A 57,671-nucleotide genomic window follows, 5' to 3' on the forward strand; every position below is an offset into this window, starting at 1 on the left:
ACAACGGGATGCCGGCCACCGACCTGGGCGAGCAGGGCTGGGAGTCCCCGTGGAGCGGGCCCAACGGCGGCCAGTGCGTACAGACGAAGCTGCTGGCCGACGGCCGGGTGGCGGTGCGGCAGTCGACCGATCCGGCCGGACCCGCGCTGATCTACACCCCGCAGGAGATCGCCGCGTTCCTCGCGGGCGTCAAGCGGGGCCTCGCCGACCATCTCGCGGCCGGCTGAACGACCGAGCCGGACCTGCCCCGGCAGCGACCTGCCCGACACCCCCACGCACACCACCTGAAAGGGACAGGATGACCAACTCCCACTCCGCGCGGGAGATCGACACCAGTCGGCCCCACTCGGCCCGGATGTACGACTACTACCTCGGCGGCAAGGACCACTTCGACGTCGACACGAAGGCGGCCGAGACCGTCGCGGCCACCTACCCGGGCATCTTCACGTGCGCCCGCGAGATCCGCTCCTTCATGCACCGCGCCACCCGTGTCCTCGCCCGGGAGTACGGCGTGCGCCAGTGGCTGGACATCGGCACCGGCATCCCCACCGAGCCGAACCTGCACCAGGTCGCGCAGTCCGTGGCTCCCGAGGCGCGCGTGGTCTACGCCGACAACGACCCCCTGGTCCTCAAGTACGCCGAGCGCCTGATGCGCAACACCCCCGAGGGACGGACGGCTTACGTCCAGGGCGACTTCACCGACCCCGAGGCGATCCTCAGCTCCCCCGAGCTGGCCAGAACCCTGGACCTGAACCGGCCCGTGGCCCTGTCCCTCAACGCCATCCTGCACTTCGTCCCGGACGACTGGGACCCGTACGGCATCGTCTCCCGCCTCCTGGACGCCCTGCCCTCGGGCAGCGCGCTGGCCGTGAGCCACTGCACGGGCGACTTCGCCCCGGAGCTGTGGGAGAAGCTCGTCGGCATCTACGCCGCCGCCGGCACCCGGGCCCAGGTCCGCAGCCGGCAGGAGGTCGCCCGCTTCTTCGAGGGCCTCGACCTGCTCGAGCCCGGTGTCTCCCTGACCCACCGGTGGCGCCCGGACGACCCTCAGGGCTCCGGCCCGGAGCTCACGGACGCCGAGGTCAGCGCGTGGGCCGGGGTGGGCATCAAGCCGTGACCGGCGTCGGCCGTGCGGGAGCAAGTGCCCGCACGGTGGCCCGGACGGTGAATGGCCGTCAGCGGACCAGCAGGTCGATGACTCCCGTCAGGTCCTCCTCCCCGCTGCCCTCGGCGAGTCGGCGGCGCATCAACGCGAAGTAGGGGCTGAGCAGTTCGGGGCTGACGCCCTGTAGTTCGGCGGTGCTCAGGAAGGCCGGTGTGCCGGCCACCTGCATGGCGAGGTTCGAGACGACACCTCGGGTGTAGTCGCCGCTCCGCAGCTGGTCGGCGGTCCGGTGCACGGCCGGGGCCATCGCGACGAGCCAGTCGGCGAGCAGCGGGGCGAGCGCAGCGGGGTCGATGTCCTCCTTGCGGATCAGGGCGAAGGCGTGGGCGGCCCCCGCGAACATCCCGTACATGGCGCTGAGCAGGGCCATGTCGTACAGCGCCGCGAAGCCCGCGTCGTGGCCGACGTAGACGGTGCCGGCCGGGACGGCCAGCGTCTCCCGGTGCTGCTCGAACAGCTCCTGCGAGCCGCTGTAGAAGACGTAGCCGCCGGACTCCGGGACCCCGATCATCGGCGGGACGGCCATGATCCCGCCGTCCAGGTAGCGGGCGCCGCGCTCGCGGGCCCACTGGGCGCGGGCGCGGGCCTGGGCAGGTGTACTGGTGGTCAGGTTGACCAGGTCTATGCCGGCCAGGTCGGTGCCGGCCAACGCGTCCTCGGCCGAGGCGTCGTCCAACAGGCAGACGACGACCAGGGAGTTCGCGGCGACGGCCTCGGCGGCGCTGTCCACGACTTTCGCGCCCTCGGCGGCAAGGGGCGTGGCACGGGCCGGAGTTCGGTTCCAGACGGTGAGCGGATGGCCGGCGGCAAGCCAGGTTCGGGCCAGCGCGGTGCCCATCGCGCCGAGGCCGAGGAGCGTGACGGAGTCCTTCTCAACGGTGTTCTGTGTCATACCGATTAGGCTGGTCACCGGCCCATGGGTGATCAAGTACGCACTTCGGAGTGGGTGGTTACCCCGAGGTGAGCGAGCACGTCGGAGGGGTGGGGCATGACGACACTGAACCGGCCGGGCGCGCCGGACGGACACGTCTGCGGGATCGACGCCGCGATGGAGGTGATCGGCGGCAAGTGGAAGGTGCTGATCCTGTGGGCGCTCCATGAGCACCCCTGCCGCCGCTTCGGCGAGCTGCGCCGGCTGCTTCCGGGGATCACCGAGAAGGTGCTCGCCTCCCACCTGCGCGAGATGGAGACGGACGGGGTGGTGCGCCGCGTGTCCTACGACGAGGTGCCGCCCCGCGTCGAGTACTCCCTGACCGAGGACGGCGAGCGCCTCAACGACGCGCTCCGGCCTCTGGCCGCCTGGGGACGTGCGCGGCCGGCGGCTCAGCAGGCGGAGGAGAGGGCAGCCGGAAACCGGTGACCCACGTCCCGCGGGGCCGTGACAAGATCCACTGCCATGAGCATCCAACAACGTGAGGGGCCCGTCGCCCTGGTCACGGGGTCCACGTCGGGGATCGGCGAGGCCGTCGCACGGCGCCTCGCGGCGGACGGGACGCGGGTCGTCGTGCACTCGCGGCGCAGCACGGAGGCCGGGCGGGCGCTGGCGGCGGAACTCGGCGGTGCCTACGTACAGGCCGATCTCGCGGTGGAGGAGGAGGCCCGGGGGCTGGTCGAGACGGCGCTGGGTCACTTCGGGCGGCTGGACGTGCTGGTGAACAACGCGGGCATCAGCTGGCCGATCCCGCACGCGGACCTCGCGGCGGCGACCCCGGCGGACTGGCGGCGCCTGCTGGAGGTCAACCTCATCGCACCCTGGGTGCTGTGCACCGCGGCCCTTCCGGCGCTACGGCAGTCCCCCGGCGGCGGCAGCATCGTCAACGTCACCAGCCACGCCGGCGTACGGCCGAAGGGTTCCTCGGTGCCGTACGCGGCGAGCAAGGCCGCGCTGAACCACGTCACGCGGCTGCTCGCGTCCGCGCTCGGGCCCGATGTGCGGGTGAACGCGGTGGCGCCGGGTCTCGTGGACACGCCGATGACAAAGGACTGGGTGGAGGCCCACGAACTGTGGCGGGACCGCGCGCCGATGCACCGTCCGGCCCGCCCCTCCGACGTGGCCGACCTGGTGGCGTCGGTCATCGGCAGCGGCTATCTGACCGGGGAGGTCATCGTGCTCGACGGCGGCCTGAACCTGACCTGAACCCGGGCAGGGTCACGGCTGAGTGGGCCGGTCGGGTGGTCGCGGAGGGAAGGGTGACGAGGTCACGCAGCATGGTGTTACTGCGACCGGTGGTCGGTGCCGCCGTCGGGGGCGGCGGCCTGGGCCAGGCCCGTCCGGTAGGCGATGACGACGAGTTGTGCCCGGTCGCGGGCGTCCAGCTTCGTCATGGCGCGCTGCACGTGGGCGCGGACGGTGAAGGGGCTGAGGAACATCCGCTCGGCGATCTCCTGGTTGGACAGGCCGGTCGCGACCAGGGCCACCATCTCGCGTTCGCGCGGGGTGAGCACGGCGAGCTGTTCGGGACGGTGTGACGGGACGTCGTCCGGTGTGGCCAGGAAACGGGCGACCAGGGAACGGGTCGCGGCGGGGGACAGCAGGGTGTCGCCGTCGGCGATCGTCCGCACGGCGTCCAGCAGGTCCTCGGCGCCGATGCCCTTGCCGATGAATCCGCCGGCCCCCGCGCGCAGTGCCTGGGCGACGTACTCGTCGGTCTCGTACGTGGTGAGGATCAGGATGCGGCTGGCGCGCAGTTCCGGGTCCGCGCAGATCTGGGACGTGGCGGTGAGACCGTCCACCTCGGGCATCCGGATGTCCATGACCACCACGTCCGGGCGCAGTTCCCGGGTGAGCCTCACGGCCTCCCTGCCGTCGGCGGCCTCACCGACCACGGTGATGTCGTCGGCGGAGTCGAGAAGCAGCCGGAAGGCACCCCGCAGCAGGGCCTGATCGTCGGCGAGCAGCACCCGGAGCGTCACAGCGCATCCCCGGCCTCTGCGTCGCCCGTCCGTCCGTCGCCCGTCGCCGCGTCGGCCATCCTGCTCTCGGCGGCCGTTGCGCCGTCCGTCCCGTGCGTCACGTCCTTGGCGGGCGGGAGGGGCAGTTGGGCGGAGACGAGAAAGCCGCCCTCCGGGCGCCTGCCCGCGGAGAGGTGCCCCCCGACCGCGGCGGCACGCTCACGCATCCCGATCAGACCGTAACCGGGCGGACGATCCCCCGCCGTGGACGCACTCGGCGCCGCGGCGGCGGTCGATGCCGTTCGGGCGGCGCTCCCTCCGTCGTCGGCGACCGTGATGGTCACGCGGTCGCGGTTCCAGACGAGGCGCACCCGGGCGCTCCGGGTACCGGCATGCTTGGTCACGTTGGTCAGGGCCTCCTGGACGATGCGGTAGGCGGTGAGGTCCACTCCCGGCGGCAGCGGCCTGGCCGTGCCCTCCTGGTGCGCCGACACCTCAAGTCCCGCGCGGCGGAAGGACTCGAGGAGCGTGGGTAGCCGGGAGAGGCCGGGCGCCGGTTCGGCGGGGGAGGCCGCGTCCCCGGACTGACGCAGCAGACCGACCGTGGCCCGCAGTTCGTCGAGCGCGTCGCTGGTGGTCTCGACGAGCTCCTGGAGGCTCTTGCGGGTCTGCTCCGGGCGGGTGTCGAAGAGGTGGGCGGCGACCGTGGCCTGCGCGTTGGCCAGGGTGATCTGATGGGCCACGAGGTCGTGCAGTTCGCGGGCGATCCGCACCCGTTCCTCGGCCACTCTCCGGCGCGCCTCGCTGTCCCGGCTCTGCTCGGCCCGCAGGGCCCGTTCCTCCATGGCCGCCAGGTAGGCCCGCCGGTTCCGCACCGAGTGACCGAGTACGCCGGCCACCAGCGGGAACGCCGCCACCGCTCCCACCCTGCTGGCGTCCTTCCAGGACAGGGCCCCGAACAGCGGGGTCGAGGCGACCAGCAGCGCCACGGAGATGAGCGCCACCGCGCTCACCGCGCGCCGTTCGGTGCGCGCGGTGAGCGCATAGGAGTAGGCGGTGATCACGGCGGGAGCCGCGATGAGCGGGCTCAACAGCAGGCCCAGGAACGGCGCCAGCACGCCGCTCGCGGTCGTGACGGCCATGGCGGCCAGGGGCGCCCGGTGCCGCACCGGCAGCACGGCACAGGACACCACGGCGATGCCATAGGCGACGGCGGACGGCGGTGACAGCGTGCTGCCGTCGTCCTGCACCACGCCGCCGAGCAGACAGAGCGCGAACGCCGTCGCCGTGATCGCTCCCTCCCGCCACCACGTGTCGCGTGGTCGCCGGTCACCGCCCCCTGTGATCGTCATGGCCGGCTCAGTCCCGCCCGACGGGAAGGCGCCGCACCGCAGGGTCCAACTCGGCCGTAGAGGCGGGGACATGCCTGCTCAGTGCCTCACCCTCGATGTCCACATTCGGCAACACACGGTTCAGGATACGAGGCAGCCACCAGGCCCGGTGGCCGAGCAGTGCCAGGACCGCGGGTGCGATCGCCATCCGGACGACGAAGGCGTCGAAGGCGACGGCGGCGGCCAGGCCGACCCCCATCGTCTGGATGGTCGGGCTGGTCATCCCGACGAATCCGGCGAACACGCTGATCATGATGATCGCCGCCGCGGCCACCACGCGTCCGCTGTGCCGAAACCCGCTGACGATCGCCTCGCCGGGAGACGCGCCGTGGACGTAGGCCTCCCGCATCCGGGTAAGGAGGAAGACCTCGTAGTCCATGGCGAGGCCGAACACGATGCCGATGATGAGAATCGGCATCAGCGACATGACCGGTCCGGTCTGTTCGATGCCGAGCAGGTCCGCCGCCCAGCCCCACTGGAAGACGGCGACGAGGACGCCGAACGCGGCACCCACCGACAGCAGGAAGCCGAGCGCGGCCTTGACCGGGACCAGCACCGAGCGGAAGACCACCGCCAGCAGGAGCACCGCCAGGCCGATGACCACGGTCAGATACGGGACGAGGGCGTCCGACATGGCCTCGGAGATGTCGATGTTCATCGCGGTGGTGCCGGTCACCAGGACGGCGGCGCCCGTGTCGGCCTCGACACCGGAGACCGCGCCCCGGATCGCGTGCACCAGGTCCTTGGTCTCGCCGCTGTTCGGCGCGGTCCGCGGGACGGCGGTGAGGACAGCCGTGTCCTTGGTCCGGCTGAGCACCGGATCACCGACCGACGCGACCCCGTCCACTCCCCCTACGGTCTTGACGACCCGGTCCGTGGTGGCGCGGGTGTCCTCGGACGCCGACATGTCCACGACCACGGTCAACGGGCCGTTGAAGCCGGGGCCAAAGCCTTCCGACAGCAGGTCGTAGGCACGGCGCTGGGTGGTCTGCACCGACTTGGACTCGTCTCCTGGCAGCCCGAGTTCAAGGCTCAGTGCCGGTAGGGCAACGGCGCCGAGACCGAGCCCTGCGAGCATCAGCACGGCCACCGGCCGACGCAGCACGAACCGCGCCCAGCGGGTGCCGAGTCCGGCTGCGGCGGGCACCGGGTGCGGGCGCTCGCTTCCCGGCCGAGTGGCCTTGCGGATACGGCGGGACAGCACCCGCCGGCCGAAGAACCCGAACAGCGCGGGGACCAGGGTCAGGGCGACGAGGACGGCCAGGGCCACGGCGCCCGCGCCGCCCATGCCCATCTTGGTGAGTTCGGGGATTCCGACGACCCCCAGCCCGGCGAGGGCGATGATGACGGTCGCGCCGGCGAAGACGACGGCGGATCCGGCCGTGCCCACCGCCCGCCCTGCGGCCTCCTCCGGCTCGTGGCCCTGGACGCGCTCGTCCCGGAAGCGGGAGGTGATGAAGAGTGCGTAGTCGATGCCGACCGCCAGGCCCAGCATCAGCGCCAGGATGGCGACGGTGGACGTCAGACCCAGCGGAACGGCCAGCGCGGAGACCAGGCCGAAGGCGATGGCCACGCCCGTGAACGCGGTCAGCAGTGACAGTCCGGCCGCGACCAGCGACCCGAGGGCGAGGACCAGCACGACCGCCGCCACTGCCACGCCGATGAGTTCCGTCGTACCGCCCAGTTCCTCTTCCGCGTCCAGGGCCGAGCCGCCGATCTCCACGGTCAGCCCCGCGTCCCGGGCCTGACTCGCCGCGTCCTCGAGGGCGCTCTTCGTCGACCCGGTCAGGTCGACGGCATCCGCGGTGTAGGTGATCGTGGAGTAGGCGATGGTGCCGTCCTCGCTGACCGCGCCGGTCGTATAGGGGTCGGTGGTCGACGCGACCTGACCGCCCCCGTCCAGCGAGCCGAGCGCGTCCTCGACGGCCGCCTTGTTCTCCCCGGCCGTCACCCGCTGCCCGTCCGGGGCCCGGAACACCAAGCGGGCCTCGGCCCCCTGGGCGTTGCTCTGCGGGAAGCGCTCGTCCAGCAGGTCGAACGCCTTCTGCGACTCGGTGCCGGGCATGGAGAGGTCCTCTTCCTCCCCGGCCGGCGCCAGGGCGGCGGCGGCGACGGCCAGCAGCAGGGCACCCAGCCACAGCCCACCCACGAGACGGCGCCGACGGAAGGCCCACCGTCCGATCCGGTAAAGAAACGTAGCCACCTGTTGATCACTCCAGACGCCGCTAGGCAGGGGGAATGCGCGGGATGCGCACGCCTCCAACCCTTCCTTCCGGCGCCCTGACAGGCATCGTCCTCCGCCCCCGTCCTCCCCTGGTGCACCCGGACCAGCCCGTCACGTGTCCTAGTGCCTACGCACCAGGCCTACTCGAGCCTCGACGGGGCCGCCGGATGTACGTTTCCTCCATGGCCGTTGATCGGGAACTCGTGGACGCCGCGATCGGGCTGGCCCGCCACCGCTTCCCCGGACAGGACTGGTCCGGGGCCGCCGCGCTGCGTCTCGACGACGGAGCGATCCTCACGAGCACGGCCCCGGACGCGCCGAACAGTGCTGTGGGCCTTTGCCACGAGACGGGCGCCATCTGTGAGGCCTTCAAGCTGGGGCGGCGCGTGGTGGCGTCCGTGTGCGTGACCGCCGCCGACAAGGATCGGGGGTACTGGATACTGGCGCCCTGTGGTGTCTGCCAGGAGCGGCTCTTCGCCTACGGCCCGGACGTCGAGGTCGCGGTCCCGGAACCCGCCGACCCACGCCGCTGGCGAACGCTGCGGCTTCGGGACGTCCAGCCCCATTGGTTCGCGCGAGTCTTCCCGGACGATGTCTGGCCTTACGAAGCCCAGGACCCGGAATCCCGGAGCTGAGCCGCGCTTCGGGCACGGCACATCAGTGCGCTCCCCAACTCGACGCGCACCGCCCCCACTTCAGCCCGGCACATCCGTCAGCATCCGCCACCCCGGCGCGTAGTTCCCGTGCAGCACCAGTGACGCCGCGCCCACCGCGCCCACGGTCTCGCCGATCACGCTCTGCTCGACGGCGACCGCGCGGATCGTACGGGCGACGGACGTGCGGTTGACGGCGGCCTCGACCTCCTCGCGGACGATCGGCTCGATGCCGCGCAGCGCCTCGCCGCCGAGGACGACCCGGCTGACGTCGAGGAGGCTGGCGGCGCCGCGCGCGGCCTCGCCGATACGGCGCGCGGCACGCCGTACGACCTCGCAGGCGTCGGCGTCACCCGCGCGGGCGGCTCGGCGCAGGGCCTTCCAGTCATGGTGCACGGAGTCGGGCGTACCGGTGAGGCCGATGCGGTCGGCGGCGGCAGGGCCGTACAGGCGTAGCAGGTCGTCGATGATCGCGGCAGGGCTGACATACGGGCCGAGGCAGTCCATGGCACCGCAGTGGCAGACCCGGTCGCCGGGCTCCACGGCCATGTGGCCGAACTCGCCGGCGTTGCCCGAATCGCCGTGCAGGACCGTGTTGTTGAGGACTATCCCGGCACCGACGCCCGTCCCGAGGTAGAGGAACAAGAAGCTGCCGGCCCGGTCCGCGCCGCCGATCCAGCGCTCGCCGATGGCGGCGGCGGTGGCGTCGTTGTCGAGGGCGACGGGCAGGCCGGTGGCGTCGGCGAACATGTCGGCGAGCGGGACGCGGCCCCAGCCGGGGAAGTTGGGCGGGGAGACCACCGCGCCGGTGCTGCCGTCGAGGGGGCCGGGCGCGGCGATGCCGAGGCCCAGCAGGCGGGTGCGGTCCACGGCGCATCGGTCGAGGAGTCGCCCGGTGATGCGCGCTATGCGGTCCACCACGTCGGCCGGGTCGCCCGGGTCGGTGAGCCGCAGCCGCCGGCTGCCGATCACCTCGCCGGCCAGGTCGACGACCACGATGACCGCGGCGTCGGGGTCGAGGTGGACGCCGACCGCACACGCCCCGTCGGCCCGGAGGGTCAGCAGGGTGCGCCGCTTGCCACCGCTGGAGGGAGCCTGGCCGGACTCCGCCACGAGGCCCGCGTCGAGCAGCTTGCGGACGACGTTGGAGACGGTCTGGTTGGTCAGCCCGGTGAGGGCGGCCAGCTCGACCCGGCTCACCTGTCCCGTGGTGCGGATGGCGTCCAGCACGACGGCCTGGTTGTAGCCGCCGACCCGTGGCAGGTTCGTCCCGCTGAGCATCGTCACCTGTCGGTCACCTGATCCCTCGCCTGCGCCGCCCCGGCGCTCCCAGGGCGAAAGTTTACATACTGGAAGCATTGACTTCATCCATCAAATGGATTTAGCTGACGCCCATCAAAATCCGGCCATCGAGGCCGATCAGCGCAGGGTGGCGCAGAGGCTGGAGCGTCGTCCGAGCTGGCCTCCAGGCCGAGAACTCGCGGCTTTCCCTCAGGTTTCGCGTTCCGGAGGAACCCACTGTGCGCTCAAGAATCGTCACCGCCGCGGCCTTCACCGCCGCCACCGCCCTGGCCGTCACCGGCTGCGGTTCGGGCTCGTCAGGCAGCTCGGCCAAGTCCATCAAGGTCGTCTACTGGCAGAACCTGGACAGCACCAACAAGCTCCAGGCCACCTTCCTCGCCTCGATGGTGAAGGAGTTCACCAAGGCCAACCCGGGCACCAAGGTGAACCTCGTGCCGGTGACCGCCTCCGAGAACGACTACTACACCAAGCTCCAGCTCATGATGCGCTCCCCCGCGACCGCGCCCGACCTGGTCTACGAGGACACCGCGCTCATCAACTCCGACATCGCGGGCGGCTACCTCAAGCCGCTGGACGGCTACACCGCCAAGTGGGCCGACTGGTCGCAGTACGCCAAGGCCGCCAAGGGCGCGGTGACCGGAGCCTCCGACGGCAAGACCTACGCCGTACCGGACGACACCGACACCCGCGGGATCTGGTACAACAAGCAGCTCCTCCAGAAGGCCGGGATCTCCGTGCCCTGGCAGCCGAAGACCTGGGCCGACGTGATCGCCGCCGCCAAGAAGATCAAGGCGAAGCTGCCCGACGTCACCCCGCTGAACCTCTACACCGGCCAGGCGGGCGGCGAGGCCTCCTCCATGCAGGGCTTCGAGATGCTCCTGTACGGCACCCCGGCCGGCGACAAGTCGCTCTACGACGCCTCGCAGAAGAAGTGGGTGGTGGGCAGCCAGGGCTTCAAGGACGCGCTGGACTTCGTGCACACCCTCTACAGCCAGGGGCTCGGCCCGGCCAAGGAGCAGGCGCTGGGCGCCAACTTCGGGACCGCCGTGGGCACCGAACTCATCCCCGAGGGCAAGCTGGCGATCGACATCGACGGCTCCTGGATGCCCAACAACTGGAGTTCGGCGGCGGCCAAGCCGTGGAAGGAGTGGCAGTCGGTGATGGGCACCGCCGCGATGCCGACCCAGAACGGTCAGGCGCCCGGCAGTACGAGCATGTCGGGCGGCTGGGCCTGGTCGATCCCGGCGAAGGCCAAGAACCCCGACCTGGCCTGGAAGTTCCTGTCGACCACCCTCCAGACGAAGACCAACGCCGCCAAGTGGAACGCGACCAACGCCAACATCGCGGTGCGCACGGACGTCGCGTCGGACCCGACATACCTGAACTCGGTGCCGACCAACAAGTTCTTCACCGAGCTGGTCGCCGACACCCACTACCGGCCCGGGCTGCCGGAGTACAACCAGGTCTCGACCGCGATCCAGAAGGCGATGGAGTCCGTGACGACCGGTCAGGCCTCCGTCGACAAGGCCGCCTCGACCTTCGATAACGATGTCAAGGCGGCGGTGGGCGACGACAAGACCGCGGAGGGCACTTCGTGACCACCCTCGCTCCGGCGCCTCACGGGACCGGCGGTCACCCCCGCCGGTCCCGCGGGGCGCCCGCCCCCGCCGTCCGTTCGCTGCTGCGCGGTCTGCCGACGGTCCCGGCCGTGGTTCTGCTGGCCGTCTTCCTGGCCGGTCCGATCGCGTACTGCGTGTACTACGCGTTCACCGACATGCAGCTCACCGGGGCCGCCGGCACCCACTTCGTCGGCGTCGACAACTTCACCAGGGCGTTCAAGGACACCGACTTCCTCAACGCGATGTGGCTGACCCTGCTGTTCGTGGTCGGCTCCGCGGTGATCGGCCAGAACACCCTCGGGCTCGCGCTCGCGGTCCTGATGCAGAAGGCCACCCAGCCGGTGCGGGCCCTCGTCAACGGCGTGGTCATCGCGGCGTGGGTGCTGCCCGAGGTGGTCGCCGGCTATCTGATGTACGCCTTCTTCTACGACCAGGGCTCACTCAACTCGCTTCTGGACGCGGTGCATCTGCCGGACCAGAACTGGCTGTACACGATGCCGATTCTCGCGGTGTGCCTGGCCAACGTGTGGCGCGGCACCGCCTTCTCCCTGATGGTCTTCACGGCCGCCATCAACGACGTGCCGCAGGAGCTGGTGGAGGCCGCCGAGATGGACGGGGCCGGTCCCTGGCAGCGGCTGTGGCGGGTCGTCCTTCCGGTCATCAGGCCGTCGATCCTGACGAACCTGATGCTGATCACGCTTCAGACGCTCTCCGTCTTCGGGCTGATCTACACCATGACCCGCGGCGGACCGGGCAACAAGAGCGAGACCCTGCCGATCTTCATGTACCAACAGGCCTTCCAGAACAGCCTGATCGGCTACGGCACCGCCATCGCCCTGGTCCTGCTGGTGGTCGGCGCCCTGTTCTCCGTCGTGTACATCCGGCTGCTGAAACTGGAGGACGACTGATGGCCGCCGTCGCCACGACTCCCCCCGAGACCGTCACCAAGGTCCCTTTGGCGTCCAGCCGTCCACGCGGGCGCCGGATCCGTCCGGGGCGGATCACTGTCAACCTCGTCCTGATCGCCGTATCGGTCCTGTACGTCCTGCCCCTGCTGTGGATGGTGCTCGCCTCGGTGAGCGACACCAACTCCTTCCGGCTCAAGTGGCCTTCGGGGCTGACGCTCGACAACTTCGACGCGGTGCTCAACGTCGACACCACCTACCGTCCGATGCTCAACAGCCTGCTGCTGTGCGGCTTCGGCACGGCGGTGACCGTGGTGGCGTCGGTTCTGTGCGCCTACCCGCTCTCGCGCTACCGGTCCCGGGTGCGCCGGCCGTTCCTGTACACGATCCTGTTCTCCACCGGGCTGCCCATCACCGCCGTGATGATCCCCGTGTACAGCATGTTCGTACAGGTGAACCTGATCGACTCGATGCCGGGCACGACCCTGTTCCTGGCCGCGTCCGCGCTGCCGTTCGGGATCTGGCTGATGAAGAACTTCATGGACGGCGTGCCGATCGTCCTGGAGGAGGCCGCCCGTATCGACGGCGCGAACACCATGCAGGTGCTGTGGCGGGTGGTGCTGCCGCTGATGCGGCCGGGTGTCGTCGTGGTCACCATCTTCACGTTCATCGGCATGTGGGGGAACTTCTTCGTCCCCTTCATCCTGCTGCTGTCCCCGGAGAAACTCCCCGCGTCCGTCAGTGTGTTCACCTTCCTCTCCGCCCACGACCAGACGCAGTACGGGCAGTTGTCGGCGTTCTCGCTCCTCTACTCGCTGCCCGTGGTGATGCTCTACCTGCTGCTGGCCCGCAAACTCGGCGGCGGCTTCGCGCTCGGCGGCGCGCTCAAGGGCTGACCCGGACTCGTTCTCCCCACCTCGTCGTACTCGCACGGAGACGGACACCTGATGCACAACGACCGTGAAGTCACCGAACAGCGGCTGGCCCGCGTGCTGAACGAGCGGATTCGGCCCGCCGTCCATGCCCGGTCCGTCCCTCTGCACGTGGAGATCTGGAACGCCCCCGGCGAGCCGGTCCCCGTCTCCGAGGGCCTGGCCGCTTCCTACCGGCCGGCCCGGGTCGGTGAGTGGTGGGGTCCTGCCTGGTCCACGAGCTGGTTCAAGGTCAGCGGGACGATCCCGGCGGACTGGGCCGGCGAGACGGTCGAGGCCGTGCTGGACCTCGGGTTCGCCACCCACTCCGCGGGCTTCTCCGCCGAGGGGCTGGTCTACCGGCCGGACGGCACCGCGGTGAAGGCGCTCAACCCACGCAACACCTGGCTGCCGGTGACCGAACGAGCCGCAGGCGGTGAGGAGTTCGCCGCCTACGTCGAGGCCGCCGCCAACCCGGTCGTGATGCACACCGCTCCCGGCGAGCTCACCTTCGGCCCCACGTCGGTGGGCGGCCGGGCACCGTGGCTGGGTGACCCGGCCGCGGACCCCGGCGAACCCCTCTACCGGCTACGGCGTCTGGACCTCGCCGTGTTCGACCGGCAGGTCCACGAACTCGTGCAGGATCTGGAGGTGTTGGGGCAGCTGATGCCGGAGCTGTCCCCCGACTCCCCGCGCCGCTGGCAGATCCTGCGGGCGGTCGAACGCGCCCTGGACGCGATCGACCTGCAGGACGTCAGCGGCAGCGCTGCCAACGCCCGGGCCGCCCTCGCGCCCGTGCTGGCGTCGCCCGCGCACGCGAGCGCGCACCGGATCTCGGCGGTGGGGCACGCCCACATCGACACCGCGTGGCTGTGGCCGCTGCGCGAGACCGTCCGCAAGGTGGCCCGGACGGTCTCCAACGTCACCCACCTCATGGACGAGCACCCGGAGTTCAGGTTCGTGATGTCCCAGGCGCAGCAGCTCGCCTGGCTGAAGGAGCACCGCCCCGAGGTGTACGCACGGGCGCAGGAGAAGGCGAAGACCGGACAGTTCCTGCCGGCCGGCAGCCTGTGGGTGGAGCCCGACACCAACATCAGCGGCGGTGAGGCCCTGGTGCGCCAGTTCGTCCACGGAAAGCGGTTCTTCCTGGAGGAGTTCGGGGTCGAGACCGAGGAGATGTGGCTGCCGGACACCTTCGGCTACAACGCGGCCCTGCCGCAACTGATGAAGCTGGCCGGGGTGAAGTGGTTCCTGACCCAGAAGATGTCCTGGAACACCACCAACAAGTTCCCGCACCACACCTTCTGGTGGGAGGGCATCGACGGCACCCGGATCTTCAGCCACTTCCCGCCCGTCGACAGCTACAACGGCGACCTGTCCGGCGGCGACGTCGCCCACAGCGTGCGCAACTTCCAGGACAAGGCCGACGCCAACCACTCCCTCATCCCCTTCGGCTACGGCGACGGCGGCGGCGGCCCCACACGCGAGATGCTCGCGCGCGCCGACCGGCTCAGGGACCTGGAGGGCTCGGCGCGCATCGAGATGGAGGGGCCGGTCGACTTCTTCCGGCGCGCGCACGACGAGTACGAGGCCAACGGTGGCGCACCGGTGTGGTCCGGGGAGCTCTACCTGGAATTCCATCGCGGCACGCTGACCAGCCAGCTCGCCACCAAGCAGGGCAACCGGCGCAGCGAACACCTGCTGCGCGAGGCGGAGTTGTGGGCGGCGACCGCGGCCGTACGGCACGGGCAGCCGTATCCGTACGACGCCCTGGACCGGCTGTGGAAGACGGTGCTGCTGCATCAGTTCCACGACATCCTGCCCGGGACGTCGATCGCCTGGGTGCACCGGGAGGCGGAGGAGACGTACGCGGCCGTGGCCCGCGAACTGGAGGAGCTGATCGGTGCCGCTCAGGGGGCGTTGGCAGGGGATCCTGGAGGCACGGTGGTCTTCAACTCCGCGCCGCACACACGGGGCGGTGTCGCGGCGTTCGGCGCGGGCCCGCGCCCCGAGGCCGTCGACATGCCTGTGCAGCCGGTCCCGGACGGGGACGGGTTCGTCCTCGACAACGGTCTGGTGCGGATCGTCGTGGACGCCCGCGGTCTGATCACCTCCGCCTACGACCACACCGCCGGCCGGGAGGCGCTGGCTCCCGGTACGGTCGGCAACCTCCTCCAACTGCACCAGGACTTCCCCAACCAGTGGGACGCCTGGGACGTCGACGTCTTCTACCGCAACACCGTGCGCGACCTCGCCGACGCCGAGTCCGTCACGGCGACCGCCGACGGTGTCCGGGTGGTCCGGGCCTTCGGCGCGTCGAGGATCGAGCAGACCCTGACGCTGCCGACCGGGTCCCGCGCGCTGGTGATCGACACGTTGGTCGACTGGCACGAGCGGGACAAGTTCCTCAAGGCGGCCTTCCCGCTGGACGTGCGGGCCGCCCACTCGACCGCCGAGATCCCCTTCGGACACGTCGAGCGGCCCACGCACACCAACACCAGCTGGGACGCGGCCAAGTTCGAGACGTGCGCCCACCGTTTCGTGCACGTCGGCGAGCCCGACTGGGGAGCCGCCCTGGTCAACGACTCCTCCTACGGCCACGACGTCACCCGTGACGTGCGCCCCGACGGCGGTACGACCACCACGGTCCGCCTCTCCCTGCTGCGCGCCGCCCGCTTCCCCGACCCGGACCAGGACCAGGGCACCCACCGGCTCGGGTACGCGCTGGTGATCGGCGCCGATGTCACCGACGCGAGGCGCGAGGGGTACCGCTTCAACCTGCCCGAGCGTGCGGTGCCGGGCAGCGCGACGGTCGCCCCGCTGGTGTCGGTGGACCACGAGGGCGTGATCGTGGAGGCGGTCAAGCTCGCCGACGACCGCAGCGGGGACGTCGTCGTACGGCTCTACGAATCCCGTGGCACCCGGGCGACGGCCACCCTCACCACCGGCTTCCCGCTGGCCTCCTCCCACGTGACCGACCTGCTGGAACGCCCCTTGGACGACCCTTCGAGCCACCAACAACTCACGGACGGTGTCCGGTTGACGCTGCGGCCGTTCCAGATCCTCACGCTGCGGTTGCGGGGTCGGTCGGACGGCTGAGGGTCAGGTGGCGAGGAGGCCACCGTCCATGTGCAGGTCGTGGGCGTTGACGCCGGTGTTGCGGAGCAGGAACTCGGTGGCGTCGGCGATCTCGGCCATGGTCACCAGTCGTCCGATCGGCGTCCGGGCCGCGTGCGGCGGGTCGGGAACGTCACGCCACTTCGGGCTGTCGCCGATCAGGCCCGGGTGCAGGGCGTTCACGCGATGCGGGGCGATCTCCACGGCGAGGGTCCGCACCAGGCCGGTGATCCCGGCGTTGAAGGTACTGACGATGGTCGAGCCGGGGTACGGGCGTTCCTTGGCGAGCCCGCCGAAGAGAACGACGGAGGCGCCGGGGTTGAAGCGCTCGCGCAGCACACGGATGGTCTCGGCGTAGCCGACGAGCTTCATGGTCACGGCCGCCACGGCATCGGTGACGTTGAACTGCGCCAGGGAGTTCGCCGCCTGGCCGACCGCGGTGATGACGACGTGATCGACCTCGGTCACCTCGGCCAACGCGGCACCGATCGTCTCCGGTTGACCGAGGTCGAGGGCCAGCCCTCGCGTGCCGGCGCCGATCCGGGCGGCGGTGGCCTCCGCCCGCGCCTTGTCCCTGCTGGTGACGACGACGTCATCGCCGCGGTCGGCGAAGTGCCGGGCGATCACTTCACCCAGTCCGCCGCTGCCGCCTACGACGAGTGTGCTGGTCATATGGTGACCGTCCTTCGGCTGCCGGTTGGGCGCACCCAACTCTTAGTATCCACTTGGATATTAACCATAGCGGAACCGTCCCACGACGCCCGGGCCAGAAGTACAGTGATCACATGGAACAGGGCGCCGCGCATGGCCAGGAGCAGCCGGGGAGTCCGCCGCGCAGGCGCCGGCGGGACCCCGAGGGGCATCGGGCGGCCATCCTGGACGCGGCACGCCACGCCTTCGCCGAGCGCGGTTACGCCCGCACCACGCTCAGGGACATCGCCGGCCGGGCGGGTGTCACCCACGGTCTGATCACCCGTCACTTCTCGTCGAAGGAAGGGCTCTTCCTGGCGGCGGTGCCAGGTAATCGGGATCTGGAGCAGGTGGCGGCCGGGGACCCGGCGACACTGCCCGACCGGATCGCCGACGCCTTCGTACGGCGGATGGAGACCGACGCCGTCGGCGACCCGCTCGTCGCCCTCGTACGGGGTGCCGCATCGGACGAACGCGCCGCCGCCGACCTCCTGTCCGCGATGCAGGAGCGCAGTGCCGCTGTCTACCGGTCCGTGCTCTCCCCCGGCGGAACGGCGGCTCCGGACGACGACCTGGACGCCCGGGTGGCGCTCGTGGGGTCCCTGATGATCGGGGTTGCCTTCAGCCGGTACATCGCGCGCACCGACCCGCTCGCCTCGATGCCGCCGGAGCAGCTCACCGCACATCTCACGCGGATGCTGCGGCACATCCTCTTCGACTGAGACCGCCGCACACGCGCCGGGGAACCGGACACCGCGTTCTTCGAAACCGATTCGCCCCTGACGCTCGTCCTTTCCACCGACCACACCACGCGGGGCCGATCCACGTCCCGCGCCGAGCAGTTCAGGGGGAAACCGCAATGCCGATCCGCGCCGCCAGATCCGCCCGTACCCGAACGCGCACGGCCGCCGTCGTCACCACCGCCGTACTCGCCGCGGCCGCGCTCTGGTCCACCGCCACGCCCGCCTCCGCGATCAAAGGGGGCGGCCCGGCCACCACGAAGGCCCGGCCGTACGCCATGTTGATCGAGTACAACGGCAGGCAGTTCTGCGGTGGCACGCTCGTCGCACCCACGAAGGTGCTCACGGCCGGCCACTGCGTGGAGAGCGCCGGTGATGTGTCCACCCTGCGGGTCATCGGCGGCCGCACCCAGGTGGACGGCACCGACGGCACGGTGCGGGAGGTCACCTCGGCCCGGATGGACTCGCGTTACGGCGCGCCCGGTTCCCCCTACGACGCCGCGGTCCTCACCCTGGACCGGCCGATGCCGTACCGGACGATCCCGGTGGCCGGCCCCAAGGACGGCAAGCTGGTGGCCGAGGGCCGGAAGGCCACCGTGCTCGGGTGGGGACGCACCGGGCCCGGCATCGGCGGAACGAGGCTCAAGCAGACCACGCTCGTCCTCTCCGCCGTCACCGCCTGTCAGCCGTACACCGACCCCGAGACCGACCCCGCCGCGATGCTGTGCGGCATGCCCCGCCCCGGCACCACCGACAGCATCTGCCCCGGAGACTCCGGCGGGCCGCTGATCAGCGGCGGCAAGGTGGTGGGCATCGTGTCGTCCGGCAACAAGTACTGCGACGAGCAGTTCCCGGTGTCCGTCTTCGTCCGCGCGGACTCGGTCGCCACGGATCTGGGCATTCCCACCCTCTGACGCCCGAGTCGGCCTCGTGATCGACCGACGTCACAGGAGCCCCGGCCGCCTCCACCCCTCGCCGAGCACATGGTGGTCGAGGAAGGTCAGGGCGGTCTCGTACAGGAGGCGCAGGTGGTTCGGGGCTCCGATCCCGTGGCTCTCGTCCGGGAAGTACAGGAACTTCGCCGGTACACCCTGGCGTTGGAGGTCGTGGTGGAGGGCCAGGGACTGGCCCACCGGGACCCGGAAGTCCTTGCCACCGTGCACGATCAGCATCGGTGTCGTCAGGTGCTCCGCGTCGAGGTGGGGTGAGTCGGCCTCGTAGCGTTCGCGCCGGGTGCGCGGGTCGCCGTAGATCTTCCGGAAGTACGGGTGCATGTCGGTGTCGCTCTGGAAGGCCTCCAGGTTCCACATCCCGGCGTGTGAGACGAGTGCTCTGAAGCGGTCGGTGAGGGTCGCGGCGCGGCTCGCGAGGTAGCCGCCGAAGGACCAGCCGGCCAGGGCCGTTCGGTCCGGGTCGAGGTCGGCGCGGGCCAGCGCGGCGTCGGTCAGGGCGATGACGTCGCGGTACGGCCGGCCGCCGTACTGTCCGCGTCCGCGTGCCTGCATGTGCTGCCCGTATCCGGTGGACAGCGCCGGATCGGGCAGGAGTACGGCGTAGCCGCGGGCCACGAAGGGCCATGGGTTCCACTGCCAGGGCCAGCCGCTCCAGGACGACTGGGGTCCGCCGTGTGCCTCGACGAGGAGGGGTGACGGGTCGTCGGGTCCCGCTCCCTCGGGCAGGATCAGCCAGGCGCGGAGTGCGAAGCCGTCGTCGGCGGTCGTGTGCACCTCGGTCAGCGTGCCGGGGAGGGGGCCGAGGTCGCCCGGTGCCTTGAGAACGGTGGGCCGCTGGTCGGGCTCGGTGGCGTCCAGGCGGGTCACCCGGGGCGGACCGTCGAGCGCGCTGCGCAGGGCGTAGAGGAGGGACCCGTCCGGCGTCACGCAGAGGGAGGAGTACGCGCCGGATGCGGTGAGGCGGGTGACTGTGCCGTCCGGGTCACGGCGGAAGACCGGGCAGTGGCCCCGCTCGTCGCCGGTGAACCACAGCGTGGCATCCCCGGCGACCGGAGAGGGTATCGCCCGTCCCGGCCAGGGCCAGTTGTCGAAGTCCGGCAGGAGGTCCGTCTCCTCGCCTGATACGGCGTCGAGGGCGACGAGGGTGACCCGCCACTCCGTGTCGTACGTCTCCTCCCGCTGGCGTTGGCAGATCAGGTGCGTGCCGTCGGCGGTGAAGACCGGGCGGTAGTACTGGTGGCCCGGCAGAGAGAAGGTGCGGCGCTCCAAGCCGGTTGCCGCGTCGGCGATCACCACCACGTTCGTGTCCGGGGCGGTGCTCGTCGGGGCCCGCGTGTAGGCGACCAACGACCCTTCCGGGGAGAGGGCCATGTCCCCGGCGCCCGCCAGGCCTTGGCCGCCCGCGTCGATCGGCGGCGCATCGCCACGACGGACGAAGGTGTGCGGTTCAGCGGGGCCGAGGTCCACGCCGTCGGCTCGGGTGGGGGTCGCCTCGTACAGGACCGCGGTGACGCGTGCCCGATGGCGCTCGTGGAGCAGGGCGGCGTGGGTGGCGGCATCCGCGGCACCCGGCAGAAGAGCGGCTGTCCAGGCGAGCACGGGCGCACGAGAGGCGGCGGTGAACGCGGTCATACCGCCCGGGTGGTGGGCGATCCGCTCGGCCTCACCGTGCTCGGACAGCGCCCACAGCGCGGCTCCCGGCGGCTCGTGCGGGCCACGTTCAGACTCACGTTCGGAGAGGAACAACAGGCTGCCGTCCGCACTGAAGGCGGGGGCTGAGTCGCCCGGGACGGATCCGGCCACGAGACGCGCCTCGCGCTCGCCCGCCGGATCCACCTCCCACAACTCCGACACGTACCGCGTGCCCTCGTCGTCCAGGGTCTGGACGGACGCGATCAGGCGGGTGCCGTCGGGAGCGAGGGCCAGGTCGGTCAGGCGCGGTTGTTCGACGAGGTGGTGGTGGAAGGGGCTCGAGGCGTTGACCATGGTGATCATCCTGCCCACGAAGGAGTCGCAAAGGGTGCCGTGGACGATGATCGGTGGATGCGCCCGTTGAAGCACGGCTATACCAACCGAACCGTCGGCGACGGATCGGTGGTGGAGAAGACCTACGAAGGGCCCTATGCGGGGATCAGGTGTGCGAGGGAGTACGCGTTGTTGACCCGGTTGCAGGGGAAGCTGCCCGTACCTCCGGTACGTGGCGTGGACGACGGGGTCCTGACGCTCGGGTTCGTGGCCGGTGCGCCGGGCCAGGAACTGGTGGAGGCTGGTCACGCGGCGCAGGTCCTGAAAGCCTGCGGGGTGCTGCTGCGTCGTATCCATGAGACCGCGCCGAGCGTCCTCGGGGCGGGTGCGCGCGATGCCGGCAAGGTCCTCGTCCACGGGGACTTCGGGCCCAACAACCTGCTCCTCGACCCGGTGTCCTTCCAGGTCACTGCCGTGGTCGACTGGGAGTTCGCCCGCCTTGGTGACGCGGTCGAGGATCTGGCCTGGTGCGAGTGGATCGTGCGGATGCACCACGCCGAGCACCACCAGGAACTCGACCACTTCTTCAACGCCTACGGCGGGGCCGTGCCCGCGTGGCCGGTTCGCCGGGCCGCCATGCTGGCCAGGTGCGCCGACCTGGAACAGTTCTGCCACCGTGCGGATCCGAACGGTCCAGGGGTGAGGCAGTGGCAGGAGCGCGCCGCCGAGACAGCGGGCTGGCCGGAGTAGACGGGGGCGAGGCCATCCACGGTGCGCACACCACCGCACCGTCAGATGGAACCCTCGGCGGTCGGCGAAGGCACGGCGATGGGACGCAGCACCATGAGCGAGTCCTCCAAGGTGGCCACCATGGCAAACGGGAACCGGTCGAGCTCAAGGCAGAGCGCGACGTCATCAGGATGGACTCCTTGGCGCACGCCCTCCGACAGTTCGGCGGCGGCGCGTGACTCGCCGGCGCGGCGGAGGAACTCGGCTGCGTCCGTGCCGGCCCTGGCGGCACTCCGAGCGATGTACTGAGCGCAAGCCTGGTCCTCGTCGGCGTGTCCGTCCTCGCCGGTCACCACGAACGTGACATCGGCGCACTTGCGTGTCCGCAGGAGCCGAGCCGTCGCCCCCGCCACGACGAAGCTCGCGCACAGCACCAGCGACGCCTCCTTGACCGCGAGGGCGCCGACCGTCCCGGCCGTGGTCTTCTGCACGACGGTCCGTCCGCCGAGGTCAACGGAACGCAGCAGGCCCGGCGAGTTGACGGCGTCGAACCCCGGCGCGGGCGGACCGTCCTTGAGCGCGACCCAGTCCGGGTGGCTGCCCTTGAGTGCCAGAGCCTCGTCCAGTGACTCGGCCAGGACGATCTTTTCCGCCCCCTGGGCAAAGGCCCAGGCAGCCACGGTGAAAGCCCGCATGACGTCGACCACGACCGCCACGGGCGGGGTGTCGACCAGCTGAGCGATGCCAAGGAAACGAACGTCCATCCGGCCATGATCGCGCAAGCCCCGGACCGAAGCAGCCGGAAAGCAGTACGCCCACTGAACGCAACGGCATGATCAGCGCCGACGTCTGATCTCTCAGGACGCGGCTGCCGAGAGAGGGGACTGCGCCGCTGGGCCCGGAGCCCGCGCCAGGTGGTGATGAACGTGGCGAGCGCGTCGAGTTGCCGGGCCAGTCCGGGGTATCGACGGGCTGCACCAGCGTTCCCCGGCAAGCCCTTCACGCCCCGCGCTTGCGAAAGCCTGACGCGGTGACGGTCCGACCGTCCTGGGGGTTCGAGGAAGAGGTCGGCAGTACCGGTCGCCCCCCGGCGGCCGCGGTCACATACCGCGAACCGGCGGGAACGATCAATACCGGTGACGCAGGGGGCCCGATGACCAAGGCGGCCGAGATCCTCAACTGACCTACAGGGGCGTGGCGTCAGGCCGCGGCCTTCTCGAGGGGCGTCCGCATCGCGGACGCCCCTTTGGCTGCGGGTACCGGAGAGCGGCCACCGCCGATCGCACCCGCTCGTCAAGCGTCCTCCGCCTGGCACGGAATCTGTGTACGTACACACTCCGATCCACCGACTGGCAGCTCTCTAACCTCGTCGAAATGCTGCCGACACATGTATTTACAGCGCCATCCGCACCTCCTACTGTGAACGTTCACGGAGATCATCCACATGGTCATGTCAGACAAGGAGGTCGGGATGACCGTCAAAGGTCCGCGCCGCCTCGTGAGAGCCGCCATGCTCCTGGCGGCACTCGCCCTGCCCGCATCCCTGCTCACCAACTCCAGCGCATCTGCCGCCGGTTCGCTCACCATGCTCGGTGCCGATGTGTCGACCGCCCAGCGCGCCCTCGACCTCGGTGCCAAGTACTACGACGCGAGCGGCACCGCCAAGGACCCGCTCGACATCCTCAAGGGCGCCGGCGTGAACTATGTCCGCCTGCGGGTCTGGAACAACCCCAAGAGCGGCTACAACAACAAGGCCAAGGTGCTGTCGTACGCGAAGCAGGTGAAGGCCAAGGGGCTCAAGCTGCTGGTCGACTTCCACTACTCGGACACCTGGGCGGACCCGGGCAACCAGAACAAGCCGGCGGCGTGGGCCGGCCACACCATCAGCCAGCTGCAGACCGACGTCTACAACTACACGTACGACGTCTGCAACAGCCTCAAGTCGCAGGGCACCACCCCGGACAGCGTGCAGATCGGCAACGAGATCAACGTCGGCATGCTGTGGAACGAGGGCAAGGTCGTCAACAACGACTTCACCAACCTGAGTCTGCTGCTCAAGTCGGGCTACAACGCGACCAAGGCGTGCAACAGCGGCACCCAGGTGATCATCCACACCGCCGACGCCGACAGTGACGCCAACGCCCGCTGGTTCTACGACGGCATCAAGGCCAAGGGCGTCAACTGGGACATCACCGGGCTGTCCTACTACTGCCCGTGGCACGGCACGATCGCCAACATGGGCAGTGTCGTGGCCGACATGAAGTCCCGCTACGGCAAGAACGTCATCATCGCCGAGACGGCGTATCCGTTCACCTCGGCCAACGCCGACAGTACCGCCAACTCCATCACAACCGGCTGCTCGGGCTATCCGCTGAGCTGGCAGGGGCAGGCGGACAACTTCACCGCCGTGCAGAACGCGGCCCGCAGCAACGGCGCGATCGGGGTCTTCTACTGGGAGCCCACCTGGTACGCGGTGTCCGGCAACGGATGGGACCCGGCCGACATCAACAACAGCGGCAACGGCTGGGACAACATGGCCGTCTTCAACTGGACCGGCAATGTGAACCCGAACATCAAGTGGACCCCGTAGGAAGCGACTTGGACGAGGAACGGCACCGCCGCCGGGCGGTGCCGTTCGTCGTTCCCCCGCTCCCCGGGAGCGCCGGGGCGATAATCACCCCCCGCCATGAGGGCAGCGCAGCGGGTCACATTACTCTTGCGTAGCGCCTGACCGAGGGAAGGAAGCCATGGGGGTCCAACTGGACAGCGGATCGTCAGCCGGTCACGGGTCGCTGGAGTCGATGAGTCTCGAACCGCTCATGACCCGCGACTACGAACGGGATCCGGCGATCGTGTACGAGCGTCTGCGCCGGGCGCACGGCCCGGTCGCGCCGGTCGACCTGCTGGGGGTGCCCGTCTGGCTCGTGCTGGGCTACGAGGAGGCGTTCCAGGTCCTCCGCGACGACCACGCCTGGCCGAAGGGGCTGGAGAACTGGCGGGCGCGGCGGGAAGGGCGGCTGCCCGAGGACTGGCCGCTCGCGCCGTCGCTGGACGTCAACCACGTGCTGATCCAGGGCGGCGAGGGCTACCGGGGCCTGCGGGTGGCCTGGGACACCGCGCTCCGGCCGTTCCAGGATCCCCGGCATCCGGTGGCCAAGCGGCTCAAGGCGAAGATCACCCGGGACGCCGACGAGCTGATCACCCTGTTCTCGCAGGGCGGGCGCACGGGGTGGGCCGATCTGTCGGCGCAGTTCGCGCGGCCGTTGCCGTTGATGGTGGCGAGTCACCTGCTCGGCTTCCCCGGCTCGCAGCACGACGACGCGCTGATGGACATGTGGCGGGTGCTGGACGCGGGACCGGACGCGGGGCCCGCGCTGGAGCGGCTGCTGGCGACCCTGTCGGAGCTGGGCGCGTCGAAGATGAAGGAGCCCGGCGACGACTTCCCCTCCTACCTGCTCGCCTCCCATCCCGGGCTGAGCGTCGAGGAGTTGTCGCGCGAGCTGATGATGCTGCTCGGGATGACCTCCGACCATGTCGGCATCCTGATCTCCAACACGGTCGTCGAGGTCATCACCGGGAACCTCCCCGCGAGCGCCAGTCTGTCGGCGGGGCTGATCAGGGAGACCATGAACCGGGTGGTGATGCAGAAGCCCCCACTGATCAACTTCGTGCCGCGGTTCCCGCTGACCGACATGCGGCTCGGCGAGTACACCATCGCGGCGGGCGACCCGGTGTGGGTGTCGGTCGGCGCCGCGCACGCGGACCCCGCCTTCGCGGGGAAGGTCTGCCCCGAGTCGACCATCAGCACGCGGGCCCATCTGTCCTGGGGCGCGGGCCCACGGCAGTGCCCGGCCCGGGAACTGGCCGGTGGCGCGGCGGCGATCGGGGTGAGCAGGCTCTTCGAGCGGCTTTCCGGGCTGGAGTTGTCGCTGCCCGTCGACCAACTGCCCTGGCGCTCCTCGCCGTTCATGCGGGGTCTGCGCTCCCTCCCGGTGCGCTACACCCTCTCGGACGCGGCGGCCCTGCCGGTGCCTCCGCCCCCGGTGCTCCCCGCGCCGGTCGGCTCGGCTGCGGCCGACGAGACCGCCGTACGGCCGCGTTCGTCGCTGTGGCGCTACCTGGCGGGGCTGGTGCGCGGGCACTGACGGCGCCTGGGACACCGGAGCGGGCCACGAACTCCAACGAGTTCGTGGCCCGCTCCTCGTGGTAGGGCCCGGTCAGCCGGCCGGAGGTGTGCGGATCGCCGCGATGTCGAACTGGAGGCGTACTTTCTCGCTGACCATGGCGCCGCCCTCGGCGAGCCTGGTGCTGTAGGTCAGGCCCCATTCGGAGCGGTTGATGGTGGTGGTGCCGTCGAAGCCGGCCCGTTGGTAGCCGAACGGGTCGGTGACATGGCCTATGTAGGTGAGTTCGAGGACCACGGGGCGGGTGGTCGCCTTGATGGTGAGGTCGCCGCTCATCCGGTACACGTCGGGGCCGACCGCTTCCACGGCGGTGCTGACGAACCGCATGCGCGGATAGGTCGCGGCGTCCAGGAAGTCGCGGCCCACGAGGTGGCCGTCGCGCTGTTCCACGCCGGTGTCGACGCTCCCGGTGGAGATGATGATCTCCGCCTTGGAGCGGGACGGGTCGCGGCCGTCGAAGTAGAGGCGGCTCTGGTACTCGAGGAACGCCCCGCGCACGGTCGTCACCATGGCGTGGCGTACGGAGAAGCCGATCCTGCTGTGTGCGGGGTCGATGGCCCATTCCCCGGTCAGGGCCGCCAGTCCGGGGTCGGGAAGGACGGCTGTGGCAGTGGCCGACGACCCGGTGGGGGGCTGGGTGACGGCGGCGGGTTCCGTGCGGTCCGCGCGACGGAACGGGGTGCCACGGTTGAACAAGTTCATACTTCACCTAATTACTGCACGGGAGTTGTTGCCGCAAGACATGATCTGCCGTCGACGAAATATCCACGCATTCGTCACACGATTCCCGGAAGGTGGAGGGAATTCGGCTAGTCGACCCCGACGAGGGTGCGCACTTCGAAGTCCTCGTAGGTCTCCTTCGATTCCGGAGGGCTGAGTATCGAGCCCAGCCAGCCGAGGAGAAAGCCGGCCGGGATGGAGACGATTCCGGGATTCTGCAAGGGAAACCAGGCGAAATCGGCGTCCGGGTAGAGGGAGGCGGGGGCGGAGGAGACGACCGGGGAGAAGACGACGAGGAGGACCGAGGTGAGCAGACCCCCGCAGAGGCTCAGGAGGGCGCCCTGAGCGGTGAACCGCCGCCAGAAGAGGCTGTAGACGAGGGTCGGGAGGATGGCAGAGGCGGCGATCGCGAAAGCGAGGAAGGCGAGGGTCGCGGAGTTGGCGCCCCAGGAGATCAGGGCGAGCAGCATGCCGAGGATGCCGATGACCGCCGCCGCGAGCCGGGCCACGGCCAGCTCTTCCGTCTCCGTCGCCCTGCCCTTGCGGATCACCTCGCCATAGAGGTCGTGGGCGAGCGAGGAGGCGGCGGCCAGGGTGAGCCCCGCGGCGACCGCGAGAAGGGTGACGAAGGCGAGACAGGACAGCAGGGCGGTCAGGATGGCGCCGCCCAGTTCGTGCGCCAGCAGCAGCACGGCCGCGTTCCCCGTGCGGTCGTTGTCCGCGATGGTGTCGCTGCCCAGGACCGCGGTGGCGCCGAGGCCGAGGATGCCGGCCGCCAGGCAGACGAGGCTGACCAGGCCCATGGCCCACACCACCGAGGTGCGCAGGACGTCGACCGACTTCGGGGCGAGCAGGCGCATCATCACGTGCGGGAGAGCGGCGAGGCCGAGCACGATGGCCAACTGCAAGCTGAAGAAGTCGAGTTTGCTGGTGGCGCTGGCGCCGTAGCGCAGTCCGGGCTCCAGGAACCGCGCGCCCTGGCCGCTGTTGTCCGCGGCGGCGGCGAGCAGGTTCTCGAAGTTCCAGTCGAAGCGGTGCAGCACCATCACGCCGGCCACGGTCACACCGCAGATGAGCATGACCGCCTTGACGACCTGGATGAAGGTGGCGCCGGGCATGCCGCCGATGGCCGCGTAGACGATGACGACGGTGCCGATGACGATGACGCACAGAGTGCGGGTGGCGGCGCTGGGTTCGCCGGTGAACTGGGTCAACAGGGCGACACTGCCGACGAGTTGGGCGACCAGGTAGAGGGTGGTGACGGCCAGCGTGCACAGGGCCAGGGCGAGGCGGACCGGCCGCTGCAGACGCGTCAGCCGTACGGCCAGGGTGTCGCCGAGGGTGAACTTGCCGGTGTTGCGCAGGGGTTCGGCGATCAGCAGCAGGACCATCATCCATGCGACCGCGGTGCCGCACAGGTAGAGCAGTCCGTCGTAGCCGGTCAGGGCGACCAGGCCGGTGCTGCCCAGGAGCGTCGCGGCCGACAGGTAGTCGCCGCACATCGCCAGTCCGTTGCGCAGCGGGGACATGGCTCGGTTGCCGAGGTAGAACTCGCCGATCTCGTCGCGTTGGGGTGCGGTGAGCAGCGCGGTGAACAGGGTCACCACGACCACGGACAGGAAGAGCACGAGCGTCAGCTGCAGGCTGAGGCGGTCCACGACGGAGGCGCCGAGCGTCACCATGGGCGGTACTCCTCACCGCGGGCGGCCGTGCGTGCGTCGAAGGCGGTGCGTTCGCGTTCCGCGGTCTCGTGGTGGCGGACCAGCCCGCGCAGACCGCGGACCACCGGGGTGACCCGGGTGCGCATGTGCACGAGGTAGCGCCACACGATCACGCCCATCAGCACGAACTGCCCGAGACCCAGTGCCAGTCCGACCGTGAGATGGCCGCTCACGGGGGTGTTCATCAGGCCGGGCACGAAGCTGGACAGCAGGACGTACAGAAGGAAACCGCCGACGGCGACGGCCGTGGCCCGGGCACCGAAGCGGCGGTGGCTGCGGCGCAGCGACTGATACGCGGGTTCGCGGGACACCGATGGCCGGTCCGCCGGTTCGGGGCCCGTTTCGTAGGGGGGCGGTGGCCCGCCGAGCCCCATGGAGTGCCGTGACACATGCACCTTCTTTACTGCCGCGCCGGTCGTTGCGTCAAAGGCACGCCGGAGTCGCGCTCGTGCGGACTTGTGGGGAATTCGTGAATCTGGAATTCACGTGATGCGAATTCGCGCTTGACGACAAGCCTGGTGGGGCGGTCGGCCGGGGAGTCGGGGGTGGCGACGAGGCCAGGACCGGGATTGTTGCAGCGCCCCCGTTGAACTATCAACCGGCCGGTCGAACCGAATCGGTGAACTGACTCATTCACGTGCTTCGACTCCCGAACTCGCCATCCCCCAGCCTGCGAAAAGGCCGACCTCCGGAATAGGTCTGCACCTTCCCGTCGGCCAGGTTGTCTCAAATGCAGCGCACAGGGGGCGCTGCGCGTCGCGCACAGGCCCTTGTCACTCACGGACTAAGGCCGGCCCCTCGGGACTCACCTCGCGCAAACAGAACGGCGTTGGGCTCGGCCCGTCACGGGCGCGCTGCCATATTCGAAGGCCACTTCGGAGGTGGCTGTGACACTTGAGGTGACGACGACACGTCTGCCGGACCGCACCGCCGACCGGGTCCTCGCGCTCGAGGCCCGCAGGGCGCAGGCCGTGGCGGGGGGCGGGCCGAGAAGACGGGGCAAGTTCAGCGCCCGGGAGCGGATCGACCTGCTGCTGGACCCCGGCTCGTTCACCGAGACCGGTCTGTTCGTACGGTCCCGGCCCACCGGGGACGGTGCCCGCCGTCCCTACGGAGACGGCGTGATCACCGGGTGCGGCACGATCGACGGCCGTCCTGTCTGCGTGTTCGCCCAGGACTCCACGGTCTTCGGCGGCAGCATGGGCGAGGCCTTCGGCGAGAAGACCGTGGCCCTCATGGACCTCGCCCTCCGGACGGGATGCCCGGTCATCGGGCTCAACGACGGTGGCGGCGCCCGCATCCAGGAGGGTGTCGTCTCGCTCGCCCTCTACGCCGAGCTGGTGCGCCGCAACGTCCAGGCGTCCGGGGTGATCCCGCAGATCTCCGTCGTCCTGGGCCCGTGTGCCGGCGGGGCCGCCTACTCCCCCGCCATCACCGACTTCACCGTGATGGTGGACGGCGCCTCGCACATGTTCGTCACCGGTCCCGACGTCATCGAGGCGGTCACCGGGGAGCGCACCAGCGCCGAGGAGCTGGGTGGCGCCCGCACCAGCAACTCCCTCAACGGCAACGCCCACTTCCTCGCCGCCGACGAGGCGGAGGCCCTGGACACCGTACGGGAGCTGCTGTCGTACCTGCCCGCCAACAACCTGGAGCGGCCGCCGCGGTACGCTCCCCTGCCACCGCCCGCCGACGTGCCGCTCGACGAGATCGTGCCGGACCGGCTCGGGCAGGCCTACGACATGCGGGACATCCTGCGGGCGGTCGTCGACGACGGTGAACTCCTGGAGGTCCAGGAGCTGTTCGCGCCGAACATCATCTGTGCGCTGGCGCTCGTCGAGGGGGCGCCCGTCGGCGTCGTCGCCAACCAGCCGTCGCACGCGGCCGGTGTGCTGGACATCGACGCCTCCGAGAAGGCGGCACGCTTCGTACGGTTCTGTGACGCGTTCGGCATTCCGCTGCTGACCTTCGCCGATGTGCCGGGATACCTCTCCGGGGTCCGGCAGGAGCAGGCCGGGATCATCCGGCGCGGCGCCAAGCTGCTGTACGCCTACGCCGAGGCGACCGTTCCGAAGGTGACGGTGGTGGTGCGCAAGGCGTACGGCGGCGGGTACGCGGTGATGGGCTCCAAGCACCTGGGCGCCGACGTCAACCTCGCCTGGCCCACCGCGCGGATCGCGGTGATGGGCGCCGAGGGCGCGGTCGGCGTCCTGCACCGGCGGGAACTCGCCGCCGCCGAGGACCCCGAGGCGCTGCGGGCCCAGCTCGTGGACGCGTACGAGAGCACGCACGGCACGCCCTATCTCGCCGCCGAGCGCGGGTACGTCGACGCCGTGATCGCCCCGCGCGACACCCGTGACCACATCTGCCGTGCCCTGCGCGCGCTGCGCGGCAAGCGCTCCCCGATGCCGGAGCGCCGGCACGGCAACATCCCGCTCTGACCCGCCTCGCGAGGAGACCTGCCCGATGGACAACCGCCGTCCCCCGCTCGCCCCCGCGTTCCGGAGCCTGCCGGAGTACGTACATCACTGGGCCCGAACCACCCCCGACAGAAGGGCGTTCACCTTCGTCGACCATCCCGCCCCGGATTCGCGGGGCGTCCACCGCACACTGACCTGGCGACGGCTCGACGTGCGCATACGGGCGGTGGCCGCCCGGCTCGCCGAGGAGGCCGAGCCCGGGGCCCGGGTCGCGCTGCTGTGCCCCCAGGGGCTGGAGTACGTCACCGGGTTTCTGGCGACGCTCGCCGCCGGCCTCATCGCCGTACCGCTGTATCCGCCCGGTCTGCCGGGTCAGGGGGACCGGCTGACGGCGGTCCTGGCGGACGCGCGTCCTTCGGTCGTCGTGACGACGAGCCGGCACCTGGGTGAGGTACAGGAGTTGTGCGACCGGGTCGTCGCCGTGGACCAGGTCCCGGACGCCGCCGCCAGAGACCTGAAACCCGTCGATGCGGAGGTCGCCTACCTCCAGTACACCTCCGGTTCGACCCGTACCCCGGCGGGCGTGGAGATCAGTCACGCCAATGTCGTCGCGAACGCCCGTCAGGCGCTGAGCGCCTACGGCGCCGATGCCCATCCGGTGACGTGCGTGGGCTGGCTGCCGCTCTACCACGACATGGGACTCGTCCTGAGCATCGCCGCCCCGGTCGTGCGGGGGCTGCTGTCGGTACTCATGGATCCGGTCGCCTTCCTGCACGAACCCGCGCGCTGGCTGCGGCTGTTGGCCGCGCATCCGCGCGCGCTGAGCGCGGCGCCCAACTTCGCCTACGACTACTGCGCCTCTGCGGTGACCGACGCGCAGAAGGCGGATCTGCGGCTGGACGGGATCGTCGCGCTCATCAACGGCAGTGAGCCGGTCCGCCCCGGCACGGCCGACAGGTTCCAGGCGGCCTTCGCCGGCCAGGGGCTCGTCGCGGAGACCCACTGTCCCTCGTACGGCCTCGCCGAGGCGACCGTCTTCGTCAGCGCCGCCCGGCCCGGGGAACCGTTGCGGCGGTTCGCCCTCGACCGGGACGCGCTCGCCGAGGGCAAGGCGCTGTCCGCACGGCCCGACGATCCCCGGGCCGTGCTGCTGGCGGGCTGCGGCACTCCGGCGGGGCAGCAGGTCAGCATCGTCGATCCCGTCTCCGGGGCCCGTCTGTCCGAGGGCGAGGTCGGTGAGATCCAGGTGCGGGGTCCCAACGTGGGCCGCGGCTACTGGAACCAGGAAGAGCTGACCCGGCGCGTCTTCACAGCCGACGGCCGGCTGCGCACCGGTGACCTGGGAACGGTCCTGGAGGGGCAGTTGATCGTCACCGGTCGGCTGAAGGACCTGATCGTCGTCGACGGACGCAACCACTACCCGCAGGACTTGGAGGCCACCGTCCAGGACACGCATCCGGCGCTCCGGCGCGACCGGCTCGCCGCGTTCGGGGTCGCGGGCGGCGCCGGTGAGCGGGTGGTCGTGGTGGCCGAGCACGCGCGGACCACGAGCCTCGCCGAGATCGACGTACCGGCTCTGGTACGGGCCGTGCGTGCGGCCGTGTCCGGACGACACGGGGTGCGCCTCGCCGACGTCCTGCTCGTCCCGCCGGGCACGGTGCCGCGGACGTCGAGCGGCAAGGTGTCGCGGGCGCTGACACGTGAACGGTATCTGGCGGGTGCCTACGCGGCGGACGGCGCCGCGTGAGGGCCGTGGACGCGGGCGCGGTACGCCGCCTGGTCGCGGAGCGGGTCGCCGCGTGGACCGGAACGGCCGTCGCCGAGGTCGCGATGGACCGGCCGCTGGCGGATCTCGGCATGTCCTCGCGGGACGGGGTCGTGCTGGCGGGGGAACTCTCCCGGCTGACGGGACGGGAGCTGCCGCCGACGTTGCTGTGGGAGGCGCCCACCGGGGAGGCTCTGGTGGCGCACTTGTGCCGTACGCCATCGCCTATGGCATCGCCGACCGCGCCGCCGGCGCCCGCCGCGGTGGCTCCGCCCTCCTCGGAGCCCATCGCCGTCATAGGGCTCGGCTGCCGCCTCCCCGGCGGGGTGCACGGGCCGGCGGACTACTGGCGGCTGCTGACCGACGGCGTCGACGCGATCAGACGGGTCCCGGAGGAGCGCTGGCGCGACTTCACCCCCTTCCCTCCCGAGGACGCGCTCCCGTACGGCGGCTACCTCGACGACATCGCCGGGTTCGACGCGGACTTCTTCCGGATCACCCCGCGCGAGGCCGCCGTGATGGACCCGCAGCAGCGGATCCTCCTGGAGGTCGTCCACGAGGCCCTCGTCCATGCCGCCGTCCCGGCCGTGTCCCTGGCGGGCACGGCCACCGGTGTCTTCGTCGGGGTCTCCGCCCCCGAGTACGGCTCGCTGACCGGCGCCGACCCGGCGGCCGTCGATCCCTGGGCGCCGGCGGGCGGCGCGCTGAGCGTGACCGCGGGCCGGCTGGCGTATGTGCTGGACACCCGTGGGCCGAGCATGGCCGTGGACACCGCCTGCTCCTCCTCGCTCGTCGCGGTGCACCACGCCTGCGTGAGCCTGCGCACGGGCGAGAGCGACACGGCGATCGCCGCCGGCGTCAACCTGCTGCTCTCCCCCACCGTCACCGTGGCGTTCCGGCGGGCGGGCGCCCTCGCGCCGGACGGTCGGTGCAAACCGTTCTCACCGGACGCCGACGGCATCGGCCGCGGCGAGGGCTGCGCGGCCGTCCTCCTGAAGCGGCTGTCCGACGCCGAGCGGGACGGCGACCGCGTGCTCGCCGTCATCCGCGCCACGGCCGTCAACTCCGACGGCCGCTCCAACGGCCTCCTCGCCCCCAACCCGGCCGCCCAGCAGGCCCTCCTGACCACCGCGTACGCCCGGGCCGGGCTCACCCCCGCCCACGTCGACTACGTCGAGGCGCACGGCACCGGCACCCCGCTCGGCGACCCGATCGAGGCGGGCGCGCTCGGCGCCGTCCTCGGTGCGGGCCGCGACCCCGACCAGCCGCTGCTCCTGGGCTCCGTGAAGTCGAACCTCGGGCACCTCGAGTCCGCCGCGGGCATCGCCGGGCTGGTGAAGACCGTGCTCGCCCTGCACCACGACGTCATCCCGCCCTCTTTGCACTGCTCCGAGGGCAGCGCCCTGGACGACGAACGGCTGCGGGTGGTGTCCGAGGACGAGCCGTGGCCGCGCTACGGCGGCACCGCCACCGCCGGGGTCTCCGGGTTCGGGTTCGGCGGCACCAACGCCCATGCGGTGCTGGAGGAATGGCGGCCCGGCGTGCTGCCCGCGCGACCGGGCGAGGAGCCCGGGGCCCGGCTCCATCTCCTGTCCGACGTGGACGAGGAGCGGCTGCGGGACACCGCGTCCCGGCTCGCCGACTGGCTCCGGACGGCGGCCGCGCATCCCGCCGACGTGGCGCGCACGCTGGCCGGACGGACCGGCCGCGGAAGTGTGCGGGCGGCGGTGGTCGCCCGAGACCGTGACGAACTCGCCGACAGGCTGGACGCGTTGGCGCAGGGGCGCCCGCACGGGCAGGTCGTGACCGGTGAAGGTGACCTCGTGGGACCGGGCCCGGTGTGGGTCTTCTCCGGGTACGGCAGCCAATGGGTGGGGATGGGACGCCGGTTGCTGACCGAGGAGCCGGCCTTCGCCGCCGCCGTGGAGAAGCTCGACGCGGAGTGCGGGCTGTCCCTGTACGACCGTCTCGCGTCCGGGAGCGAACTCGACCGGCTGGAGGTGGCCCAGCCCGTTCTGTTCGGACTCCAGGTGGCGCTGGCCGAGGTGTGGCGTTCCTACGGCGTCGAGCCCGCCGCCGTCATCGGCCACTCGCTGGGCGAGGTGGCCGCCGCGGTGTGCGCGGGTGCACTGGACGTGTCGGAGGGCGCCCGCATCGTCGCCGTACGGGCCGAACTGCTCAGCAGGCTGCAGGGCGGGGCGATGGCGGTCGTCGACCTGGACGACAGTGAACTCGACGCTCTGGCCCGGGACTTCCCCGGCGTGCACGTCGCCGTTCACTCCTCGCCCGGACAGAAGGTCGTCACCGGTGAGGAACCGGCGGTGGCGCGGCTGGTGCGGTGGCTGGAGCGGGAAGGGCGGGCGGCCCGGTCCATGCGGGTCGTCGGGGCCGGGCACTCGCCCCAGGTCGAGCCGCTGCTCGCGGAGTTGACCGAGTCCCTGGCCGACGTCGGAGGCAGAGCGCCCCTCGTGCCGGTCTACTCCACCGTCCTGGACGATCCGCGCGGCGACTGTGTCTTCGACGCCGCGCACTGGGCCGCGAACCTGCGGCGGCCCGTACGGCTGGACCGGGCCGTCGCCGCGGCCGCCGCCGACGGCCACACCGCCTTCGTCGAGATCTCGCCCCACCCGGTCCTGGGCCGGGCCATCACCGACAACGTGCCCGGTGCACTCACGCTCGGCACGCTCCGGCGGGAGGCCGACGGATGCGCCGACTTCCTCACGCAGGTGGGGACCTTGTACTGCGCGGGCGGACGGCTGCCGCTGCCGCCGGGGCGGGTCGTCGACCTGCCCGCACCACGCTGGAAGCACGTGCGGCACTGGTGGACGGACGGACGGGGGGCGTCGCCCACGAAGCCGCGGACGCAGGTACGGCCTGAGGTACGGGCGGAGGTGCCTCAGGACACCGAGGGCACGTCCGTCGCCGCCCGCCTGTGCCACCACATCGCCACGGTCACCGGCCACCCCGCCGGCCGGGTCACCCCCGTCACCGCGCTTGCCGACCTCGGACTCGACTCCCTGATGGCGGTCCGCATCCGCACCGCCGTCGAGCGCGAGTTCGGCGTCGAGCTGCCGCTGCGCGACCTGCTCGGCGCCACCACGGTCCAAGAGGTGGCCGACCGTGTCCTGCCGGGGCCGGTACGCCCGCTGCGCGTCACCGTCGGCCGTCCCCCGCTCTTCCTCGTGCACGCCGCCGGCGGAACGACCGACGTCTACCGGGCACTCGCCGAACGGCTGGGCGAGCAGCTGTCGGTGTACGGTCTCGAACGCCTCGAAGACGCCCCCACGGTGACCGAGAAGGCGCGCCGCTACGCCGATGCCGTCACCGCCGTCCACCCCGACGGGCCGGTTCTGCTGGGTGGTTGGTCCTTCGGCGGCTTCGTCGCCCAGGAGACCGCGCGGCAACTGACCGCGGCGGGGCGGGACGTGGAGCTCGTGATCCTCATCGACTCCGTACGCCCCCTCCCCCAGCCGGACCGGACACCGGCCGAACGGCTCCGCGCCCACTTCGAGGGGTTCGCCCGACACGTCCGCGACGCCTACGGGGTCCGGCTCCAGCTGCCGTACGACGACCTCGTCGCGATGGACGACGACGGCGAACGCATCGACACCGTGCTGGAGATCCTGCGCGCGTCCGCCGATGTGCCGCCCGCCGCCCTGGAGCACCAGCGCTCCTCCTACCTGGACCTGAGGATCGGCGAGGCCCACCGGCCGGGCCGGCACGACGGGCGGGTGGTCCTGTACCGGGCCACGGAGCCCGCTCCGCACACCGTGCGTGACCCCGCCTACGAGCGCGACGACCGGGCGCTGGGCTGGGACGAGGTGTGCCCGCGCCTGACCGTCGTACCGGTCGCGGGACACCACCTGTCGCTGCTCGACCCGCCGCACGTCGACGAGATCGCCGCCCGTCTGGGGCGCGAGCTCGCCGAAGGGACCCGCTGAACGTGATCCGAGGAGAGCCGCCATGCACCGTCGCACCACCGGAGTGTCCCGACGTACCGTCACCAAGGCCGCGGCCGGTGCCGGTCTGGCCGTCCTGTTCGGCGCCCGGACCGCCGCCGCACTGGGGTCACGCACCGTCGACGTGTCCGTGTCCTCCGCCGCCCTGGGCCGCAGTGCGCCGGTGCGGCTGATCCTGCCGTCGGGGTTCGGCTCGCAGCCCACCCGCACCTACCCCGTGCTGTATCTGCTGCACGGCGCCCACGACGACTACACGTCCTGGACGCGCGAGACGGACATCGAGGCCTTCACCGAGGGCCGGGACCTGATCGTGGCGATGCCCGACGCGGGGCCCACCGGGATTCCCACCGCCTGGCGCGGCGGGCCCGACTACGAGACCTTCCAGCTGCAGGAGGTTCCGGCGCTGCTCGCCCGCGACTACCGGGCCTCCGGGGTGCGGGTCGTCGCGGGGGTGTCCACCGGCGGCTACGGCGCCATGGCGCACGCGGCCCGGCACCCGGGCATGTTCACCGCGGCGGCCTCCTACAGCGGGATCCTCGACACCATGGCGCCCGGTGTCCCCACCCTGATGGACGCCATCGTGGCCCGCGAGAACCTGGTGCCCACGTCGCTGTGGGGCAATCCGTTCCTCAACCTGCTCACCTGGCGCGACTTCAACCCGCGGACCCGGGCCGCGGGACTGCGCGGCACCGCCCTGTACGTCTCCAGCGGCAGCGGGCTGGCGGGAGGCACGGGTGACTGGCTGCCCGAGGCCCTGGAGAGCGCCCTGTGGCCCTCCGCCCACAGCTTCACCGACACGCTCGCGCTGCAGCGCATCCCGGTCACCACACACTTCTACGCAGGAGGCGGGCACAGCTGGGCCTACTGGAAGCAGGAGTTCACCGCCTCGTGGCCGATGCTCGCCCGAGGGCTGGGGGTGCCGCAGTGATGTCGGTACCGTCGGGACACGGAACGCAACGCAGGGGTCGTCCGTCCAACACAGGACTTACCCCTCGCCCCACGGGCAACAGCCCGCGGGTGAGCCGCTTCCGGGTGAAAGGAGGGCCCCCCTTGGCCACCCCCGCCCCGCACGGCGTCCCGGAGGGCCACGGCGCCGCCGCGGTCCCACCCGACCTGGCCGAACTGCTGCGCGCCCAACTGGAGGAGGTCGCCGACGAGGTCGAGGAGGAGGTCCGCCGACAGGTGCCCGAGTACGCGCGACCGGCCGACGGAACCTACCGCGAGAACCTCAGAGCCGGTGTGGTGCAGGCGCTGACCCTGTTCGTCGACCACATCGCCGACCCACGCGGCCGCGGGGACGCGATCGCGGCGACCTACTACGAACTCGGGCGCGGTGAGGCCCTGGAGGGACGCAGCCTGGACGCGTTGCAGTCCGCGCTGCGGGTCGGCGGTCTGCACGCCTGGCGCCTCATGGGCCGTACGGCCGAGCAACTCGGCCTCGACTCCGCGGTGGTCACGGCGCTGGGCGAGCTCGCCTTCCGCACCGTGCACGAGGTCGCGGAGGCGGCCGCTGCCGGGTACTCCGAGGCACGCGCGCACAACACGGACGAGTTGGAGCGGCGCCGCAGACGCCTGCTGGACCTGCTGCTCGGCGAGGGGCCGGTCGCGCCGGCGGCGGTGCAGGACCTGGCGCACGGTGCCCGGTGGTCGGTGCCCAGGCAGGTCGCGGTGGTCGCGCTCGCGGCCACGCCGGACCAGCGGGACGAGGAGTGGCCGCTGGCCGCCGCCGGGGCCCTTGTGGACATGGAGTCGCGGCCGCCGCGGATGCTGATCCCCGACCCGGACGGCTCCGGCCGCTTCGGGGGCCGGGCGTTCAGTCTCGCGCTGCGCGGGCGGCCGGCCGCGATCGGGCCGACGGTGCCGCTCGCCGAGGCCGCCCAGTCGCTGCGCTGGGCCACCCGGGCGCTGGGGCTGATGGGGCGCGGCATCCTACCCCGGCAGGGGGTGGTGCGCTGCGCGGACCACTTGTCGACCCTGCTGCTGCACAGCGACGAGCCGATGCTCCACCAGCTGCGGGCGCGGGCCCTCGCACCGCTCGAGGCGGTCTCGGAGGGGCAGCGCGAGCGGCTCGCCGAGACGCTGCTGGCGTGGCTGCTCAGCGGCAGCAATGTGCCCGACGTGGCCGCCCGTCTCCATGTCCATCCGCAGACGGTGCGTTATCGGCTGCGTCAGCTGGAGAAGGTATTCGGTGACGCGCTGCACGATCCAGGCGCCCGTCTGGATCTCATTCTGGCACTCACCACGGCACAAAAGAACGAGGAATTCTTGAATTCCCGTCCATAACACCAGGCACGGTCAAGCGAATAAGTTTCGGGACGTCCTTTCCGCAGGCGTATCACACGCCCCACCCTCAAAGGATCCCCATGCGTATTCGCTTGTACCTCGCCGCGCTCTCGCTGGTCGGCGGAGCCGGTGTGGCCACCGTCTCGGCACCACAGGCATCCGCCGCGGCCTGCTCGGACATCGACGTCGTCGCCGCTCGCGGCACGTTCGAGCCGGGCAACCTCGGCCTGATCGTCGGTGACCCGGTGTACTCCGCTCTCCAGAAGAAACTCACGGGCAAGAATGTGAGCAGCTACAAGGTGAACTACCCCGCGGACCTTTCCCTCACCTCGGCCGCGCAGGGCAACAGGGACCTGGTGAACCACGTGAACAGCCAGGCGGCCGCCTGTCCGAATCAGCGTTTCGTTCTGGTCGGCTATTCGCAGGGCGCGAATGTCGTCGACAACTCCATCGGCATCAGCAGCGCCGGTGCGGTGGTCGGCAGTCCCATCGTGGCCACCATTCCCGCCGCGCTGGAGTCACGGGTGGCCGCGGTGCTGCTGTTCGGCAACCCGATCCGGGCGATCGGCAAGAGCGTCACCGGCACGTACCAGAGCCGCACCATCGACTTCTGTGCCAAGGGTGACCCCGTCTGCGAAGCGGGCGGCAACGACACGCTGGCGCACCTCGGTTACACGGCGAACGCCGACGCGGCGGCGACCTTCGCCGCGGGCAAGGTCTGAGCGACGGCGTAAGGAAGGGCCCGGGAGGAGTTTTCCTCCCGGGCCCTTCCCCATGCGGTCGGGCTATCGAGGTGTGCGGGCGAATTCCGTGAGGGCGGTGGACACCGGCTCGGGACGGCCGTTGTTCTGTACCGGCGCCGCGGTCAGCACGTCGAGGTGCTGGTAACCGTCCGCGATGACGGGGTGCAGGTCGGCCGGGGCCCGACCGGCGAGCAGTCCGTCGCCCGCGAGGACCGTGAGCGTCGGGTTGGCGGTGAGCCCGTCGGGGTGCATGACGAGCCGCTTCACCTGCGGGGAGGTGGCCAGTTCGATGTCGGTGACGAGTTTGGTCGGGAAGTACTGCTCCGTGAAGTCCAGCGGCTGCGCGGCCATGCTGCGCGCCAGCTCCTGGATGTCGGTGACCTCCTTGCCCGCGTTGGTGAACGGCGTCCCGTCCGAGGACCGGTACCCGGGGTCGTCCGGATCGCCGACCCGGTCGTAGGTGCGCCAGGTGTACAGCGGGCCGTGGGGCACGGCCGGGATGGCCTTGTACTCGGTGCCGAAGAGGCCCGGCTGCGACGAACTCCCGTTGGCCGCGGGGAAGTTCTTGTCGGTGATGGGCCCGCCGTCGAAGAAGCCCACGCTGCTCTGGAGGAACGCGAGCGGCACGGACTGGTCGTCCATCAGCGAACCGAGGATCGCCTGGTTGGTGAGCCGGAAGTCCTTCACCGCGGGTGAGCCGGTGAGGAAGGTGGCGGTGTCCTTGGAGAACAGGAAGCGGTTGGTGGCCTCGATGTTGGTGTTGGCCGGCAGGTAACTCGGCAGGTCGGCCTCGCCGCCCGGATCCTGCAGGGCACCCACGCCCGCGATGGCGAGCAGGGTCATGGTCTCGGGGTTGAGCAGGACGGGCGCCGACAGCGAGCGCGGGAGCAGTCCGCTGTCGAGTCCGGCCTGGACGACGCCGTAACCGAGGCCCACGTCCGGCAGGTTGGTGTCGTCCGGCATGCTGCCGCTCAGGTCGGCGAGCGAGGTGGAGACGGTCGTGTCGAGGGCGAAGTAGCCGGCGCACTGGTTGTGTCCGGCGTCGGCGGTGGTGGCGGGATTGCCGTCGAAGTCGGCGGCGGCGAAGTACCCGGTGATGACACCGCCGAGCGAGTGGCCGCCGCACAGCACCTTGTCCTTGCGGACGGCCTGGTCGGGCAACTCGGCGGCGAGCAGGGTGTATTCGTCGCGTACGGTCTGCTCGATGCCGAGCTTCGCCATCCACCCGAGCTTGTCGTTGCCGACGAACCCGGCGAAGGTGCGGCCCTCGACCTGTTTGCCGCGGTAGTAGTAGTCGACGGCCGTGTGCTGGTCGCCGGAGGCGATTCCGGTACGGTCCTCCAGGCAGTTGGAGCGCCGGTCCAGGGCCCAGAACTCGATGTGGCGGCCCTGCTCGGCGGCGCGGGTCACGGTGTTGCGGGCGACGCTGTCGAAGGCTCCGGCGCCCTCCAGGATGCCTGGCTGGGCGACCAGGATCCGGTCGGCGTCCGCCGAGGCGGCGGGGCCGTCGGCGGACCGGTAGCGCAGATACGACAGCCAGTCGCACGCCGCGGGCCGGGCGCCGAACGACGCGGGCAGGGGGGCTTTCACCCGCACCACGGTCTCGGTGACGCCGGCGCTCGTGGCCACGGCCGTCTCGGTTCTCGCGCTGTCTCCCTGGGCGTCCGGTGACGAGACGGTGAACGCCCCGGTGGTCAGCAGCACCGCCAGCGCTGCGGTGCGCCATCCGCTTCCTCTGCTGCGACTCGTTTTCATGCTGGGACCGTAGGGCGGCGCGGGCCACGCCCTCGGGAGTTGCTCACAAGAACGCAGGGCCCGGTGGACGCTTTGTCACCAGCCGCAGAGCGACCTCAGCCGTCGCGCAGGGTACGGCGTGGTGAGCGGTCGTAGGTGTGCCGGTACAGGGTCGCGAAGCGGCCCGGGTGGGAGAAGCCCCAGCGGGCGGCGATGTCGGTGACCGTGGCACCGTCCTCGGGGTCGGCGGCCACCAGCTCGGCGTGGGCGTGGGACAGGCGGACCCGGCGGACGTACGCGAGCGGGGTGCTGTCCAGGTGACGGCGGAAGGCGTACTGGAGCGCGCGGACGCTGATGTGGGCCGCCTGCGCGATCTGGGCGACGGTGAGGGGCCGGTCGGCGTGGTCGTCGATGTAGGCGAGGGCGCGGCGCAGGGCGGCGGGGTGGGCGTCCTGGCGGTCGGGGCCGGTGGGGTCGGTGGACGCGGTGTTGGGGAAGGTGGCCAGGACGGCCGCGGCCAGGTGCTGGGCGGCGGTGGAGGCCACCAGCGGCTCGTCGGCGACGGCGGCGTCCGCCAGGACGTGGTCCTGCACATAGCGGATGGTCGCCCGCAGCCGGTCGCCGGCTGCGGGGCTGACCGGTCGGTGCCCGGTGAGCCGGACCGGTTCCGGGCGCCTGGTGTCCGCGGTCGCCGCGACCTGGGTGAGCAGCTCCGGGTTCAGCATGGTGAAGTTGTAGCGGGCCGCGTGGACACGGCCCGCGTAGGACAGCTCGGGCGGGGCGAAGGACACCACATCGCCGGGGCCGAAGGAGTCCGAGACACCCTGGTAGACGTGGTCCTCGATGGTGCCCTCGTGGATCACGCACAGGCAGATCCGGCCCAGCGGGGTCACGGCGTAGCTCATGTCGAAGTCGAAGTCGACCTCGTCGACGCTGACCGAGTCGATGGCGCTGCGGTGGATCCGCGCCCGGCTGCTGTCCGGGCTGCCGTTGCCGATGCGCATCCTCGCGTAGGCATGGTTGAGGAACTCCTCGGTCCGGTCCAGATCGTCGCTGTCGAACGTCAGCGTCTCCATCGCGCCAGGTCCTCCCACTCTCCGCTCCTCATGCGCACCTACCCGCGAATGCCGCGATGCTGCCGGTCCCGTTTCGTTTTCTGTCCTGCCAGGTCACAGGGTGTGCGTCCGGTGACTCGTCACGGACGGGACCATCCGTCCAGGCTGGACGGGCGGCGGCCGCGGAAGTCGCCGGCGACAGAGGAGAGGGCGACAGGCTGTACATGACGCAACGCGAAGAGCTGGTCGAGAAGATCGAAGAGCTCCAGGAGGAAATCGCCCAGCTGCGGCAGGCCCTCGTCTCTCACGCCGTCGTGGATCAGGCGATCGGTGTCGTCCTCGCCCTCAGCGGTCTCCGTCCCGACCAGGGCTGGGAGGTCCTCAAGGCCGTGTCCCAGCGCACCAACACCAAGCTGCGGGACGTCGCCCAGCACGTCGTGCGCTGGCCCGAGCTGGGCAGCCTGCCGGCGGAGATCCGCCCAGCACTGCGCATCGCGCTGACCGAGGCGCGCGCGGCGCACGGAGGCCGGTCGTTGATACGGCAGTGGCAGGAGCAGCGGTGCAAGGCCTACGGCGGCGCCCCCTCCGGGAAATCCCCGTGACGAGCCGGGACACCTGTGCGTACCGTTGACCGTATGGAGATCAGCAGCTGTACCCACACCGCAGCCGCGCGAGCGACCAGCTCGCCGGCTGCCGACGCCTGACCTCCCCCACTCCCCGGCGGCCGGAAACGGACCGCCGGTGCAGGATCTCTGGTCGCCCTCTGTTCCCGCGGTCGTTTCCGGTCCCACGAGACCGAAGGACCACTGCCATGGACACGGACCGGACCGTACGCGTCTTCACCGACTTCTACCGCGAGCGCGGACACCACCTGATCACCGGCAGCACACTGCTGCCACCGCCCGGCGACCCGGTGCTCTTCACCACCTCGGGCATGCATCCGCTCACTCCCTACCTGGAGGGCCGCCCGCATCCCCGGGGCCGCCGTCTCGTCAATGTGCAGCGCTGTCTGCGCACCACCGATCTCGACGAGATCGGCGACTCCACCCACCTGACGGTGTTCGAGATGCTCGGCTCGTGGTCGCTCGGCGACTACGGCCACTCGCAGAGCCTGCGCTGGGGCCACGAGCTGCTCCGCGACGGTTTCGGCATCCCCCGGGAGAGACTCCACGTCACGGTCTTCGGTGGTGACGACCAGGTGGGCCCCGACCTCGAATCCCTGCGCACCTGGGAAGAGTTGGATGTGCCCGTAGAACTCACGGGGGAGGACAACTGGTGGTCCAACGGGCCCGTCGGCCCCTGCGGACCCGACTCGGAGATCTTCGTGTGGACCGGCGGCACCCCACCCCGGGGCACTCCCACCACGGACCCGCGGTGGGTGGAGATCTGGAACCACGTCGTCATGCGGTACCGCCGCCTGGAGGACGGCTCTCTGCAGCCTCTCGACCGTCCGAGCATCGACACGGGCATGGGGCTGGAGCGCCTGGTCACCATCCTGCAGGGCCATGACTCGGTCTACGACACCGACCTGTTCGAGCCATGGATGAGACTCCTGCCTCCCCTGTGGCGGCTCGACGAGCCGTCGCTGCGTCTGGTCTGCGACCATCTGCGCTCCGGTGTCGTCGTGATCGGTGACGGGGTACGGCCTTCCAACACCGGCCGCGGTTACGTCCTGCGCCGCGTCGTCCGCCGCCTGCTCACCACCCTGCGGCGCGACAACCCGTCCCGCACCCTCTCCGACCTTCCGGTGGAACTCCTCCAGCACACGCTGGACCACTTCCGGCAGACCTGCGGGACAGATTTCGTCCGTGACGTGCTGCTGGAGGAGGAACGCCGGTTCGACAGGCTGCTGGAGCGCGGTCGACGTCTGCTGTCCGGGCCGCGGTACCGGGGGCCGCTCAGCGAGGAGGACTACGAGTACCTCCACGACACCCACGGCCTGCCCCGCGACCTGGTTCTCAGCCTGCGCCGAGAGGGGTGACGGCTACTCCGTGCGCAGAGCCGTCGCCGTGCGGGACTTCGCCGCCCAGCCCGCCGGGAGCAGCGCGCCCAGCAGGGCGATGACGAGACCGGCCAGGCCCAGCAGAAGCAGCTGCGGGGTGTCGTAGACGTCAAGGACGGACCTGGGCAGGCCGGTGCCGGCCGCGTGTCCCATCACCGGGAGCACGAATCCGTGCAGGGCGTATCCGGCGGGGACGCCGACGAGACCGCCGAGCACGCCGATGCCGGCCACCGAGGCGAGGACGAGGCTCACGGTCTGCCGGGGCGACATGCCGAGCGCCTTGCACACGCCCAGGTCGTGGACGCGCTCCCGGGTGTCCAGGACGACGGAGTTGAGGACGCCGAGGCCCGCGACGGACACCAGCATCAGGGTGAGGAGCGCGGCCATCGTGTTCAGGATGAGCACGAAGTTGTCCTGCTCGGAAGGCGAGTTGGCCCGGGCGTCGGCGCCGAGGGGCTCGACCCGCGCGGCGAGCTTCTCGGCGTACGTGACCGCGGAGACGCCCGGTTTCACGTCGACGAGGAACACCTGCGGCCGGGTCGCGGGGAAGTCCGCGGCGCTCGCCTGGATCTCCAGCACGTCGTCCGAAGTTCCGAAGGCCTCGCCGACGATCCGCAGGACGGCCGTCTCCTTTCCGACGGTCACGCGTACGGTGTCGCCGATCTCGGTGCCGGTGGTCTCCAGGAACTGGCCGGGCACGACGACCTGGCCCGCGCCGGTGAGCCAGTGCCCGGAGATCATGGCGTAGCCGCCCCGCCGGGAGTCGCCCTGGTAGAGGGTCGCCCGGACGGTTCCGGAGACCCCGGCCACGGTGGCGTCCCGCTGGCCCATGCCGTAGTACGAGGCGGTGCCCGACTGTGCCTTGATGGCGGCGCTCACCTGCGCCGGGTCGGCCGGCTCGGGCTCCGGGGAGCCCGGTGCGGGGACGTGCTCGCCGCCCGCGACGGACGGACCGCCGGTGAAGACGGTGACCGCGGAACGGTTCTCGGGGTCCTGTATCGAGCTGACCTCGTTCAGCGAGGAGGTGAGGCCGACGGCGAAGGTCGCCGCGATCGTGCCGAACGCCACGGCGAGCAGCATCGCGAGGGTGCGGACCGGGTGCGCGAAGGGACTGGCGAGACCGTAGGTCACCGCCCTGGGCAGCGGCAGCCGTCCCGCCGCGCGGTGCGCCCACTGACCGCGTCCGGTGCGCGGGGCCCTGCCGACGGCGATGGCCTCGACCGTGCGCAGCCGCCCGGCCCGCAGCGCGGGGACGAAGGCCGCGATCCCGACCACCAGCAGCGCGCCGGCGGGCACCACCACGTCCACCCACCAGGCGACGGACAGGGTGGCGGTGCCGTACGCCTGCTCGGTGTCGTCGAGGAGTGGGACGGCCAGGAGATTGCCGAGGACGACTCCGAGCGCGATGCCCACCGTTGCCGGGATGAGCGCCTGGGCCACGTAGGCGCGGACGACTTCGCGCGGGGTGAAACCGATGGCCTTGAGGATGCCGATCCTGCGCAGGCTGGTGCCGACCGCGCCGCTGATGACGCTGCCGACGATGATCACGGACATGACGATGCCGAGGACCCCGAAGGCGACCAGGAACGGGATGGTCGGGGCGGCGCCCTGGTCGGCGGCGCGCTTGGTGTCGAGGTAGGACCGGGTGCCGAGTAGCGCACCGGACGGGACGGCGGCGAGGAGCTTCTTGCGGGCGGCGGCGATGTCGCCCTTCGAGCCCGCCGAGTCGAAGCGGTACAGCATCTGGCTGGTGACGGGGTGTTCCTCGGAGGCAAGGGCCCTGACTTGTGCGGGAGTTGACCACAGGTCGGCGGTCTTGCTGGCCGAGGTGGCGAAACCGACGACCGTGAGCGTCGTGTCGGAGACTGTCAGGGTGTCGCCCAGCTCGAAGGCGGGCCCCTGGTAGGAGGAGCTCAGCACGACCTCGCCCGGTTTCCTCACCCACCGGCCGGACGTGAGGTCCAGGTCGTCGACGTCCGCGTGCGGACCGGTGCGTCCGACCAGGGCCATGGCCGGGGGCCGATGGCCGGACGAGTCCGTCGCCTCGATGACCGTGGAGGGGTACGGCCCCGCGCTCGCGGTGACGTCGTCCAGCCGCCCGGTGGCCCCGAGCTGTTCGGCGGTCACCTTGGCCGGGTCGAACTCGGCGGTGAGGTGGGCGCCCTTCTGCGCGGCGAAGGCGTGGTCGAAGGGCGCGTTCGAGACGACCATGAGGGAACCGGCGACCACGGCGGCCGCCACGGCCATCATCGTGGCGATGGCGATGACGACGGTCTGCACGCGGCGCCGGCCCACTCCGGAGCGGACGACACGCAGGAGCGGTCCGGTCATCGCACGGCCTCCGCGCGCGAGTCGAGGGCGACATGGCCGTCGACCAAGTGGACGGTGCGGCTCGCGCAGGCCTCGGCCAGGGCCGGGTCGTGGGTGACGAGCACGATGGTCTGGCCGCCGCGGTGCAGGTCGACCAGCAGGTCCCTGACGTCCTGGCCCGAGGCGCTGTCGAGGGCGCCGGTCGGCTCGTCGGCCAGCAGCAGCGCGGGCCGGTTCACCAACGCCCGGGCGACGGCGACACGTTGGCGTTCGCCGCCGGAGAGGCGGCCCGGGTAGGCGCGGGCGTGTTTCTGGATGCCGAGAACCTCCATGAGCTCCCGCGCCCGGCCCTCCGTCTTACGCCGTGAGCCTCCGGCGAGCTGGGCGGGAAGCTGGATGTTGTCGAGGACGGTGAGGTCGTCGAGGAGGTTGAAGAACTGGAAGACCATGCCGATCCGTTCCCGGCGGAACCGGGCCAGGGCGTGCTCACCGAGCCGGTCCACCTGCTGCCCGGCGACGGTCACGGTTCCCTCGGTCGGCTTGTCGAGTCCCGCGACGAGGTTCAGCAGCGTGGACTTGCCGCTGCCGGAGGGACCGGTCACGGCGAGGGCCTCACCCTGGGCGACGGAGAGGTCGAGCGGTCCGAGCGCGGGTGCGCCGGCGTTGTCGTAGCGCTTGGCCACGCCCTTCAGTTCGATCACTGCGGTCATGGGAGGTGCCCGTCCTGTCGGTCGTCGGGTCGTGTCCTTGTCGGCGTGGCGAAGGTACGGGCGGGCGGGGTGCGGGCGCGTCGGCCGAGGCACCGACATACGGCCCTCCGCACGGAGGAGCCGGCCGGGGGTCATCCCTGCGAAGTACACCCATGGGAGGGCGGGTTGGTCGTCGAGACGGACGCGCGGCCGGGCACGGGACCGCAGAATGTGCTCATGGGGACGGAAGACCTGCACCGATGGCTACGGCAGGTGCGTGTCGCGCTGCGGCCGGAGGCGAAGGGCGCTGGGCTGTCACGGCGTTCTGTGTGCTTCGACGTGCTGCTGGCCGTGCTGCTGACGGTGGTCGCGCTGGTGGTGGCGTCGCGTTATCCCGGTGACGGGCCGGTACAGGTGTCGAAGATGGAGTTCGGGGCGCCGGTTCCGCCCCGGCCTCCCGTTCTGCCGGGCGGGCGGATCGAGCCGCTGTTCTCCTCACCGCCCTGGGGACTGATCGTGCTGTCGGCACTGCCGCTGGCGGCACGGCGGCGGTTTCCGCTGACCGTGTTCGCCGTGGTGCTCTGCGCGGGGCTGGCCATCGGCGACGACGCCTCCTGGATCAACGTGCTGACCTGCGTCATCGGCACCTACAGCGCGGTGATGCACAGCCGGCACCGGGCGGGCGCGATGGTCGGCCTCGTCGTCGCCGCAGTCCTTGCCGGCGTGGCCTTCCGGTCGACGCAGCCGGTGCTGCCCGGCTGGTCGAGTCCCGGGGTGGTGCTGCTGGTGGCCGGGGTGCTGGCCACCGTGGTCCGGTCGGGGCGACGGCGGCTTGCGGCCAGCCGCGACCGGTTCACGGCGCTGGAGCGGGCGCACGAGGAGACGACGCGCCGGGCCGTGGAGGAGGAACGGGCGCGGATCGCCGCCGAGTTGCACGACGTCGTGACCCACAATGTGAGCGTGATGGTCATCCAGGCGGGCGCCGCGCGCAAGGTCATGGACGCGGCCCCGGAGCGGTCCAAGGAGGCGCTGCTCGCCGTCGAGGCCGGGGGCCGGGCCGCGATGGCCGAACTCCGGCATGTGATGGGCCTGTTGGCGGCGCCGGACACCGGCCGCCCGGACTCCCCCGCCGACGGCCTCGAACCGCAGCCGGGGCTCGGGCAGTTGGACGCGCTGATCGACCGGGTGCGGGCCGCCGGGACACCGGTCGGGGTCGCGGTCTCGCTGCCCCCGGAACCGCTGCCGCCCGGCGTGGACCTCACGGCGTACCGGGTGGTCCAGGAGGCGCTGACCAACACCATCAAGCACGCGCCCGGCGCCGAGGCAGTCGTCACCGTCGGCTGGTCCGGTGACCGGCTGGAGATCGAGGTCACGGACACCGGCGGAGTCCGCGACGGGGTGCCCGCGGACGGGAACGGCCGCGGACTGATCGGTCTGCGGGAGCGCCTCGCGGTCTACGGCGGCGAACTGACGGCCGGCCCGCCCCTCGCCGGGGGCTTCCGGATCAGGGCGGAGGTGCCGTGGCGGACGGTGTGAGCGGCGACGGGTCGGCGGGGCGGGCAGCTTCGCACAGCGCATGGGCGCGGAGGGGCTGCGTTGACTGACGAAGTGAACGGTGTGACCGGTGTGACCGGCGTGAACGACCACAGGCTGCGGGCCGTCATCGCCGACGATCAGGCGCTCGTACGGACCGGGTTCGGGATGATCCTGAGCGCGGACGGCATCGAGGTGACGGCGGAGGCGGCGGACGGGGCGGAGGCGGTCGCCGCGGTCCGGCGCACCCGCCCCGACGTCGTCCTCATGGACATCCGGATGCCGGGCATGGACGGCATCGAGGCCACGCGGCGGATCCTCGCCGACGACACCGCGGGCGAGATCCGGGTGATCATCCTGACCACGTACGACCTCGACCACTACGTCTACGCCGCGCTCACCGCCGGGGCCAGCGGCTTCCTCCTCAAGGACGTCACGCCCGAGCATCTGGTGGCCGCGATACGGCTGGTGCGGTCCGGCGACGCCCTGCTGGCGCCCACGATCACCCGCCGTCTGATCGAGCGCTTCGCCCGGCGTGAGGAGGCCGCTCCCTCGGCCGGCCCACTCCGGGACCTGTCCGGGCTGACGCCACGTGAACTGGAGGTGCTGAGGCTGCTGGCGACGGGCCTCAGTAACGCCGAGCTGGCGGAGCGGCTGTTCCTCAGTCCGACGACGGTGAAGACACACATCGGCCGGATCCTGTCGAAGCTGGACCTGCGCGACCGCGTCCAGGCGGTGGTCCTCGCCTACGAGAGCGGGCTGATCACACCGGGCGGCACCGCGGACGGCGCCCTCCGCGACAGCTAGGACATCAGTCCTGCCGCGACCGTCGCCCCCAGCTCCCAGCACGCCTCGATGTCGGCCTTGGCCGGTTCGCCGGTGACGGTCACCGGGTCGGCCGCACCGCGCCAGCCGAGACCCGTCGTGATCGACTCGATGCCGCGCAGGGCTCCGGTGACGTCGTTGCCGCCGTGCACGTAGACGCCGAACGGACGGCCGCGCGTCTCGTCGAGGCAAGGGTAGTAGACCTGGTCGAAGAAGTGCTTGAGGGCTCCGGACATGTACCCGAGGTTGGCCGGGGTGCCCAGCAGGTAGCCGTCCGCCTCCAGCACGTCCGAGGCCGTGGCGGACAGGGCCGCGCGGCGTACGACACGGACGCCCTCGATCTCCGGCGCCGTCGCACCGGAGACGACGGCTTCGAACATCGCCTGGCAGTGGGGCGAGGGTGTGTGATGCACGATCAGCAGGATGGCCACGGTGGAACCCTGCCCGCCTCGGCCTTCGTCCGCAAGCCGTGCCGGGGTCGGGCACGGCCGGGCTACTATGCCCGGACACCGCGAGGGGGGAGCAGGTCGTGGCCGACAAAGGGCAGCCGGCAGCGGAGGTCTTCGACGCGCTGGGGCTGACGTACGAGAAGGCGTTCGCGCGTTCGGAGGCTCACCTGGCGTCCCTGGAGTGGCTGCTCGGGAGGCTCGGCCCCGGCAGCCGGATCCTGGACGTCGGCAGCGGAACCGGCCGCCCCACGGCGTCGACGCTGGTGGCCGCGGGTCACGAGGTGCTGGGCGTGGACGTCTCGCCCGTCATGGTCGAGCTGGCCGGCCGGCAGGTGCCGCAGGCCGTGTTCCGCCACGCGGACATCCGTGAACTGCCGCTGGAGGACGACTCGTTCGACGCAGTGTGCGTGTACTTCTCGCTGCTCCAGATGACCCGGGCGGAGCAGTCGGAGGTGCTGGGGCGGGTGGCGCGGCCCTGCGGCCGGGCGGGAGCCTGGTGTTCGCCACCGTGCCCGTGGACGTGGAGGATCTGGCGGTCGAGTTCATGGGCCAGCCCGTCCGGGCCACGAGTTTCGCCGCGGAGGACATGGTGGCCGTGGTGCGTGACGCGGGTCTGACTGTGGAGCACGAGCAGGCCGTGGAGTTCACCCCGGACCATCCCGAAGGCGCCACCGAACCGCATCTGTTCCTGTACTGCGGGCTTCCCGCGTAACGAGCGCGCCCGGCACGGGCCGGGCGCGCCCTTCGTCGGTCAGCGCACGGCAGCCTGCACATACGGAACCAGTCTCACCGGGCCGACCAGACCGTGGTCCTGGCGGGCGACCCCGCCGAACACCGTGGGCTGCGCGACCCTGAGCCGGTTGATGAGCGGGGTCGCCACCTCGATCTCCAGCGTGTTCGCACCGCGCCGCAGGAAGGGGCCGAGGTCGACGACGGGGTGGAGCCGGTCGGCCGCGGGCAGGCGCCTGCCGTTGACGCTCACCCAGAAGGTGTCGCTGACCTGCCCCAGCTCCAACTCGGCGCCGTGGGACGACGTCCAGTCGGCCGGCAGGGTGACCGTGGTGCGGTACCGGCCGATGCCCGCGGAGTCGGCCAGCTCGGGGATCTGCGACCAGGGCCGCAGCGTCTCGAGGGTGAGGCTGCGCCGGACGTGTGCGGTCCGGGTGGCGTCCGGGCCCGGGTACCAGTCCTCGACGTCCAGTTCCCAGCGGGCCGGTGTGATCGGCGCGGGCACGGCGGGGGTCCTGGTGGTGGCGGTGCGGCCCTGCGACAGGCGTGTGGTCCAGGTACCGGCGGTGCGGGCGCGCAGGGTCAGCCCTCGCTCGGTGAACAGCACCGCGTCGGCGTCGGTCGCCTCGGCGTGCGCACTGCTGCCTTGGCGGTCGCCGAACAGCCCCGGCCGCCCGAGGGCGACGATCATCGTCTGCCCCGGCTGGAGCGTGACCCGCAGGGTGATGTCGGCCCCGTCCTCGGTGTAGCGCGCGAGCCGGACCGCCTCGCCGGTCCAGGGATCGAGCAGATACGGCACGGTCCGACCGCCGTGGGTGCGGCGCAGGGTGACGTCGTGGTCGATCGCGGCCACGGGCGGCTTGACCGTCTCGGCGTGCTTGCCGTTGCACAGGTAGTAGAAGTCCGCGTCGGCGGTGACCCGGTGGGCGTTGAGGAGCGTGGACGCGGTGGCGTGCCGTACGTCGGCGCTCACCCCGAGCCCGGCGAGGGCGTCGCCGACCGCGGCCTTGTCGGTGACCCGGACGACGTGGCGCAGCGTGAGCAGCCGGGCGAGGAGGTCGCGCAGCCGGTCCGTCTCCCCCTGGTTGGGGACGCCGGGAGTCAGCGGCTGGTCGAAGGCGCCGAACAGGACCACGGGGAGTCCCGCCTCGGCCAGGGCGAGGATCTTACGGGCGTCCTCGACCGCAAGGGTGGGGGTGGAGCCGTAGAAGAAGTCGCCCTCGACGAACAGGGCCTTGTAGGCAGGGCCGTCGGGGGCGAGCCGGCCGTCCGAGACGGTGGCGGAGGGCAGGTCGAGGAGGTGTCCGCTGAGGAACTGATGGGTCCAGCCGAGCGGGACGCCCGTCGCCGTGAACCAGGAGGCGCCGATTCCGGTGGCGGTGTAGCCGGTCTGCCGGAACACGGCGACGTCCGCTCTGGCGGTACCGGTCTGCAGCACCTCGTGGACGCGGCCCAGGTATCCGGAGATGTCCTGGACGTGCCGCCAGGTGGGCTGGCGCGGGCCCCAGGATTCGCCGTAACCGGCGGTGCCGTTGTACGGGCTGAAGGCGGCGAATCCCGGCCAGTTCACCCCGGGGGCGGTGGCGTAGGAGAAGCCGTGCACGACGGTCTGGTTGACGCCGGCGGCGTAGGCGCCGCCCATGGTGCGCAGGAAGCGGTCCCAGGTCGTGCTGTACGCGGATCCGTTGTAGGCGCCCGCCTCGCAGGACAGGACTCGCCGCCCGGCCATGTCCCGGCCCCCGGCCAGGCAGCGGTAGTCGTCCAGGTTCTTGAAACCGAGGGACTCCCCCTCGGGGATGTCGAGGAGCGCGGCCGAGGCGATGGCGTCCGTCTGGAGGCCGTACGGCTGCGAGCGCAGGGTCATGCCGAGGGTGTGCGCCCAGTCCCGCAGGGCCGTGAGGTGGTTGCGGTTGAAGAGGCCGGAGACGGTCTCCCAGAAGTCGTGGCGAATCTGGCGGGTGAACTGGGCCTCGAAGGCGAAGACCTGGTTGCTGTTGTCCAGGACGAGGGCGGGCAGGTACGGCAGCAGGGGCCGTCCGGTGTGCTTCTCGAAGGCCTCGGGCAGCAGGGGTGTCCAGGTCAGGCCGTCGGTCTCCAGCTCCACGGAGTCCTCGAAGAAGGAGCCGCCCGCGGCGCGCAGCAGGCGCCGCACGGAGGGGGTGAGCAGGTGGTCCTGCCAGTAGGAGGTGACTGCGGTGGTGCCGGCCGGGCTGAAGTGGTCGACGGCGTAGGCGGCCGGGGCGGAGTGGGGGCCGGACTCGGGCTGCTGGCCCGAACCGCGCACCCAGTAGGAGATGAGCACCCAGTCCCCGCCCTCGGGCGCGGTCCAGGTCAGCACGCCGTTGGTGACGGTCGCGGTGAGGTCCTGGACGCTGTCCGGGTCGAGTCCGGTCTCCTTGCGGGTCGAGTGGGCGGGCTCGACCCGGGCGGCCTGGACGGCGAGGAGCTGTTGACGGGTCACTCCCGCGGCCGCGGCGTGGACGGGCGGCGGGACGGGTCCCTGGTAGGTGCTCCCACCTGTCAACGAGGCACGGCCGTAGGCGAGTTCCTTGGCAGCGGCATCGTCGTCGGGCGTGAGGCCGGGGACGGCCACGGGCCAGCTGGGGCCGAGGGTGAGGTCGACGGTGAGACCCCATCTCGCCGCGCGGCGCAGCGCGGCCTCGACGCCGTCCCGCCAGGGTCTGCTCCCCCAGCCGCGGTGTGCGGCGTCCAGGACCGACTTGTCCTTGATGCTGTGGTGGACGGCGGCGATCTCCACACCGCCGAAGCCCGCGTCCGCGATCTGGTCGATCTCGCGGGCGATCTCGTCCGGGTCCACGAGACCGTCCGGCCACCACCAGCGGAACCGGGGCCGTACGGAGCGGGCGGGGGCCGCGAACCAGTCGGGCGCCGTTCCCGTCCCCGCCACCGCTGACGAGGCCCCCGCCCCCAGGGCCAGGGCGGCGCCCGCGGTCAGTCCGGCGGCCAGGACCGCGCGTCGGGAGATGCCGTCGTGCTGCGGGTCGGCTTCATGCATGTGGGCGCCCCAAACGGTTGAATCGTTTCAATCACTGGCAAACGCCGGAACGCTAAGCCGCTGCTCCGGCCGAGGTCAAGAGGCGTGCGATGCGAGAGCCGCGGCGAGCGCGTCCAAGTGGTCGGCGACAGGACCGGCGGTCAGCAACCCGCTTGCGGCGCCCGCGAGTTCGCCCCTGGCGGGTTCTAGCGCACGCTGGGCGCGCCGCATCAGCGGACGGTCGCCCGCCTGGATCGCCGCGCGGGCGAGGAGGCTCCACAGGGCCTCGTACAGGAGGTCCCCGGGCGGGGAAGGCACGGAAGCCAACAGGCGTACGGCGTCCCGATCGCGCCCTTCGGCGAGCAGCAACGGGGGGCGCACCCACGGCTCGTAGGGGCCCCAGTCGGTGTGCGGGTCGGCGGTGACGGGGAGGCCGTGGTGCAGCCGCAGGCACAGCAGGGCGAGGGGCAGCAACCCCCGCTCCAGGCCGGGCATTCCGGCGCCCTCGAGGGACTTGGCGGCGGCCCGGTACGCGGACTCGCCGAGTTGCGGGGGCTCTGTCGTCGCGGTGCGCAGGGCGCGGTACCACGTGGTGAAGACGGCGACGAGGGGCAGTTCGTGCCGTTCGGCGAGTGCGTCGGCGGCGGTCGCGTGCCGGTCGGCCGCCGTGAAGTCGGCGGTGGCGCAGTGCGCTTGGAGCCGGATCAGCCGGCCGAGGACCTCGTAGGTGAACAGGCCGTGCCGAGCGGCCACTTCGGTGATCTCTGCACCGATCGTGTCCCGCCGGGCGGCGAGTCCGGCGCGTTCGAACGTCTGCATGAACAGGCCATTGAGGGCGAAGACGAGCAGGTTGGCGTCTTCGAGTCGGCGTGCGTTCTCCACGGCCTGGTGGGCCGCCTGGAGGGCGCGCGTTCCCTTGGGGAGCGTGCCGCGGGACTCGACCGCCACGGTGGCCAGGAGTCGCACCCTTGCCGCCTCGGACGCGCCCGGCGGCAGGAGGAGCAGGGTGCGTTCCGCCGCACCCACCAGCCGGTCGGCCTGCGCGGGGTCGTCGGAACGGGTCCAGACGGCGGGGACGTCGTAGACGCCGATGACCCGTGCCGTCAGCTCCGGATCGCCCAGCTGCTCCGCCGCCGCCACGGCCGCCGCGCGGTGCCGCCGCGCCGCTTCCAGGCCACCGCCCCCGGTGACGGCGAGGTCGCGCATCAACCCGGCGGTGGACTCAAGACGGGTGCGGGCCCGCGGCGGGACCATGCTCGCGTACGACGCGGAGGCCTGCGCCCAGACCTGCGCGGCCGGATCCGAGGGGCCCGGGTCCAGATGGTCGGCGTGCCGCAGGATGTCCTGCTCGGTGCGGCTCAGCCGCGGGCCGGGCTCCACCCCGAGGTGCTCGCGCAGCAGCTGTCGGGCGCGCCGCAGGACGGACAGGGCGTCGGCCTGGCGTCCGCAGCGGTACAGCGCGAGGGCGAGCAGCTGCCAGGCGTCCTCCCGCCAGGGGTGCTCGGCCACATGGGCGTCGAGGTCCGCTGCCGCGTCGGCCGCGGCGCCGAGGGCGAGCCGGCCCTCGGCCCGGCGTTCGACGGCGGTCAGCCGGAGCTCGGCGAGCCGGGAGCGTTCTGCGCGCGCCCAGCGCTCCTCGGCGAAGTCGGCGTAGGCGGGTCCGCGCCACAGCTCCAGCGCCTCGGTCAGCCGGGGCACCGCCTGCACGGGAGGCAGGTCCGCCGCGGCGGCCACGGCGTGCTCGAACCGCCGGGCGTCGACGTGGGCGGGGTCGGCGCGCAGCGCGTAGCCGGGGCCTTCGGTGACGAGGAGGCGGGACGGGGTCCGGCGGGGCCGCTCGGGTTCCAGAGCGCGCCGCAGCCCGGCGACGAAGGTCCGGACGGTGCCCACGGCATCCGCGGGCGGGTCCCCCTCCCAGAGGTCCTCCACCAGACGGGGAACGGGCACGACCCCGCGGCGGGCGATGAGGAGGCGGGCCAGCACCGCACGATGCCTCGGGCCCTTCAGGGCGATCGGCTCCCCGGTCTCGTCCCAGGCCGCCACCGACCCCAGGACTCCGAACTCGACCACACGCACGTACCTCAACGTACACGCGTTCATTCGTTGCTCATTCGCTCCCCGGACCCTGGGGTCATCGGCGCCCCGGGCCCGGACACCGATGCCTCCCACTCGCCGTACGACCGAAGAGAGCCCCGCCGTGAGAGCCACCATCGCCGGATTCCAGTACCAGCGCGTGTCCGTCGCCGAGGACGTGTCCCTCCATGTGGCCGTGGGAGGGACCGGCACGCCCGTGGTCCTGCTGCACGGCTTCCCGCAGACCCACCTGATGTGGCGCCATGTCGCGGCGGACCTGGCGGCCGACCACACGGTGATCTGCCCCGACTTGCGCGGGTACGGCGACAGCGACAAGCCGCGCGAGGACGGCCCCGACACCTACTCCAAGCGGACCATGGCGAACGACATCGTCACCCTCGCGCGCCGGCTGGGGCACCCCCGGTTCGCGCTGGCCGGGCACGACCGGGGCGCACTGGTCGCCTTCCGGGCGGGCCTCGATCATCCGGACGCGGTCTCCCACCTGGCCTGTCTGGACATCCTGCCGACCCTCGACATGTGGGACGCCCTGCACGGCACGTCGGCGGCGGTCGCCTTCCACCTCTACCTCATGGCCCAGCCGCCCGGTCTCGCCGAGCGGATGATCTCCGCGAGCGCGGACGCGTTCTTCGGCCACTTCCTCGACGCGTGGGCGAACCGCCCCGACACGATCCCGGCTCAGGTCCGTGCGGAGTACCTGCGGGCCTGCCGCGAGGCGGTGCCGTCGATCGTCGCCGACTACCGCGCGTCCGCGGGCATCGACGTCGAGCACGACGAGGCCGACCGGGCCGCGGAGAACCGGCTGGGCATGCCGGTGACCGTGCTCCAGCAGGACTGGGGAGCCGCGCTCGGCTACGACGCCACCGCCCTGTGGGAGGCCTGGGCCGACGACCTACGTCATACGACCGTCTCCTGCGGCCACTTCATGGCGGAGGAAGCACCGACGGACGTGGCGAAGGCCTTGCGGGAGCTCACTCTTCGGGGAGAGTGACCGTTGCCTCCACATACCCCTCCCCCGTATCGTCCGGGACAGGCGACACGGACGGAGGGACACCATGGACGTGGAAGGGTTCACCGAGGACGGATACGGCCAAGTGCGCCGCGTCTTAGAGGAGTTGGTGGACGAGGGTATGGAGACCGGGGCCGGCGTCTCGGTCTGGCGTGACGGCCGTGAAGTGGTGCGGCTGAACGCCGGCTGGGCCGACGCCGGGCGCAGCCGCCCGTGGCGCGACGACACCCTCGTCATGCCGTACTCCCTGTCCAAGTCCTTCGTCACGCTGACCGCGCTGACGGCCGTGCGCGACGGCGCCCTGGCGCTGGACGAGCCGATCGCCACGTACTGGAAGGCGTACGGACTCCACGGCAAGGAGCGGACCACCCTGCGCCAGGTGCTCACCCACCGGGCGGGCCAGCCCCGCTTCCCCGCCGCGGCCGCGGCTCTCGACCCGCTGGACGACGCCGGGTTGCGGCAGAGTCTGGAGCGGGCGGCACCGGAGTACGTCCCCGGCACCGGCCTCGGGGAGCACGCGCTGACCTACGGCCATCTGGTCGACGGGGTCCTGCGGGCCGCCGCAGGGACGACTCTGGGGGAGCTCTTCCACGAGGTGGTGCGGCCCGCGCTCGGTCTCGACGCCTGGTTCGGCGTGCCGGACGACTCGCTGGAGCGGGTCGCCGACCTCGAGTACGCGCGGCCCGACTGGCCCGAACAGCTGCATGCCAGGCCGTGGTTGGAGACACCCGACGGCGTTCTGGACCCGGCCCGGACGAACACCCGGGCGTGGCGGCGGTCGGTGTTCGGGGCCACGAACCTCCAGACGACGGCGAGTTCGACGGCGGAGTTCTTCTCGCGCCTGACCAGCGAGGACGGGCCGGTGCGCGGACTCCTGGGCCCCGAGCTGCACGCCGAGCTCCTCGCCCCCCAAGTCACCGGCTACGACGAGGTCTTCGGCACCAGGCTCACCTGGACGCTGGGCTTCGTCCGCGACAAGGGGAAGATCGCCAAGGGCGGGATCGGCGGGTCCGCGGCCTGGTGGTCGCTGCGGCACGGGCACGCCTGCGCCTATCTCACCCGCCGGCTGGACGACCACGTCCGGGCCGCGCGGATCGCCGCGGCCCTCGGGGACGACCTCACCGTGGTGGGCGAGGACTGAGCGGCAGCTCGGCCGTCCGCAGATGCCAGCGGCCGCCCGCGGGGGGGCGACCCGGACA

The 57,671-nt window shown here is 71.5% G+C and carries 44 protein-coding genes and 1 pseudogene; 27 read left to right on the top strand and 18 right to left on the bottom strand.

The window, feature by feature from the left end:
- Both ACIBJB_RS38040 and ACIBJB_RS38045 read left to right on the top strand, forming a co-directional pair.
- Nucleotides 1-227 (top strand): DUF397 domain-containing protein (locus tag ACIBJB_RS38040; protein ID WP_398937854.1); only part of this gene is annotated, 227 nt, incomplete at its 5' end.
- Between the two features lie 71 nt (nucleotides 228-298).
- Nucleotides 299-1,117, top strand: a complete 819-nt coding sequence (locus tag ACIBJB_RS38045; protein ID WP_398937856.1) for an SAM-dependent methyltransferase — start codon at nucleotides 299-301, stop codon at nucleotides 1,115-1,117.
- Between the two features lie 58 nt (nucleotides 1,118-1,175).
- On the opposite strand, the gene ACIBJB_RS38050 is transcribed toward ACIBJB_RS38045, so the two are convergent.
- The gene (locus ACIBJB_RS38050) at nucleotides 1,176-2,057 is read right to left on the bottom strand and encodes an NAD(P)-dependent oxidoreductase (protein WP_398937858.1); all 882 of its coding nucleotides are present in this window, start codon (nucleotides 2,055-2,057) and stop codon (nucleotides 1,176-1,178) included.
- Between the two features lie 96 nt (nucleotides 2,058-2,153).
- Between ACIBJB_RS38050 and ACIBJB_RS38055 the strand changes: the two genes are divergently transcribed.
- Both ACIBJB_RS38055 and ACIBJB_RS38060 read left to right on the top strand, forming a co-directional pair.
- A complete protein-coding gene (locus ACIBJB_RS38055; protein ID WP_398937860.1) occupies nucleotides 2,154-2,525 on the top strand; it encodes a winged helix-turn-helix transcriptional regulator in 372 nt (123 codons plus the stop codon).
- A 36-nt stretch (nucleotides 2,526-2,561) separates the two neighbouring features.
- Entirely contained in the window at nucleotides 2,562-3,302 is a 741-nt protein-coding gene (locus ACIBJB_RS38060; protein WP_398937862.1) for an SDR family NAD(P)-dependent oxidoreductase, read from the top strand.
- A gap of 77 nt (nucleotides 3,303-3,379) precedes the next feature.
- Here the strand turns inward: ACIBJB_RS38060 and ACIBJB_RS38065 are convergent, their stop codons facing one another.
- Genes ACIBJB_RS38065 through ACIBJB_RS38075 form a run of 3 tightly spaced genes read right to left on the bottom strand, consistent with a single transcriptional unit; the run spans nucleotide 3,380 to nucleotide 7,651 of the window.
- A complete protein-coding gene (locus ACIBJB_RS38065) occupies nucleotides 3,380-4,078 on the bottom strand; it encodes a response regulator (RefSeq protein ID WP_398937864.1) in 699 nt (232 codons plus the stop codon).
- Nucleotides 4,075-5,409 (bottom strand): sensor histidine kinase, encoded by a 1,335-nt coding sequence (locus tag ACIBJB_RS38070; RefSeq protein ID WP_398937866.1) that lies wholly within the window; start codon nucleotides 5,407-5,409, stop codon nucleotides 4,075-4,077. The genes ACIBJB_RS38065 and ACIBJB_RS38070 overlap by 4 nt, the downstream gene beginning before the upstream one ends.
- Before the next feature lie 7 nt (nucleotides 5,410-5,416).
- Complete coding sequence (locus ACIBJB_RS38075) at nucleotides 5,417-7,651, bottom strand: MMPL family transporter (RefSeq protein ID WP_398937868.1); 2,235 nt, start codon at nucleotides 7,649-7,651, stop codon at nucleotides 5,417-5,419.
- Between the two features lie 203 nt (nucleotides 7,652-7,854).
- On the opposite strand from ACIBJB_RS38075, the gene ACIBJB_RS38080 reads away from it, so the two are divergent.
- Complete coding sequence (locus ACIBJB_RS38080; protein WP_398937870.1) at nucleotides 7,855-8,307, top strand: cytidine deaminase; 453 nt, start codon at nucleotides 7,855-7,857, stop codon at nucleotides 8,305-8,307.
- Nucleotides 8,308-8,367: 60 nt separating this feature from the next.
- Here ACIBJB_RS38080 and ACIBJB_RS38085 read toward each other — a convergent pair whose 3' ends face one another.
- Nucleotides 8,368-9,606, bottom strand: coding sequence for an ROK family protein (locus ACIBJB_RS38085; protein WP_398938212.1), 1,239 nt, complete (start codon nucleotides 9,604-9,606; stop codon nucleotides 8,368-8,370).
- 239 nt (nucleotides 9,607-9,845) lie between these two features.
- Here ACIBJB_RS38085 and ACIBJB_RS38090 point away from each other — a divergent pair, with 239 nt between their 5' ends.
- Genes ACIBJB_RS38090 through ACIBJB_RS38105 form a run of 4 tightly spaced genes read left to right on the top strand, consistent with a single transcriptional unit; the run spans nucleotide 9,846 to nucleotide 16,161 of the window.
- Entirely contained in the window at nucleotides 9,846-11,225 is a 1,380-nt protein-coding gene (locus ACIBJB_RS38090) for an extracellular solute-binding protein (protein ID WP_398937872.1), read from the top strand.
- Entirely contained in the window at nucleotides 11,222-12,154 is a 933-nt protein-coding gene (locus ACIBJB_RS38095; protein WP_057612543.1) for a carbohydrate ABC transporter permease, read from the top strand. Before ACIBJB_RS38090 ends, ACIBJB_RS38095 begins: the two co-directional genes overlap by 4 nt.
- Nucleotides 12,154-13,047 carry a carbohydrate ABC transporter permease gene (locus ACIBJB_RS38100; protein WP_398937875.1) on the top strand — a complete coding sequence of 298 codons (894 nt, stop codon included), beginning with the start codon at nucleotides 12,154-12,156 and terminating at the stop codon, nucleotides 13,045-13,047. The genes ACIBJB_RS38095 and ACIBJB_RS38100 overlap by 1 nt, the downstream gene beginning before the upstream one ends.
- Nucleotides 13,048-13,098: 51 nt before the next feature.
- A complete protein-coding gene (locus ACIBJB_RS38105) occupies nucleotides 13,099-16,161 on the top strand; it encodes an alpha-mannosidase (RefSeq protein ID WP_398937877.1) in 3,063 nt (1,020 codons plus the stop codon).
- Nucleotides 16,162-16,164: 3 nt separating this feature from the next.
- On the opposite strand, the gene ACIBJB_RS38110 is transcribed toward ACIBJB_RS38105, so the two are convergent.
- Entirely contained in the window at nucleotides 16,165-16,851 is a 687-nt protein-coding gene (locus ACIBJB_RS38110; protein WP_398937879.1) for an SDR family oxidoreductase, read from the bottom strand.
- Nucleotides 16,852-16,964: 113 nt separating this feature from the next.
- Here ACIBJB_RS38110 and ACIBJB_RS38115 point away from each other — a divergent pair, with 113 nt between their 5' ends.
- Nucleotides 16,965-17,591, top strand: coding sequence for a TetR family transcriptional regulator (locus ACIBJB_RS38115; RefSeq protein WP_398937881.1), 627 nt, complete (start codon nucleotides 16,965-16,967; stop codon nucleotides 17,589-17,591).
- A 137-nt stretch (nucleotides 17,592-17,728) separates the two neighbouring features.
- Nucleotides 17,729-18,523 (top strand): S1 family peptidase, encoded by a 795-nt coding sequence (locus ACIBJB_RS38120; protein ID WP_398937883.1) that lies wholly within the window; start codon nucleotides 17,729-17,731, stop codon nucleotides 18,521-18,523.
- Nucleotides 18,524-18,553: 30 nt separating this feature from the next.
- On the opposite strand, the gene ACIBJB_RS38125 is transcribed toward ACIBJB_RS38120, so the two are convergent.
- Nucleotides 18,554-20,548, bottom strand: coding sequence for an alpha/beta fold hydrolase (locus ACIBJB_RS38125; RefSeq protein WP_398937885.1), 1,995 nt, complete (start codon nucleotides 20,546-20,548; stop codon nucleotides 18,554-18,556).
- A gap of 39 nt (nucleotides 20,549-20,587) precedes the next feature.
- Between ACIBJB_RS38125 and ACIBJB_RS38130 the strand changes: the two genes are divergently transcribed.
- Nucleotides 20,588-21,277, top strand: a complete 690-nt coding sequence (locus tag ACIBJB_RS38130) for a phosphotransferase family protein (protein WP_398937887.1) — start codon at nucleotides 20,588-20,590, stop codon at nucleotides 21,275-21,277.
- A 41-nt stretch (nucleotides 21,278-21,318) separates the two neighbouring features.
- Here ACIBJB_RS38130 and ACIBJB_RS38135 read toward each other — a convergent pair whose 3' ends face one another.
- Nucleotides 21,319-22,020, bottom strand: a complete 702-nt coding sequence (locus tag ACIBJB_RS38135; protein ID WP_398937889.1) for a 2-phosphosulfolactate phosphatase — start codon at nucleotides 22,018-22,020, stop codon at nucleotides 21,319-21,321.
- 707 nt (nucleotides 22,021-22,727) lie between these two features.
- Between ACIBJB_RS38135 and ACIBJB_RS38140 the strand changes: the two genes are divergently transcribed.
- Nucleotides 22,728-23,846: an arabinogalactan endo-beta-1,4-galactanase gene (locus tag ACIBJB_RS38140; RefSeq protein WP_398937891.1), complete on the top strand. Its 1,119-nt coding sequence runs from the start codon at nucleotides 22,728-22,730 to the stop codon at nucleotides 23,844-23,846.
- A 157-nt stretch (nucleotides 23,847-24,003) separates the two neighbouring features.
- Nucleotides 24,004-25,401 carry a cytochrome gene (locus ACIBJB_RS38145; protein WP_398937893.1) on the top strand — a complete coding sequence of 466 codons (1,398 nt, stop codon included), beginning with the start codon at nucleotides 24,004-24,006 and terminating at the stop codon, nucleotides 25,399-25,401.
- A 72-nt stretch (nucleotides 25,402-25,473) separates the two neighbouring features.
- On the opposite strand, the gene ACIBJB_RS38150 is transcribed toward ACIBJB_RS38145, so the two are convergent.
- The 3 genes from ACIBJB_RS38150 to ACIBJB_RS38160 all read right to left on the bottom strand — a co-directional run bounded on the left by ACIBJB_RS38150 (nucleotide 25,474) and on the right by ACIBJB_RS38160 (nucleotide 28,270).
- Complete coding sequence (locus tag ACIBJB_RS38150) at nucleotides 25,474-26,142, bottom strand: YceI family protein (RefSeq protein ID WP_266553943.1); 669 nt, start codon at nucleotides 26,140-26,142, stop codon at nucleotides 25,474-25,476.
- A 107-nt stretch (nucleotides 26,143-26,249) separates the two neighbouring features.
- Nucleotides 26,250-27,842, bottom strand: a complete 1,593-nt coding sequence (locus tag ACIBJB_RS38155) for a cation acetate symporter (RefSeq protein ID WP_398937896.1) — start codon at nucleotides 27,840-27,842, stop codon at nucleotides 26,250-26,252.
- Nucleotides 27,836-28,270: a DUF485 domain-containing protein gene (locus tag ACIBJB_RS38160; RefSeq protein WP_398937898.1), complete on the bottom strand. Its 435-nt coding sequence runs from the start codon at nucleotides 28,268-28,270 to the stop codon at nucleotides 27,836-27,838. Before ACIBJB_RS38160 ends, ACIBJB_RS38155 begins: the two co-directional genes overlap by 7 nt.
- A 510-nt stretch (nucleotides 28,271-28,780) precedes the next feature.
- Here ACIBJB_RS38160 and ACIBJB_RS38165 point away from each other — a divergent pair.
- From ACIBJB_RS38165 to ACIBJB_RS38190, 6 genes are all read left to right on the top strand, one after another.
- Nucleotides 28,781-30,322, top strand: coding sequence for an acyl-CoA carboxylase subunit beta (locus tag ACIBJB_RS38165; RefSeq protein ID WP_398937900.1), 1,542 nt, complete (start codon nucleotides 28,781-28,783; stop codon nucleotides 30,320-30,322).
- 25 nt (nucleotides 30,323-30,347) lie between these two features.
- Nucleotides 30,348-32,048 carry a fatty acyl-AMP ligase gene (locus ACIBJB_RS38170; protein ID WP_398937903.1) on the top strand — a complete coding sequence of 567 codons (1,701 nt, stop codon included), beginning with the start codon at nucleotides 30,348-30,350 and terminating at the stop codon, nucleotides 32,046-32,048.
- Nucleotides 32,045-36,007 carry a beta-ketoacyl synthase N-terminal-like domain-containing protein gene (locus ACIBJB_RS38175; protein WP_398937905.1) on the top strand — a complete coding sequence of 1,321 codons (3,963 nt, stop codon included), beginning with the start codon at nucleotides 32,045-32,047 and terminating at the stop codon, nucleotides 36,005-36,007. The genes ACIBJB_RS38170 and ACIBJB_RS38175 overlap by 4 nt, the downstream gene beginning before the upstream one ends.
- Nucleotides 36,008-36,029: 22 nt before the next feature.
- Nucleotides 36,030-36,953 carry an alpha/beta hydrolase gene (locus ACIBJB_RS38180; protein ID WP_398937907.1) on the top strand — a complete coding sequence of 308 codons (924 nt, stop codon included), beginning with the start codon at nucleotides 36,030-36,032 and terminating at the stop codon, nucleotides 36,951-36,953.
- A 122-nt stretch (nucleotides 36,954-37,075) separates the two neighbouring features.
- Nucleotides 37,076-38,308, top strand: a complete 1,233-nt coding sequence (locus ACIBJB_RS38185) for a PucR family transcriptional regulator (protein WP_398937910.1) — start codon at nucleotides 37,076-37,078, stop codon at nucleotides 38,306-38,308.
- An 80-nt stretch (nucleotides 38,309-38,388) separates the two neighbouring features.
- Nucleotides 38,389-39,030, top strand: a complete 642-nt coding sequence (locus tag ACIBJB_RS38190; protein WP_398937912.1) for a cutinase family protein — start codon at nucleotides 38,389-38,391, stop codon at nucleotides 39,028-39,030.
- A 63-nt stretch (nucleotides 39,031-39,093) separates the two neighbouring features.
- Here ACIBJB_RS38190 and ACIBJB_RS38195 read toward each other — a convergent pair whose 3' ends face one another.
- Nucleotides 39,094-40,806, bottom strand: coding sequence for a hypothetical protein (locus tag ACIBJB_RS38195; RefSeq protein WP_398937914.1), 1,713 nt, complete (start codon nucleotides 40,804-40,806; stop codon nucleotides 39,094-39,096).
- Between the two features lie 95 nt (nucleotides 40,807-40,901).
- Nucleotides 40,902-41,861: a helix-turn-helix transcriptional regulator gene (locus ACIBJB_RS38200; protein ID WP_398937916.1), complete on the bottom strand. Its 960-nt coding sequence runs from the start codon at nucleotides 41,859-41,861 to the stop codon at nucleotides 40,902-40,904.
- Nucleotides 41,862-42,064: 203 nt separating this feature from the next.
- On the opposite strand from ACIBJB_RS38200, the gene ACIBJB_RS38205 reads away from it, so the two are divergent.
- Both ACIBJB_RS38205 and ACIBJB_RS38210 read left to right on the top strand, forming a co-directional pair.
- Complete coding sequence (locus ACIBJB_RS38205; RefSeq protein WP_398937918.1) at nucleotides 42,065-42,442, top strand: ANTAR domain-containing protein; 378 nt, start codon at nucleotides 42,065-42,067, stop codon at nucleotides 42,440-42,442.
- A 209-nt stretch (nucleotides 42,443-42,651) separates the two neighbouring features.
- Complete coding sequence (locus ACIBJB_RS38210) at nucleotides 42,652-43,821, top strand: alanine--tRNA ligase-related protein (protein WP_398937920.1); 1,170 nt, start codon at nucleotides 42,652-42,654, stop codon at nucleotides 43,819-43,821.
- Between the two features lie 3 nt (nucleotides 43,822-43,824).
- Here ACIBJB_RS38210 and ACIBJB_RS38215 read toward each other — a convergent pair whose 3' ends face one another.
- Together ACIBJB_RS38215 and ACIBJB_RS38220 are read right to left on the bottom strand one after the other, a co-directional pair.
- On the bottom strand, nucleotides 43,825-46,173 hold the full coding sequence (locus tag ACIBJB_RS38215) for an ABC transporter permease (protein ID WP_398937922.1): 2,349 nt from the start codon (nucleotides 46,171-46,173) through the stop codon (nucleotides 43,825-43,827).
- A complete protein-coding gene (locus ACIBJB_RS38220) occupies nucleotides 46,170-46,862 on the bottom strand; it encodes an ABC transporter ATP-binding protein (RefSeq protein ID WP_398937924.1) in 693 nt (230 codons plus the stop codon). The genes ACIBJB_RS38215 and ACIBJB_RS38220 overlap by 4 nt, the downstream gene beginning before the upstream one ends.
- 216 nt (nucleotides 46,863-47,078) lie before the next feature.
- On the opposite strand from ACIBJB_RS38220, the gene ACIBJB_RS38225 reads away from it, so the two are divergent.
- Nucleotides 47,079-48,377 (top strand): sensor histidine kinase, encoded by a 1,299-nt coding sequence (locus tag ACIBJB_RS38225; protein WP_398937926.1) that lies wholly within the window; start codon nucleotides 47,079-47,081, stop codon nucleotides 48,375-48,377.
- Between the two features lie 60 nt (nucleotides 48,378-48,437).
- A complete protein-coding gene (locus tag ACIBJB_RS38230) occupies nucleotides 48,438-49,181 on the top strand; it encodes a response regulator (RefSeq protein WP_398937928.1) in 744 nt (247 codons plus the stop codon).
- Here ACIBJB_RS38230 and ACIBJB_RS38235 read toward each other — a convergent pair.
- A complete protein-coding gene (locus ACIBJB_RS38235) occupies nucleotides 49,178-49,630 on the bottom strand; it encodes a flavodoxin family protein (RefSeq protein ID WP_398937931.1) in 453 nt (150 codons plus the stop codon). The genes ACIBJB_RS38230 and ACIBJB_RS38235 overlap by 4 nt on opposite strands.
- A 98-nt stretch (nucleotides 49,631-49,728) precedes the next feature.
- On the opposite strand from ACIBJB_RS38235, the pseudogene ACIBJB_RS38240 reads away from it, so the two are divergent.
- Nucleotides 49,729-50,360, top strand: a pseudogene (locus tag ACIBJB_RS38240) (class I SAM-dependent methyltransferase).
- A 39-nt stretch (nucleotides 50,361-50,399) separates the two neighbouring features.
- Here the strand turns inward: ACIBJB_RS38240 and ACIBJB_RS38245 are convergent.
- Nucleotides 50,400-53,393: a glycosyl hydrolase gene (locus ACIBJB_RS38245; RefSeq protein ID WP_398937933.1), complete on the bottom strand. Its 2,994-nt coding sequence runs from the start codon at nucleotides 53,391-53,393 to the stop codon at nucleotides 50,400-50,402.
- 75 nt (nucleotides 53,394-53,468) lie between these two features.
- The gene (locus tag ACIBJB_RS38250) at nucleotides 53,469-55,448 is read right to left on the bottom strand and encodes a BTAD domain-containing putative transcriptional regulator (protein WP_398937935.1); all 1,980 of its coding nucleotides are present in this window, start codon (nucleotides 55,446-55,448) and stop codon (nucleotides 53,469-53,471) included.
- 121 nt (nucleotides 55,449-55,569) lie between these two features.
- Here ACIBJB_RS38250 and ACIBJB_RS38255 point away from each other — a divergent pair, with 121 nt between their 5' ends.
- Both ACIBJB_RS38255 and ACIBJB_RS38260 read left to right on the top strand, forming a co-directional pair.
- Nucleotides 55,570-56,454 carry an alpha/beta fold hydrolase gene (locus tag ACIBJB_RS38255; protein ID WP_398937937.1) on the top strand — a complete coding sequence of 295 codons (885 nt, stop codon included), beginning with the start codon at nucleotides 55,570-55,572 and terminating at the stop codon, nucleotides 56,452-56,454.
- A 64-nt stretch (nucleotides 56,455-56,518) separates the two neighbouring features.
- Complete coding sequence (locus tag ACIBJB_RS38260; protein ID WP_398937939.1) at nucleotides 56,519-57,613, top strand: serine hydrolase domain-containing protein; 1,095 nt, start codon at nucleotides 56,519-56,521, stop codon at nucleotides 57,611-57,613.
- Nucleotides 57,614-57,671: the final 58 nt, after the last annotated feature.

The organism is Streptomyces sp. NPDC050759, from assembly GCF_044456945.1.
Classification (GTDB): Bacteria; Actinomycetota; Actinomycetes; order Streptomycetales; family Streptomycetaceae; genus Streptomyces.

What these genes read in the sequence shown, in the direction of transcription:
- ACIBJB_RS38045 (WP_398937856.1), top strand. Translation starts at nt 299, where the DNA reads ATGACCAACTCCCACTCCGCGCGGGAGATCGACACCAGTCGGCCCCAC.
- ACIBJB_RS38110 (WP_398937879.1), bottom strand. Translation starts at nt 16,851, where the DNA reads ATGACCAGCACACTCGTCGTAGGCGGCAGCGGCGGACTGGGTGAAGTG.
- ACIBJB_RS38060 (WP_398937862.1), top strand. Translation starts at nt 2,562, where the DNA reads ATGAGCATCCAACAACGTGAGGGGCCCGTCGCCCTGGTCACGGGGTCC.
- ACIBJB_RS38215 (WP_398937922.1), bottom strand. Translation starts at nt 46,173, where the DNA reads ATGACCGGACCGCTCCTGCGTGTCGTCCGCTCCGGAGTGGGCCGGCGC.
- ACIBJB_RS38115 (WP_398937881.1), top strand. Translation starts at nt 16,965, where the DNA reads ATGGAACAGGGCGCCGCGCATGGCCAGGAGCAGCCGGGGAGTCCGCCG.
- ACIBJB_RS38150 (WP_266553943.1), bottom strand. Translation starts at nt 26,142, where the DNA reads ATGAACTTGTTCAACCGTGGCACCCCGTTCCGTCGCGCGGACCGCACG.
- ACIBJB_RS38145 (WP_398937893.1), top strand. Translation starts at nt 24,004, where the DNA reads ATGGGGGTCCAACTGGACAGCGGATCGTCAGCCGGTCACGGGTCGCTG.
- ACIBJB_RS38260 (WP_398937939.1), top strand. Translation starts at nt 56,519, where the DNA reads ATGGACGTGGAAGGGTTCACCGAGGACGGATACGGCCAAGTGCGCCGC.
- ACIBJB_RS38125 (WP_398937885.1), bottom strand. Translation starts at nt 20,548, where the DNA reads ATGGTCAACGCCTCGAGCCCCTTCCACCACCACCTCGTCGAACAACCG.
- ACIBJB_RS38180 (WP_398937907.1), top strand. Translation starts at nt 36,030, where the DNA reads ATGCACCGTCGCACCACCGGAGTGTCCCGACGTACCGTCACCAAGGCC.
- ACIBJB_RS38050 (WP_398937858.1), bottom strand. Translation starts at nt 2,057, where the DNA reads ATGACACAGAACACCGTTGAGAAGGACTCCGTCACGCTCCTCGGCCTC.
- ACIBJB_RS38245 (WP_398937933.1), bottom strand. Translation starts at nt 53,393, where the DNA reads ATGCATGAAGCCGACCCGCAGCACGACGGCATCTCCCGACGCGCGGTC.
- ACIBJB_RS38135 (WP_398937889.1), bottom strand. Translation starts at nt 22,020, where the DNA reads ATGGACGTTCGTTTCCTTGGCATCGCTCAGCTGGTCGACACCCCGCCC.
- ACIBJB_RS38200 (WP_398937916.1), bottom strand. Translation starts at nt 41,861, where the DNA reads ATGGAGACGCTGACGTTCGACAGCGACGATCTGGACCGGACCGAGGAG.
- ACIBJB_RS38225 (WP_398937926.1), top strand. Translation starts at nt 47,079, where the DNA reads ATGGGGACGGAAGACCTGCACCGATGGCTACGGCAGGTGCGTGTCGCG.
- ACIBJB_RS38190 (WP_398937912.1), top strand. Translation starts at nt 38,389, where the DNA reads ATGCGTATTCGCTTGTACCTCGCCGCGCTCTCGCTGGTCGGCGGAGCC.
- ACIBJB_RS38140 (WP_398937891.1), top strand. Translation starts at nt 22,728, where the DNA reads ATGACCGTCAAAGGTCCGCGCCGCCTCGTGAGAGCCGCCATGCTCCTG.
- ACIBJB_RS38080 (WP_398937870.1), top strand. Translation starts at nt 7,855, where the DNA reads ATGGCCGTTGATCGGGAACTCGTGGACGCCGCGATCGGGCTGGCCCGC.
- ACIBJB_RS38105 (WP_398937877.1), top strand. Translation starts at nt 13,099, where the DNA reads ATGCACAACGACCGTGAAGTCACCGAACAGCGGCTGGCCCGCGTGCTG.
- ACIBJB_RS38055 (WP_398937860.1), top strand. Translation starts at nt 2,154, where the DNA reads ATGACGACACTGAACCGGCCGGGCGCGCCGGACGGACACGTCTGCGGG.
- ACIBJB_RS38170 (WP_398937903.1), top strand. Translation starts at nt 30,348, where the DNA reads ATGGACAACCGCCGTCCCCCGCTCGCCCCCGCGTTCCGGAGCCTGCCG.
- ACIBJB_RS38100 (WP_398937875.1), top strand. Translation starts at nt 12,154, where the DNA reads ATGGCCGCCGTCGCCACGACTCCCCCCGAGACCGTCACCAAGGTCCCT.
- ACIBJB_RS38085 (WP_398938212.1), bottom strand. Translation starts at nt 9,606, where the DNA reads ATGCTCAGCGGGACGAACCTGCCACGGGTCGGCGGCTACAACCAGGCC.
- ACIBJB_RS38155 (WP_398937896.1), bottom strand. Translation starts at nt 27,842, where the DNA reads ATGGTGACGCTCGGCGCCTCCGTCGTGGACCGCCTCAGCCTGCAGCTG.
- ACIBJB_RS38195 (WP_398937914.1), bottom strand. Translation starts at nt 40,806, where the DNA reads ATGAAAACGAGTCGCAGCAGAGGAAGCGGATGGCGCACCGCAGCGCTG.
- ACIBJB_RS38070 (WP_398937866.1), bottom strand. Translation starts at nt 5,409, where the DNA reads ATGACGATCACAGGGGGCGGTGACCGGCGACCACGCGACACGTGGTGG.
- ACIBJB_RS38120 (WP_398937883.1), top strand. Translation starts at nt 17,729, where the DNA reads ATGCCGATCCGCGCCGCCAGATCCGCCCGTACCCGAACGCGCACGGCC.
- ACIBJB_RS38205 (WP_398937918.1), top strand. Translation starts at nt 42,065, where the DNA reads ATGACGCAACGCGAAGAGCTGGTCGAGAAGATCGAAGAGCTCCAGGAG.
- ACIBJB_RS38210 (WP_398937920.1), top strand. Translation starts at nt 42,652, where the DNA reads ATGGACACGGACCGGACCGTACGCGTCTTCACCGACTTCTACCGCGAG.
- ACIBJB_RS38220 (WP_398937924.1), bottom strand. Translation starts at nt 46,862, where the DNA reads ATGACCGCAGTGATCGAACTGAAGGGCGTGGCCAAGCGCTACGACAAC.